This window comes from Nostoc sp. NMS9, assembly GCF_017114995.1.
Taxonomy (GTDB): domain Bacteria; phylum Cyanobacteriota; class Cyanobacteriia; order Cyanobacteriales; family Nostocaceae; genus Nostoc.
Genome location: NZ_JABXKL010000028.1, coordinates 1 through 57,393, shown reverse-complemented (window position 1 = coordinate 57,393; position 57,393 = coordinate 1). Strand labels below are relative to the sequence as shown.

58 protein-coding genes (1 of these 58 only partly in view) are annotated in these 57,393 nt (G+C 41.1%); 24 read left to right on the top strand and 34 right to left on the bottom strand.

Features of this window, described 5'->3' with window-relative positions; all coding sequences use genetic code 11:
• From HWQ40_RS09950 to HWQ40_RS09930, 5 genes are all read left to right on the top strand, one after another.
• Positions 1-2,457, top strand: the 3' portion of a protein-coding gene (locus HWQ40_RS09950) for a tetratricopeptide repeat protein (RefSeq protein WP_292777164.1). The gene continues 1,407 nt to the left of window position 1, outside the view; only the last 2,457 of its 3,864 coding nucleotides appear in the window; its start codon lies off the left edge, out of view; it ends in the stop codon at positions 2,455-2,457.
• Between the two features lie 81 nt (positions 2,458-2,538).
• Positions 2,539-2,721, top strand: a complete 183-nt coding sequence (locus tag HWQ40_RS09945) for a hypothetical protein (protein WP_179065491.1) — start codon at positions 2,539-2,541, stop codon at positions 2,719-2,721.
• 31 nt (positions 2,722-2,752) lie between these two features.
• Positions 2,753-4,438 carry a M14 family metallopeptidase gene (locus HWQ40_RS09940; RefSeq protein ID WP_292777161.1) on the top strand — a complete coding sequence of 562 codons (1,686 nt, stop codon included), beginning with the start codon at positions 2,753-2,755 and terminating at the stop codon, positions 4,436-4,438.
• 2 nt (positions 4,439-4,440) lie between these two features.
• Positions 4,441-4,962, top strand: coding sequence for a GNAT family N-acetyltransferase (locus HWQ40_RS09935; RefSeq protein ID WP_292777159.1), 522 nt, complete (start codon positions 4,441-4,443; stop codon positions 4,960-4,962).
• 741 nt (positions 4,963-5,703) lie between these two features.
• Positions 5,704-7,383, top strand: a complete 1,680-nt coding sequence (locus tag HWQ40_RS09930; protein ID WP_292777157.1) for a fasciclin domain-containing protein — start codon at positions 5,704-5,706, stop codon at positions 7,381-7,383.
• 58 nt (positions 7,384-7,441) lie between these two features.
• On the opposite strand, the gene HWQ40_RS09925 is transcribed toward HWQ40_RS09930, so the two are convergent.
• A complete protein-coding gene (locus HWQ40_RS09925; protein WP_292777155.1) occupies positions 7,442-8,107 on the bottom strand; it encodes a class I SAM-dependent methyltransferase in 666 nt (221 codons plus the stop codon).
• Positions 8,108-8,174: 67 nt separating this feature from the next.
• Between HWQ40_RS09925 and HWQ40_RS09920 the strand changes: the two genes are divergently transcribed.
• Complete coding sequence (locus HWQ40_RS09920) at positions 8,175-8,582, top strand: hypothetical protein (RefSeq protein ID WP_292777153.1); 408 nt, start codon at positions 8,175-8,177, stop codon at positions 8,580-8,582.
• 21 nt (positions 8,583-8,603) lie between these two features.
• Here HWQ40_RS09920 and HWQ40_RS09915 read toward each other — a convergent pair whose 3' ends face one another.
• Positions 8,604-10,082 carry a ketol-acid reductoisomerase gene (locus HWQ40_RS09915; RefSeq protein ID WP_292777151.1) on the bottom strand — a complete coding sequence of 493 codons (1,479 nt, stop codon included), beginning with the start codon at positions 10,080-10,082 and terminating at the stop codon, positions 8,604-8,606.
• A 221-nt stretch (positions 10,083-10,303) separates the two neighbouring features.
• On the opposite strand from HWQ40_RS09915, the gene HWQ40_RS09910 reads away from it, so the two are divergent.
• The 4 genes from HWQ40_RS09910 to HWQ40_RS09895 all read left to right on the top strand — a co-directional run bounded on the left by HWQ40_RS09910 (position 10,304) and on the right by HWQ40_RS09895 (position 13,118).
• Positions 10,304-11,191, top strand: a complete 888-nt coding sequence (locus tag HWQ40_RS09910; protein ID WP_292777149.1) for a LysR family transcriptional regulator — start codon at positions 10,304-10,306, stop codon at positions 11,189-11,191.
• A 227-nt stretch (positions 11,192-11,418) separates the two neighbouring features.
• The gene (locus HWQ40_RS09905; protein WP_292777147.1) at positions 11,419-12,192 is read left to right on the top strand and encodes a hypothetical protein; all 774 of its coding nucleotides are present in this window, start codon (positions 11,419-11,421) and stop codon (positions 12,190-12,192) included.
• A gap of 187 nt (positions 12,193-12,379) precedes the next feature.
• On the top strand, positions 12,380-12,736 hold the full coding sequence (locus tag HWQ40_RS09900) for a hypothetical protein (protein ID WP_292777146.1): 357 nt from the start codon (positions 12,380-12,382) through the stop codon (positions 12,734-12,736).
• A 145-nt stretch (positions 12,737-12,881) separates the two neighbouring features.
• On the top strand, positions 12,882-13,118 hold the full coding sequence (locus tag HWQ40_RS09895; protein ID WP_334985128.1) for a hypothetical protein: 237 nt from the start codon (positions 12,882-12,884) through the stop codon (positions 13,116-13,118).
• A gap of 130 nt (positions 13,119-13,248) precedes the next feature.
• Here HWQ40_RS09895 and HWQ40_RS09890 read toward each other — a convergent pair whose 3' ends face one another.
• From HWQ40_RS09890 to HWQ40_RS09880, 3 genes are all read right to left on the bottom strand, one after another.
• Complete coding sequence (locus HWQ40_RS09890) at positions 13,249-14,133, bottom strand: hypothetical protein (protein WP_292777141.1); 885 nt, start codon at positions 14,131-14,133, stop codon at positions 13,249-13,251.
• Positions 14,134-14,202: 69 nt separating this feature from the next.
• A complete protein-coding gene (locus tag HWQ40_RS09885) occupies positions 14,203-14,796 on the bottom strand; it encodes a DUF1517 domain-containing protein (protein WP_292777203.1) in 594 nt (197 codons plus the stop codon).
• 70 nt (positions 14,797-14,866) lie between these two features.
• Positions 14,867-16,429, bottom strand: a complete 1,563-nt coding sequence (locus HWQ40_RS09880) for a pentapeptide repeat-containing protein (protein ID WP_292777201.1) — start codon at positions 16,427-16,429, stop codon at positions 14,867-14,869.
• 70 nt (positions 16,430-16,499) lie between these two features.
• Between HWQ40_RS09880 and HWQ40_RS09875 the strand changes: the two genes are divergently transcribed.
• From HWQ40_RS09875 to HWQ40_RS09855, 5 genes are all read left to right on the top strand, one after another.
• Entirely contained in the window at positions 16,500-17,336 is an 837-nt protein-coding gene (locus HWQ40_RS09875; protein ID WP_292777199.1) for a prephenate/arogenate dehydrogenase, read from the top strand.
• 207 nt (positions 17,337-17,543) lie between these two features.
• Entirely contained in the window at positions 17,544-17,840 is a 297-nt protein-coding gene (locus HWQ40_RS09870; protein WP_292777138.1) for a hypothetical protein, read from the top strand.
• A gap of 469 nt (positions 17,841-18,309) precedes the next feature.
• Complete coding sequence (locus tag HWQ40_RS09865) at positions 18,310-19,056, top strand: SDR family oxidoreductase (RefSeq protein WP_292777136.1); 747 nt, start codon at positions 18,310-18,312, stop codon at positions 19,054-19,056.
• 6 nt (positions 19,057-19,062) lie between these two features.
• Complete coding sequence (locus HWQ40_RS09860) at positions 19,063-19,980, top strand: gluconolactonase (protein ID WP_292777134.1); 918 nt, start codon at positions 19,063-19,065, stop codon at positions 19,978-19,980.
• Between the two features lie 148 nt (positions 19,981-20,128).
• Positions 20,129-20,695: an antibiotic biosynthesis monooxygenase gene (locus tag HWQ40_RS09855; protein ID WP_292777131.1), complete on the top strand. Its 567-nt coding sequence runs from the start codon at positions 20,129-20,131 to the stop codon at positions 20,693-20,695.
• 148 nt (positions 20,696-20,843) lie between these two features.
• On the opposite strand, the gene hetF is transcribed toward HWQ40_RS09855, so the two are convergent.
• The 4 genes from hetF to HWQ40_RS09835 form a co-directional block, all read right to left on the bottom strand.
• The gene (hetF, locus tag HWQ40_RS09850; RefSeq protein ID WP_292777129.1) at positions 20,844-23,390 is read right to left on the bottom strand and encodes a cell division protein HetF; all 2,547 of its coding nucleotides are present in this window, start codon (positions 23,388-23,390) and stop codon (positions 20,844-20,846) included.
• A 984-nt stretch (positions 23,391-24,374) separates the two neighbouring features.
• Entirely contained in the window at positions 24,375-24,602 is a 228-nt protein-coding gene (locus HWQ40_RS09845) for a hypothetical protein (RefSeq protein ID WP_292777128.1), read from the bottom strand.
• A gap of 604 nt (positions 24,603-25,206) precedes the next feature.
• A complete protein-coding gene (locus HWQ40_RS09840) occupies positions 25,207-25,959 on the bottom strand; it encodes an FHA domain-containing protein (RefSeq protein WP_292777126.1) in 753 nt (250 codons plus the stop codon).
• Between the two features lie 693 nt (positions 25,960-26,652).
• Entirely contained in the window at positions 26,653-28,248 is a 1,596-nt protein-coding gene (locus tag HWQ40_RS09835) for a serine/threonine-protein kinase (protein WP_292777124.1), read from the bottom strand.
• 301 nt (positions 28,249-28,549) lie between these two features.
• Here HWQ40_RS09835 and HWQ40_RS09830 point away from each other — a divergent pair, with 301 nt between their 5' ends.
• Positions 28,550-28,744 (top strand): hypothetical protein, encoded by a 195-nt coding sequence (locus HWQ40_RS09830; RefSeq protein WP_292777122.1) that lies wholly within the window; start codon positions 28,550-28,552, stop codon positions 28,742-28,744.
• A 174-nt stretch (positions 28,745-28,918) separates the two neighbouring features.
• On the opposite strand, the gene HWQ40_RS09825 is transcribed toward HWQ40_RS09830, so the two are convergent.
• From HWQ40_RS09825 to HWQ40_RS09815, 3 genes are all read right to left on the bottom strand, one after another.
• Positions 28,919-29,749, bottom strand: coding sequence for a phytoene/squalene synthase family protein (locus HWQ40_RS09825; RefSeq protein WP_292777120.1), 831 nt, complete (start codon positions 29,747-29,749; stop codon positions 28,919-28,921).
• Between the two features lie 1,290 nt (positions 29,750-31,039).
• Positions 31,040-31,483, bottom strand: coding sequence for a thioesterase family protein (locus HWQ40_RS09820; RefSeq protein ID WP_292777117.1), 444 nt, complete (start codon positions 31,481-31,483; stop codon positions 31,040-31,042).
• 41 nt (positions 31,484-31,524) lie between these two features.
• The gene (locus HWQ40_RS09815; RefSeq protein WP_292777115.1) at positions 31,525-32,112 is read right to left on the bottom strand and encodes a TetR/AcrR family transcriptional regulator; all 588 of its coding nucleotides are present in this window, start codon (positions 32,110-32,112) and stop codon (positions 31,525-31,527) included.
• A gap of 759 nt (positions 32,113-32,871) precedes the next feature.
• Here HWQ40_RS09815 and HWQ40_RS09810 point away from each other — a divergent pair.
• Positions 32,872-33,669 carry a sulfite exporter TauE/SafE family protein gene (locus HWQ40_RS09810; RefSeq protein ID WP_292777113.1) on the top strand — a complete coding sequence of 266 codons (798 nt, stop codon included), beginning with the start codon at positions 32,872-32,874 and terminating at the stop codon, positions 33,667-33,669.
• 25 nt (positions 33,670-33,694) lie between these two features.
• Here the strand turns inward: HWQ40_RS09810 and HWQ40_RS09805 are convergent, their stop codons facing one another.
• Positions 33,695-34,843: a Clp protease N-terminal domain-containing protein gene (locus HWQ40_RS09805; protein WP_292777111.1), complete on the bottom strand. Its 1,149-nt coding sequence runs from the start codon at positions 34,841-34,843 to the stop codon at positions 33,695-33,697.
• A 225-nt stretch (positions 34,844-35,068) separates the two neighbouring features.
• Positions 35,069-35,731, bottom strand: coding sequence for a cadmium resistance transporter (locus HWQ40_RS09800; RefSeq protein ID WP_292777108.1), 663 nt, complete (start codon positions 35,729-35,731; stop codon positions 35,069-35,071).
• Positions 35,732-35,950: 219 nt separating this feature from the next.
• Here HWQ40_RS09800 and HWQ40_RS09795 point away from each other — a divergent pair, with 219 nt between their 5' ends.
• Positions 35,951-36,661 (top strand): cadmium resistance transporter, encoded by a 711-nt coding sequence (locus HWQ40_RS09795; RefSeq protein WP_292777106.1) that lies wholly within the window; start codon positions 35,951-35,953, stop codon positions 36,659-36,661.
• 274 nt (positions 36,662-36,935) lie between these two features.
• On the opposite strand, the gene cysK is transcribed toward HWQ40_RS09795, so the two are convergent.
• Both cysK and HWQ40_RS09785 read right to left on the bottom strand, forming a co-directional pair.
• Positions 36,936-37,898 (bottom strand): cysteine synthase A, encoded by a 963-nt coding sequence (cysK, locus tag HWQ40_RS09790; protein WP_292777104.1) that lies wholly within the window; start codon positions 37,896-37,898, stop codon positions 36,936-36,938.
• Between the two features lie 18 nt (positions 37,899-37,916).
• The gene (locus HWQ40_RS09785; protein WP_292777196.1) at positions 37,917-38,399 is read right to left on the bottom strand and encodes an Rrf2 family transcriptional regulator; all 483 of its coding nucleotides are present in this window, start codon (positions 38,397-38,399) and stop codon (positions 37,917-37,919) included.
• Positions 38,400-38,562: 163 nt separating this feature from the next.
• Here HWQ40_RS09785 and cysE point away from each other — a divergent pair, with 163 nt between their 5' ends.
• A complete protein-coding gene (gene cysE, locus HWQ40_RS09780) occupies positions 38,563-39,342 on the top strand; it encodes a serine O-acetyltransferase (RefSeq protein WP_292777192.1) in 780 nt (259 codons plus the stop codon).
• 229 nt (positions 39,343-39,571) lie between these two features.
• On the top strand, positions 39,572-40,162 hold the full coding sequence (locus tag HWQ40_RS09775; RefSeq protein WP_292777102.1) for a Crp/Fnr family transcriptional regulator: 591 nt from the start codon (positions 39,572-39,574) through the stop codon (positions 40,160-40,162).
• A gap of 6 nt (positions 40,163-40,168) precedes the next feature.
• On the opposite strand, the gene HWQ40_RS09770 is transcribed toward HWQ40_RS09775, so the two are convergent.
• Positions 40,169-40,501: an NIL domain-containing protein gene (locus HWQ40_RS09770; protein WP_292777100.1), complete on the bottom strand. Its 333-nt coding sequence runs from the start codon at positions 40,499-40,501 to the stop codon at positions 40,169-40,171.
• 22 nt (positions 40,502-40,523) lie between these two features.
• Positions 40,524-41,189, bottom strand: a complete 666-nt coding sequence (locus HWQ40_RS09765) for an NIL domain-containing protein (protein ID WP_292777098.1) — start codon at positions 41,187-41,189, stop codon at positions 40,524-40,526.
• A gap of 20 nt (positions 41,190-41,209) precedes the next feature.
• On the opposite strand from HWQ40_RS09765, the gene HWQ40_RS09760 reads away from it, so the two are divergent.
• Together HWQ40_RS09760 and HWQ40_RS09755 are read left to right on the top strand one after the other, a co-directional pair.
• The gene (locus HWQ40_RS09760; protein ID WP_292777096.1) at positions 41,210-41,419 is read left to right on the top strand and encodes a hypothetical protein; all 210 of its coding nucleotides are present in this window, start codon (positions 41,210-41,212) and stop codon (positions 41,417-41,419) included.
• Positions 41,420-42,130: 711 nt separating this feature from the next.
• Positions 42,131-43,642 carry a hypothetical protein gene (locus HWQ40_RS09755; RefSeq protein ID WP_292777094.1) on the top strand — a complete coding sequence of 504 codons (1,512 nt, stop codon included), beginning with the start codon at positions 42,131-42,133 and terminating at the stop codon, positions 43,640-43,642.
• 130 nt (positions 43,643-43,772) lie between these two features.
• Here HWQ40_RS09755 and HWQ40_RS09750 read toward each other — a convergent pair whose 3' ends face one another.
• From HWQ40_RS09750 to purE, 7 genes are all read right to left on the bottom strand, one after another.
• A complete protein-coding gene (locus HWQ40_RS09750; protein ID WP_289797696.1) occupies positions 43,773-44,039 on the bottom strand; it encodes an NIL domain-containing protein in 267 nt (88 codons plus the stop codon).
• A 150-nt stretch (positions 44,040-44,189) separates the two neighbouring features.
• Positions 44,190-45,065 carry a sulfate ABC transporter permease subunit CysW gene (cysW, locus tag HWQ40_RS09745; RefSeq protein WP_292777092.1) on the bottom strand — a complete coding sequence of 292 codons (876 nt, stop codon included), beginning with the start codon at positions 45,063-45,065 and terminating at the stop codon, positions 44,190-44,192.
• Positions 45,052-45,912 carry a sulfate ABC transporter permease subunit CysT gene (cysT, locus tag HWQ40_RS09740; RefSeq protein WP_292777089.1) on the bottom strand — a complete coding sequence of 287 codons (861 nt, stop codon included), beginning with the start codon at positions 45,910-45,912 and terminating at the stop codon, positions 45,052-45,054. Before cysT ends, cysW begins: the two co-directional genes overlap by 14 nt.
• 238 nt (positions 45,913-46,150) lie before the next feature.
• A complete protein-coding gene (locus tag HWQ40_RS09735) occupies positions 46,151-47,347 on the bottom strand; it encodes a sulfate ABC transporter substrate-binding protein (RefSeq protein WP_292777086.1) in 1,197 nt (398 codons plus the stop codon).
• A gap of 391 nt (positions 47,348-47,738) precedes the next feature.
• Entirely contained in the window at positions 47,739-48,518 is a 780-nt protein-coding gene (locus HWQ40_RS09730; protein ID WP_292777084.1) for a class II glutamine amidotransferase, read from the bottom strand.
• A gap of 161 nt (positions 48,519-48,679) precedes the next feature.
• Positions 48,680-48,979 (bottom strand): putative quinol monooxygenase, encoded by a 300-nt coding sequence (locus HWQ40_RS09725; protein ID WP_292777081.1) that lies wholly within the window; start codon positions 48,977-48,979, stop codon positions 48,680-48,682.
• A gap of 115 nt (positions 48,980-49,094) precedes the next feature.
• Positions 49,095-49,613, bottom strand: a complete 519-nt coding sequence (gene purE, locus HWQ40_RS09720) for a 5-(carboxyamino)imidazole ribonucleotide mutase (RefSeq protein ID WP_292777079.1) — start codon at positions 49,611-49,613, stop codon at positions 49,095-49,097.
• A gap of 159 nt (positions 49,614-49,772) precedes the next feature.
• On the opposite strand from purE, the gene nagA reads away from it, so the two are divergent.
• The gene (gene nagA, locus HWQ40_RS09715) at positions 49,773-50,990 is read left to right on the top strand and encodes an N-acetylglucosamine-6-phosphate deacetylase (RefSeq protein ID WP_292777077.1); all 1,218 of its coding nucleotides are present in this window, start codon (positions 49,773-49,775) and stop codon (positions 50,988-50,990) included.
• Between the two features lie 141 nt (positions 50,991-51,131).
• On the opposite strand, the gene HWQ40_RS09710 is transcribed toward nagA, so the two are convergent.
• Complete coding sequence (locus tag HWQ40_RS09710) at positions 51,132-51,404, bottom strand: hypothetical protein (RefSeq protein ID WP_292777075.1); 273 nt, start codon at positions 51,402-51,404, stop codon at positions 51,132-51,134.
• Between the two features lie 497 nt (positions 51,405-51,901).
• On the opposite strand from HWQ40_RS09710, the gene HWQ40_RS09705 reads away from it, so the two are divergent.
• Positions 51,902-52,363, top strand: a complete 462-nt coding sequence (locus HWQ40_RS09705; RefSeq protein WP_292777073.1) for a hypothetical protein — start codon at positions 51,902-51,904, stop codon at positions 52,361-52,363.
• A 169-nt stretch (positions 52,364-52,532) separates the two neighbouring features.
• On the opposite strand, the gene HWQ40_RS09700 is transcribed toward HWQ40_RS09705, so the two are convergent.
• From HWQ40_RS09700 to HWQ40_RS09665, 8 genes are all read right to left on the bottom strand, one after another.
• On the bottom strand, positions 52,533-53,342 hold the full coding sequence (locus HWQ40_RS09700; protein WP_292777071.1) for a prohibitin family protein: 810 nt from the start codon (positions 53,340-53,342) through the stop codon (positions 52,533-52,535).
• A 93-nt stretch (positions 53,343-53,435) separates the two neighbouring features.
• Positions 53,436-54,299 (bottom strand): hypothetical protein, encoded by an 864-nt coding sequence (locus HWQ40_RS09695; protein WP_292777069.1) that lies wholly within the window; start codon positions 54,297-54,299, stop codon positions 53,436-53,438.
• A gap of 11 nt (positions 54,300-54,310) precedes the next feature.
• Positions 54,311-54,472, bottom strand: a complete 162-nt coding sequence (locus HWQ40_RS09690) for a hypothetical protein (protein WP_292777067.1) — start codon at positions 54,470-54,472, stop codon at positions 54,311-54,313.
• A 118-nt stretch (positions 54,473-54,590) separates the two neighbouring features.
• Positions 54,591-55,184 (bottom strand): filamentous hemagglutinin N-terminal domain-containing protein, encoded by a 594-nt coding sequence (locus HWQ40_RS09685; protein WP_292777064.1) that lies wholly within the window; start codon positions 55,182-55,184, stop codon positions 54,591-54,593.
• Between the two features lie 157 nt (positions 55,185-55,341).
• Positions 55,342-55,512, bottom strand: coding sequence for a hypothetical protein (locus tag HWQ40_RS09680; RefSeq protein WP_292777062.1), 171 nt, complete (start codon positions 55,510-55,512; stop codon positions 55,342-55,344).
• Between the two features lie 152 nt (positions 55,513-55,664).
• Positions 55,665-55,847 carry a hypothetical protein gene (locus HWQ40_RS09675; protein WP_292777060.1) on the bottom strand — a complete coding sequence of 61 codons (183 nt, stop codon included), beginning with the start codon at positions 55,845-55,847 and terminating at the stop codon, positions 55,665-55,667.
• A 240-nt stretch (positions 55,848-56,087) separates the two neighbouring features.
• The gene (locus HWQ40_RS09670) at positions 56,088-56,420 is read right to left on the bottom strand and encodes a hypothetical protein (RefSeq protein WP_292777058.1); all 333 of its coding nucleotides are present in this window, start codon (positions 56,418-56,420) and stop codon (positions 56,088-56,090) included.
• An 8-nt stretch (positions 56,421-56,428) separates the two neighbouring features.
• Complete coding sequence (locus HWQ40_RS09665; protein WP_292777056.1) at positions 56,429-57,055, bottom strand: filamentous hemagglutinin N-terminal domain-containing protein; 627 nt, start codon at positions 57,053-57,055, stop codon at positions 56,429-56,431.
• Between the last annotated feature and the right edge of the window lie 338 nt (positions 57,056-57,393).

The following is a 57,393-nucleotide window of genomic DNA, read 5'->3' as shown; positions in this document are numbered from 1 at the left end:
TCTTTTGACAAAGCTATAGAAATCAAGCCAGACTATCAAGAAGCGTGGTCTAGCAAGGGTTTGGCACTGCTGAAATTAGGTTGGCTACCGGAAGCTATTGCTAGTTATGACCAAGCGCTGCAACTCGAACCAGAAGACCAGGAAAACTGGTATCACCGAGGCATAGCCTTAGCTGTCAGCGAACAATTTGCCGAGGCGATTATATCTTACGACAGAGCTATAGAAATTAACCCAGAGTACCACGAAGTTTGGATAGACCGGGGTGTAGTGCTGTTTAATTTAGGCAGGTGGTCAGAAGCGATCGCCTCCTGGGACAAAGCACTTTCAGTTCAAGCCGACTTCTACTTAGCTTGGTACAACCGAGGTATAGCATTAGACAACTTAGGACGTAGACAAGAAGCGATCGCCTCCTATCGGCAAGCGATCGCCATTAAACCTGACTTCCACTTAGCTTGGTATAATCAGGCAGTAGCACTGTTTTATTTAGAACAATTTGCCGAAGCGATCGCTTGTTATGACAACGCTTTGCAAATCAAACAAGACTATTGGGAAGCTTGGATTGGTAGGGGAACTGCGATCGGTCATTTAGTAGATTTTGACGCATTGCGGAACTTGTCGAGTAGTATCATAGCGACAAATCCCGCCTTACAACAGGGCGGCTACGAAGGAAAATTAGCCAGCTACGAAGAAGGTTTAAAGCATCTGCGGACAGATACCCATCCAGAAGGTTGGGGTAGATTGCATTTTGCGATCGCTAATACTTACTACGAAGAAGGTAAAAAACATACCAATACCCGCGATTATTGGCGCAAAGCTGCATCTGAGTACCATCAGGCGCTCTTAACTCTGACATTAGAGTATTTTCCTCAGTTGCATTTAGAGGTTTTACAATCTCTAAGCAAAGTCTTGATGGGTTTGGGACAAACCACACAAGTTCAAGAATTACTGCAACGTGGGACAGATTTATTGCGACAATTACTGAGTGAAGAAACTCGCTCAGATGAAAGTAAAAAACAGCTAGCTCTAAAATTTGTCGGCTTCGATCAATTGGCAGTTGACTTAGCTGTAGAGTCGGGTGATTTAGTAGAAGCTTGGGAAATTGCCGAACAAGGTAAAAATGCTTGTTTAAACTGGCTGCTTTCTGGCTGGAATGATAATATATACTCGCCTTATTATGGCGCAATTCAACAACTATTCAATCCCACAACAGCAATTATTTACTGGCATATTAGTCCAGTTGCCCTACATACTTTCATTCTCAAAGACCAAGCGCCATCACCAATTCTCCTGTTTACACCCATGCAAGATACAGGGGTAATACCTTTAGGAGAAGACGCTATCCGCCTAAATGAATTGCCTCTACCTGAAGCAGTGCAACGCCTAATTGAATTTGAAATTTGGCTAGAAGATTGGCATCAACAATACCAAGAATATCGCAGCACAGCCCAAGACAAAGAAAGTAAAAGTCAGCATTATTGGCGAGTTGAGATGGAAGAGAAACTGTTGCAACTGTATGAAATCCTGAATATTTCCACAATTGCACAGGAACTCGAAGGCATCACCCAACTTGTCTTAATTCCTCACCGTGACTTGTACAGATTGCCCATTCATACACTTTTCCATCTTTCTTCGCCATCACTGGAAGAGTTACCGAATGTGGAATCAAATTTCAGTGTTACCTATCTACCTAGTGCCCAAATAGGTTTATCAATCAGAACTGAGAATATTTGGCAGTGGCAAAATAAGTTATTGCTCAGTGTTGAACATCCTGAAAGTACAAGTTATCCCACACTTAAATTTGCCAAACTGGAATCTGAAATTGTTAGTCAGATGTTCAATAATATCCAACGAATTCAGGGGGCAGAAGCTACGAAAAGTATTGTTGAAAATGCCCTATCTGATAATTATAATATCTTGCATTTTACGGGTCACGTCACTAATAATTTAGCTGAACCTAAAAAATCAGAATTAGCATTAGCGTGTGAAGATAGACTTACTCTAGATGAAATTCGCCAACAAAATCTAGATAGTTACAACCTTATTACCCTCTCTGCCTGTGAAAATTTAAGTACTAACAACTACACTATCAGCAGCGAATATGTGAGTTTAGTCAGTGGTTTTGTAACTCAGGGCATACCTCATGTAGTGAGTACTCTCTGGAGTGTAGAATCTTCGGCTAGTGCCTTAGTGATGATCGAATTTTACCGACGATTACAGCCCAATAAATCAGCAGTTATTGCTTTAGCTGAAGCAACACGATGGCTGAAAGAACTAACTGCTGGAGAACTGACAAAATGGTATGAAGATATCTTGAATAATCTGCATCCAGAAGAAGTAAGAATTCAAACTTATTTAGCAACGCAGCTATATAGAAATAGTAAAATGGCATCAGATAAAAATCTTTATAATCATCCTTATTACTGGGCAGCATTCACGATTACGGGTAAGCCGAATTAATCTTTTCAAACTTAGTCAAACAATTTTGGCTTTTAGATTTGCGATCGCGCAGCGTTAGCAAGGAAGAGAATTGAAATAAAAATGAAAACAATTGAAGAATTAAAGACTCGAATCAAAGAACTCAGTAGTCAAGCTGTAAAATTTAGTAAAAAAGCAACTGAAGTGTGTTTGACGGATCGGGAACAAGCTAAACAGTTCAGACAACAAGCTAGAGAAGCTAGTAAACGTTGTCAGCTATTGATACAAGAATTGAAACGGCAATAGGTTTAAAATAATTCGTACTGAGGGGTTTATTATGCCAGATGTTCGGTTTGATAAATACTATCGTTATGAAGACTTAACACGCATTCTGCACAGTTATGCGAAGGAATTTCCCCAACTAGTACGCATAGAAAGCATTGGCAAAAGTTACGAAGGACGTGACATCTGGGTATTAACAGTTAGCAACTTTGCCACTGGCGCACATCAAGAAAAACCTGCCCTCTGGGTTGATGGCAACATTCACGCCACTGAACTAGCACCATCAAGTGTTTGCCTATACCTATTGCAAACGTTAGTTACAGATTACGGTACTCACCCAGAAATTACTCGTTGTTTAGATACTCGCACCTTCTACATTTGCCCTCGTGTTAATCCTGATGGTGCTGAGTTGGCATTGGCTGACAAACCGAAATTCATTCGCTCCGGTACTCGTCCTTATCCCCATGATGAGGAAGGCAACGATGGGTTAGTGATGGAAGATATCGATGGCGATGGTCGGATTTTACTGATGCGAATCCCCGATGCTAATGGGGCTTGGAAAGTCTGTCCTACCGAACCTCGCCTGCTGGTGCGGCGCGAACCAACAGAAATCGGTGGTCAGTATTATCGCGTACTACCAGAAGGAAATATAGAAAATTATGACGGAGTTCAGATTCAAATTCAGCGTTCTAAGGAAGGACTAGATTTAAACCGGAATTTTCCATTTTTGTGGCGGCAAGAATCTGAGCAATCTGGGGCTGGCCCCTATCCTACATCTGAAACAGAAGTGCGATCGCTCGTCGAGTTTATCACTACACATCCTAATATTACAGGAGCGATCGCCTTTCATACCTTTAGCGGTGTTCTCATCCGTCCCTACACCCACCTCAGCGATGACGAATTCCCAGTCAATGACCTCCGCACGTATCAACGCATTGGCGCAAAAGGCACTGAACTTACTCAATACCCAGCCATCTCCGCCTTTCATGATTTCCGCTATGACCCCAAAGACGTAATTACAGGTACATTCGACGACTGGGCTTATGAATATCAGGGTCTATTTGCCTGGACAGTGGAAGTCTGGAGTCCGCAGCGCCAAGCTGGAATTAATGATTATAAATACATCGATTGGCAGCGAGAACACTCTGTAGAAGATGACCTGAAGTTGCTGCGCTGGAACGATGAAAAACTTGTAGGTAAGGGCTACGTAAATTGGTATCCCTTCGAGCATCCACAACTCGGTCAGATTGAACTAGGCGGCTGGGATACCATGTACGCTTGGACAAATCCACCCCCTGAATTTCTGGAGAAAGAAATAGCCCTCTTCCCAGAATGGCTGGTTTGGCATCTGTTAATATCTCCTCGTTTAGAGATTTACGAAGCCAGTGTTCACAACTTGGGTGATGATACTTATTGGGTGCAATTGGTTGTGCATAATACAGGCTGGTTGCCCACCAATGTCACCCAAAAAGCCTTAGAAAAAAAGCTGGTGCGGGGCTGTATCTGTGAAATTGAACTACCTCCTGGGGGAACTTTGGTAACGGGTAAGCCCCGTGAAGAGTTAGGTCAATTAGAGGGACGAGCCTACAAGCCTTCAACTCCTATTAGGCGGCACAGCGATCCTACCAAGGATCGGGCAAAAGTGGAATGGGTGGTGCGTGTGCCTCAAGGTAGCACAGTTAAACTGCTAGCCCGTCATCAACGTGCTGGAGTAGTTCGCACTGAATTGACATTCCCATAATTTTGACATTTGAAATTCTCAAACATACTTCCTGGAATAATTACCCTAATACAGCTTTGTCTAAACCGATAATTACCGTTCGCCTAATTACACGCGACGAACTTCCCCAACTTTTGGCTTTATATCACCACCTAAATCCCGTCGATGCGCCTTTACCGGCTGATGATGTTTTACAATCTATCTGGGATAGGATTTTACATGATCCCCGTTTGTATTATATTGTGGCTGATGTTGATAACCAGTTAGTAGCAACATGTAATTTAACTATTGTTCCCAACTTGACGCGTGGCGCACGTCCATACGGCATTATTGAAAATGTTGTCACCCATTTCGATTATCGACAACAAGGATTTGGTACACAAGTGCTGCATTATGCCTTAGCTTTAGCATGGCAGCAACAGTGCTATAAAGTGATGCTTCTGAGTGGCTCAAAACGTGAGGAGACGTTGCACTTCTATGAAAATGCAGGGTTCAAACGTGGAGTAAAAACTGGATTTGTTGCCCTACCTCCAGAGGAGTTGTGAGCAAAATTGAGACAGATTAGCCATCTTTCAAAAATCCTAGTTTATCTTTGGGTTGATTTTCATAAAATAGTCTTTTGTAAAAAAAATAATTTTTAGCCAAAAATCTTGGTGCAATCAAGCTCAAAATTTTTGATTGCGATCGCTAATTTCCAGTCTAGTATTTGAAAATTTACGATCAAGGACAACTATCTAAAGAGTGAAAGTTTTTCCCCAAAATCCAGCCCTGAGTTAGTTGTATAATTTAGATTAAAGATTAACAATACATCATGTCGCCAAGACCCATTTTATTTCTTAAATCTTGCTAAAGATCATGATACATTAAGTTTGACGGCATGAAACCTCCTCGGCAATTATAAAGAGATGGCTATTAAAGGCCAATTATTTTACTGCTTGACTGCAATTTTAGAACTGATAAAATCGCCTACCTGCATTAATTATCTTTATTGTTGCAACAGAAGAGATTACCACAGTATGCGTGCTTCTCTTTAGTGCGATCTGCGGTTCTTTAAAAAACAAATACGAATCCCATGCTATATGTGGTAAACATTTGGATAAATGTTATGAGATATCAGAGCAGCTACTCATAGTGTCCCACATTTGAACTTTCCAGAGTTAACGGGTTTCATTTCTGGTTTCCATATCAAGGCTAACCAAATAATCATCTGGATATCTATATTCACTTAACCTTGCATCCAGTATTTTCCAATAGTCAACCCAAGAAATTGAAAAGAGGATATTTCCATGTCTAGTTTGTCTCGTTGGTCATCAACAAAGGTTGCTTTGCTAGTTCTGGGAATGACAGCTGCTACAATAACTCCCATCGTAATTTCTGCCCCAGCTTCATCTCAAACTCCTGTTCCATCTGCGACACCATCACCTGCAACACCATCGCCTACTTCAACAGTTAACTTGTCTGATGTTTCCTCAGATTATTGGGCGCGTCCCTTCATTCAAGCCCTAGCTGAGAATAACGTGATTAGTGGCTTTCCTGATGGCACCTATAGACCAAATCAGCCTGTGACTCGTGCTGAATTTGCTGCCTTGATTCAAAAAGCTTTCAGTAACCAAAACCGAGTCCGGCAATTAAGTGCAGGTGGATTTAGTGATGTTCCTGCTAACTACTGGGCAGCTGCTGCAATTCAAAACGCTTACGAAACTGGATTTTTGGCAGGCTATCCTGGGAACGTGTTTAGACCAAATCAAGAGATTCCTAGAGTGCAGGGGATCGTTGCCTTAAGTAGTGGCTTAGGTTTAACTGGTGGCGATACAAGTACTCTTACTACTTACTACAACGATGCCTCAGCTATTCCAGAGTATGCTGTTGGTAGTGTGGCAGCAGCGACAGTAAGTAATCTTGTTGTCAACTACCCGGATGTAAAACAACTCAATCCGCAACAGTCTTTGACTCGTGCTGAAGCAGCAGCACTTTTATATCAAGCTTTAGTTAAACAGGGACGGGTGCAACCCATTGCTAGCAATCTTCCAGCTAGTCAGTACGTTGTAGCTGGCACTCCTGCCAGTACTGATATTGTTTCTCTGGCAGCATCCAGTAGTTCTTTTACAACTCTGACTTCTTTATTAAAGACAGCTGGTCTAGCAGATATTCTTCAACAGCCAGGCCCTTATACAGTCTTTGCTCCCACCAATGACGCATTTGCTGCTTTACCTGCCGCTACCTTAGAACAGTTACAGCAACCAGAAAACAAAGAAGCGTTAGTTAAGATTTTGAGATATCATGTGGTTCCCGGTGCGGTAACTGCTAGTCAACTCTCAGCAGGGGAATTGACAACCGATGAAGGAAGACCTGTAAATATTCAAATCGATTCCGCTAAAAGTCAAGTCTCGGTGAATAATGCCAGAGTTCTCCAGGCGGACGTGAAAGCTAGCAATGGTATTATCCATGCAATTAACCAAGTCCTGATTCCGCCTGATGTTAACATCAGTCAGTTAAATCAGCCACCAACAGGAAGTAATGGTACAACGCCTGATGTTAACGTAGGTAGGAGTACTCGTGGTGGCAGAAGCTATATCGGAGTTGGTGGTAACATTGGTTTGAGCGGCGACGATACAGCTCTGAGCGACACTAACTTTACAGTGATTAGCAAACTTGGTCTGACAAACAATATATCAGTGCGACCATCGGTGATCTTTGGGGACGATACAATATTTCTAGTTCCCGTGACTTTAGATTTTTCTCCCCGCAGAGCAGGTTCAGTGGGTGAAAGAACCTTTGCTATATCCCCTTACATAGGTGCTGGTGTAGCAATTGAAGCCAATGCGGATACTGATATTGGATTACTGTTAACAGGTGGTGTAGACGTTCCTCTCGGTTCTAAACTTACGCTAACAGGTGGTGTAAATGCTGCTTTTGTAGATGATACTGATGTAGGACTACAGTTAGGAATTGGCTATAACTTCTAAGTAAATAGAAGTAGAACATGTAATAAGGGCGCACAGTTAGTTGTGCGCTCTTGCTGTATTATGGTCGCTTGATTGCTAAAGTAAGTCCATCGGCGATGGGGACAAGAGAAAGGGTAACTCGCTCGTCATAATGTAACTTTTCGTTCAGCGCCCGGATTGCTTGGGTGTTTTCATCTTGATTTTGCTCCTGGGCTACTTGTCCAGACCATAAAACATTATCGATCGCAATCAATCCACCTGGACGCACTAATTGCAGCGATCGCTCATAATATGCACCATAATTTTCTTTATCAGCATCAATAAAGGCAAAATCAAAAGTCTCGGCTTGCCCAGTTGCCAATAACCGATCTAAAGTTTCCAAAGCTGGTGCCAATCGGAGATCGATTTTATCAGCAACCCCAGCTTCTTGCCAATACCGCCGAGCGATCGCAGTAAATTCTTCACTTACATCACAAGCGATAATCTTGCCATCAGCTGGTAGTGCCAAAGCTACAGAAAGTGAGCTATAACCCGTAAATACTCCAACTTCTAGGGTTTTCTTCGCTCCAATTAACTGCACCAGGAGGCTCATAAACTGCCCTTGTTCTGGTGAAATCTGCATTCCACTCCGGGGATGGTTGGCAGTTTCTTGGCGCAACTTCCCAAGAATCTCTGGTTCCCGCAGCGAAACGGATAAAAGATAATTGTAGAGTTGGTTATCAAGACCTATAGACTGTTTTGGCATGATAGATGAGAGAATTGAGAGAAACTACAGTTATACTATCGCTGATCAGTGGAATCTCAGGAATAACATGGTGCGGTTAGTTTTGACAGCAATATTGCTGGTGCTAATGACAGCTTGTGGCAGTATTGGACTGCTACCGACTAGCGATTTAGTGCAAAAAGCGATCGCACTAGGGCTAGAACAAACTCAACAAAAACTTAGCCAACAGTTAGATTTAGATTTTCAAGGATTTGAAATCAAGCGGTTATCAATTACCCAAGAACAACCCCTGACAATTGACAATTTACCAGCTTTCCACGTCCGGGGAACCTACGACTTGATTGTTAAACTGCCAAAACGGCGCTTGACGCAACCAAAAAAACCCTTTGATGTTTATCTCCAAATTCAGCAAGAAGGTAAAACTTGGCGATTGCTGCTTCCAGAAAAAGGTAGTAAAAACACTCAATCAATTTGGCGTAGCTATCTCATCCAATAATTGGTATAACAAGTTCGCTATTCACCCAACAATTGAAATATCAACAGACGGACGTAATTTTGCACAAACTGACAAAACTTGATGAATTTCATGCGTTAAAAACTGATCAAATAATTCCTTATCTATCCTGAGATCGGAGTCCAGCGTAGGAAAAGCTTGTTGATATAAAATGTAATCGAATCTTGATGCCCATTTTCTTGCTCCTAATCGCGCTGTTATCGAGCAATTATCAACCATAAACGCGATGCCTTTGTGGTGCATATAGGGATTAAGAGAATCCACGCTTTCAATAATGGATTCATTAGCGATTTCTGAGTAGGAGTGCCCTTTTTCTTGAAGTAAGTCTACCTGAGCCATCATTGTGGCAATATAAATGCCTGCGGTGATGGGATTAACGGCAATATTTTCTGGATGTCTTTTAGCACGGACACTAGCGCCAACTTGCCACATTTGGGTTCCATCAATATTTTTCATAGGATAGCGTTGATGCCGATGTTCTGCTTCAATAACACTCTTGATTTCGTTTCCAGAAGCAACATCGTCATATATCTCCATCAAAATTTCAAAAGCAGGATGATAAGCAGCAGAGTAGGCTTTCTTAAAAGCTTCCTGATCTGTTTCATTTAAAAACTCGTAAACAGACAAAATTCCCTTTTGGGAAATCAGCTTAGTAATTGGGCCAGTGATAGATTCCACACTCATAGCAAACGCACTTTCTTTAGAGAATCCTTGACCAATAAACCAGCGGTAAAGACTTTCTACAATCCCGTGAACTGCTCCCAGTAACACGCCTCTTTCTCCAAAGATATCAGACTTATATTCTTCTTCAAGTGTAGTTTTAAATGTAACAGGTGAACCTATGGCAATTGACCATCCAAGTGCGTAATCTGTTGCTTTGCCGTTAATATCTTGATGAATGGCAAAGCTCGAATTAATGCCAGCCCCATTCACTTCTTTACCTTGCTCATAAAGTCTCCTAACTGAAAGGCCCATCCCTTTGGGACATACGGCAATCACGTTAATATTTTCCGGAAAATCTTTACCAATACTTTTGAGGTATCCCAACAAAAATCCATGAGATAAGCCGAGTGTAGAACCTGGGCAAAGAGACTCAAAAATTCGCTCTATATTGTTAGCTTGTGCAGCATCAGAAATGAGAAGTATGGACAATTGTGAAGACGAAAGCACTTCATACATCTCTCCCAATGTGCCATCCTCTGTGGTAAAGCCAGCTTTTTGAGCTAATGGAATAGAAGTCGAATTTTCTCGCAGACCTATTTTGACTTTAAGATCAGTTCCCCTAAGAGAATCTCTTAAATTCTGTGCTTGGGCAGAACCTTGAGATGACCAACCTATGACTCCGATTTGCCCAATACCTGCAAATGCTTTGGGTAAAAGTGGAAAAAGATGATGCCCTCCCCGGATGATATATTCTTGTGTATTTGCTAAAAGAATTTTTTCTTTTTGAAATATCTTGGTGTTGAAGTGCAAACTACTCATAGACTTATTACTACAGTGCTATATTTCGCAACGACTAGTACAGCATGGCGTAAATAAACCACCCATTCCAAATCAATGAAACGCTTACGGTGCATTAATTTTGAATTTTGAATTTTGAATTTTGAATTCCGCCTTGCGGTACTAGCTATTACATTAGATGCTAGCTGTCGCCCTGTCCAACACATTTTTTATAGGTAATTAACACTTAAAAAGTTCAAAAAATGGAGCTAAGGCATTTACGCTACTTTGTCGCAGTTGCAGAAGAATTACATTTTGGTCGAGCAGCCCAAAGACTCCATATGGCGCAGCAACCTCTAAGTCAACAAATACGCCAATTAGAGGCAGAATTGGGTGTCTCACTATTCCACCGCACCAAGCGTCAGGTTCAGCTTACAGAAGCAGGAAAAGCTTTTTTGCAGGAGGCGCGTCAAGTTTTGGATAAAGCATCTCACGCAATAAAAGTGGCAAGACTTGTTGCACAGGGAGAAATTGGGCGACTTGCTGTGGGTTTCTCTGGTTTTGCAACTTATAGCATTTTGCCGAAAGTTCTTCGGATATTTCGAGAGCGTTTCCCTAGGGTAGAATTGGATTTAGAGGAAATGACAACCAGCGCCCAAGTACAGGCTTTACAAAACCGTCAAATTCATCTTGGGCTGATGATTCCCCCTGTAAATGATGCGTCTCTAAGCTTGTCTATGATTCTGCAAGAACCATTTGTGGTGGTTTTGCCAGAGTCTCATCCTCTAGCTAAAAAGCCGGAATTAACTTTGTCCGCCTTAGGCAATGAATCTTTTATTTTGGTGTCGCGTCATTTAGAACCCGGCTACTATGATTTATGTATCAGTTTATTCCAACAAGCTGGTTTCAGTCCTAAAGTTGTTCAAAAAGCAAGCCATAAGCAAACAATACTCGGTCTTGTCTCTGCTGGTATGGGTGTTTCCCTTGCTCCTGCATCAATTCGTAATATCCACAGGACAGGGGTTGTTTATACCAATCTCAACACGTCAATAGCAAACGTGGAGCTTGCAGCCGTCTGGCGACAAGATGAGTTATCACCTATCTTGCAAACATTTATTGAGATCATTAAAGAAATTGTTCCTCAGAATTGATTTATGGTTGACCTATTGAACATCAGAATTTTTGAATTGTGAATTACGTACAATAAGATATGTGCTATTAAAAAAACTATCACAAGCATTCTGAACCCAAGAAATTTTGAGGTTTGATTTCCGCACAATGGGATATGTGCTACTCAAAAAACCATCACAAGCATTTACGTATAACTGCTAGGGTAGAGTCACGATCAAGGTGATAGTTTTATCGGAGACAGGGTAAGATGTATATCAACTTTTTCATCGGTTCCATTATTGGAATTGTGGTTCCGGTGCTGGTGGCTTTTGGCTTACTGCAATGGTTGCACATACCTACAGGTAATTTTCTTGACTGGGTGATTGGTGGTGCTAGTTTTTGGTGGCTATTGGTAATTGTTACCGTACCGTGGAATGTGCATTTTCAAGCCAAAGAAGTTTTAGCAGAAGCAGCACAATCAACTGAGAAAGGCATTCCAGTTGATGAGAAACAAGTGAAGTATGTCACAGTGTTGGCAAAGCGATCGCTCTGGGTTGCCATTGCTTTACACTTATTCTCGGCTGTTGGTCTTTATACTCTTGCTGCCACTGGTATTAGTACGGTTGGGTATATAAGTTCTGGTGCAGCTTTATTATTAACAATTCTGCGTCCAGCGATTCGGGCTTATGAGTATTTATATGCGCGGTTAGCGATGATTCGCCAAGAATGGAAGTATCCGCGCGAAGATATTTTTGAATTGCGCGATCGCTTCTCAATATTGGAACAAAAAATCCAGTCATTGGAAGATCAACTCAATCCTGAACAACCCTATTCTTTATCTGCAACTCAACAGCGTTTTGCCGAAGAAACTCGTAGAGATTTAGCTCGAATTGCCGCTAATTTAGAAGAATTACGGGCGACAAATCAAACAGAACATGAGCGTTTGGGGAGAGAAGCCAGAAATGCGATCGCGCAACTTTCTACCGACGGGCAATTTCTCGATCATGTCCGCGAAATTATTCGATTTTTTAAGACTGCTTAATTATTATTCTCATAGCTAGCTGAATTTTAAATTTTGGATCGTGGTAGTGAATATTCATCATCCAAAATTTAAAAAGTTTCTTCCAAGAAGGTTAATGAGACTCTACAAACAGAAAAATAAGTTTTATAAACATTGTATATTTGGGCATACAATGTTTATTTTTTTTAGAAAAAGGAAAAAATTATAAATGTTTGATTCTCTTATCTTAGTTTTTATATTAGGCATGATTATCCCTTTTTTTATTGCTCAGATTATGCCAAACAGCAAGTGGCTAATAGGTTATGCTATTTGTTTTGGAATTTTTGTTCTTTTTATACATTACGAGCACTTGACAACGCCAAGCGAGCGAAGAGGAAATGGTTTTGTCTACGCCTGGGCAGTACTTATGACTCGTTTAATGTATACATCAGGAAGTGTGGGAATAATCAATAGGGCTATTGTATTAGCCTATAAGTCAAGAGGATATAAAATCAATATATGGTTCATAGTTAATATAATTTTTCTTGATTGGATGCTTATTTATATCGCATTAAAGATGTGGTAATTCATTTCTACCTGGTTGAAAATGCACTATTGAGGCTCATCGTGTACCTAACTAGAACAGGAAAGGCTATAGTAAAGCTTACATAACTTCAGGAGTACTCACGGTGAATCAGATACAACTGACTTTAACTATTGGTTACTTATTAATGACATGCTATTTTTTAACTAATTGGTTAATATTTTCCCTACGTCATCTTGCTTCCAATCCAGAAGATAAATTTTTATCGGTTGTGATGTTTGTGGTAGCAACTATCTTCTGGCCTCTGATGATTCCGATGTCTTGTTTAGAAATGGTTCAACAAAAGCGAATAGACTTTAGTAAAATGATTCCTGTTCTTTTAGCAATATTTGTATTTAGTATTTCATATTATTTAACCGAATAATTAATAATTTCTCCTCACAAATTGCATAGATATTAAAGAGAAGCCGGAGATTTGACTTGTTACCCTCCGGCTTCTTTATGCACAACTACCTTTACTTGTTAGGCAGTCTATTTATTAAACTTGGAATTTTCTAACGGCGTCTGCTGCCAAAACCAGTTGAGCGGCGGGGTGCTGAACTACGCCCACTACCAAAACCACTACCAGAATTGCGTCTGGGTGAAGTGGCTCTACCAGAGGGTCGCAAGGTGCTACCACCAAAACCAGAACCAGAAGGACGGTTATTACCTGTAGTGCTACGCGGCGTATTGCGTATATTTGAATTTCCAGGATATGACCTTCTAATTGTCCCTGTATTGCGGAACGCAGTGCGATTTCTCACGGCTGCGGGTTGCGTATTGTATCGAGTTTGGTAGCTTTGAACTGCTTGGCCATAGCTTCCGCCATATCCACCAAAACCACTTAATCCTTGTCCTGATTGATAGACAGGGGGTACATAATACTGGGGTCTAAACAACAGACTACCAAGTGCCTGACCGGCCACAGCACCAGCCACAGACCCAGCAAAGGGTGCCCAGAAGTTATTTTCTCGACGGACTACAACCGTCTCTTGTTGTCCTGTTTGGGGATTGGTTTTATTCTCGGTAACGTTGTGGACGTACTCAATTTTAAAGTCTTCCGTTAGATATAAAATCGGTTGTCCTTTTTCTACCTTCAGATAGGTTTTTTTACCCTGCTTGATTTCATCATCAGTTAACCGTGCCATTTGCAAATTTTCGGTTGCAAAGGTTGGGGGATTATTGTTAAGTAAAAACAGGCTGTACTCCCCAGTTGCATCGTCATAAGTAGCTTGTTGTATTTGATACTCGCCATCACTCAACTTTGTGTTAGTAGAGGTTTGGCTAACGTTCTTAACTGGAGGAGTACTTTGGTTTTCGCCTCCACAACTAACAGTTGTGATACACAAACTCAGAGCTAAAAAAACGGCTGTAAATTTACGTACTATGGTCATGATCATTGGATTATTGTCCTATCTCTGAGCTTAACAATTTATCATCTGAGTAGTAAGTACGGACTACCCAACAGATTACAAAGGAATTAATTCTGGGTAATATTGCAACAGTTGATCGCTAGTAAGTTCATCGCCTAACTGTGCTGGCGAGAAATGCACTTGGATTGCCTTTAATCTATGTTTATAATGCAAATTTATCAATGCTTTCAATCCTTCCTTGAGTGCCTGAACGTTAGAAAGATCGGTTTCCAAATCTGGTACTTCTCCTTCATAAGCTACTGTAATCATCACAATGATGTTGCGGGTTACAGGTATAGATAAAGGTTCATTCAATCCAGAGTTAGAACTGTAATCTGGTTCACTGAGATATCTTTCGGCAGAGTCAGTAAATAATTCATTCACGTAATCCCCCGCTTCGCCTTCATCAAAAAATACGTCACCTTCATTAGCAGCAGAAAGCCAATATTCATCGTATTGCAGCAGGGTTTGGCTAATTTCTTCCAATCCTTCTCCTAAAACTTCTAAATCGCCATCGGCATCGATCGCATCCCGTCCAGCACTATTTAATACTCCCAAAATTGGCGCTACTTCACCTCCCCCTAAGTGCAGAAATAGGCGAAACACTACATAGCGAGTTCGACCAATCATTTTATTAAAGGTATCGCGCATTTTTTCCTCCAAAATTTTTGTCATTTGTCATTAGTTCAATGCCCCATGCCCAATTCCCAATCCCCCATAACTAATGATTAATATAATGAAATCCTTTGACAAAATCTATAATGATATCTAATGAAGGTAATATATTTTTTTTTGAATCACTGGATATATCATAAGCTGAAGCATTAAGAGCAGAGCGATTAATAAATCTTTTCCCAAAGTTGGGATGGTCATAAACAATCAAAGTGTGGGCGCTGGAATTCGTTAAAACTATTTGGGTTGGAGCTTTACAAAAATTTAACTTTGCGGCTACTTCGATATTTTTTTTCATCTGTTTAATTCTTGTAGCCTGATTTATAGCTTGTTCTAAAAGAGTATTTAATTGTTTCACTATATGAGGCGATTTTAAGTTTTGGTTTGCAACAACTTCACTGTTAATCATTTCCACTATACTGGAAATATTTTTTTGAGTTGATGCCGCATCTAGAAAGGGAAGAATGACAATGTAAGCAGTGGGAAATAATGCTTCGTCGCTATCTACATGAAAGGTGAAAATAGTCCGGCGACGACCACTTTCGATGCTTGGAGGTTGTTTCAGCCCTCGATATTCTTGAGCAATTTGGTAGTAAGCGCCAGCGATCGCAAAATTGGCTTCGTGTTCTAAGGCTGCATCAACAATAATCCGAATTGTTGGCGGTGTTTCGTTAAAAAAATCTCGTGACTCTTCAGAATGGAAATTTTGGATAATGGAGCGATCGCCAGCTGGGCTAAGATCGACCCATTCACAAACCATGCCTTCGGTTTTTAAACCAAACCTGGAGGTTGCATAAAGCTTGGCTCCAGTTAAAGTTGCTCCTGTTAAGTCAGCACCGATCCATTCTGCCCTAATTAATTTTGCCTGAGTTAAATTGGCGTGGACTAAACTTGTATTTGTTAAATTGGCATTGCTTAAATCTGCGCTAATTAAATCAGCCCCGCTCAATTTTGCGCCGCTCAAATCAGCCCACCGGAGATTTGCGCCGCTCAAATCAGCCCACCGGAGATTTGCACCACTCAAATCAGCCCCGCTCAAATTAGCATGGCTGAGATTGGCTTGTCTGAGTTCGGTATCTCGCAAATTTGCACCGCTCAAGTCAGAACGCCTGAGGTCACTGGCGTTTAAGTTAGCCATCTCCAAGTTGGCTCCAGTTAAAGAAGCACCTCTCAAGACAGTCTCACTTAAGTTAGCGTGACGGAGATTCGCTTGGCGGAGTGTCGCCTCTCGCAAATCAGCACTGGTGAGATCAGCCTCCAACAAGTCAGCGCGACTCAGGTCAGCGCGAACTAACTCGGCGCGGATTAATGAGGCCCCTCTGAGTTGAGCGCGGCTTAGATCCGCTCGAATCAAATTAGCGACGTTGAGACTGGCGTTATTGAGGATGGCGCTGCATAGATTTGCACCACTCAGTCTGGCTACATTCAGCTTGGCATTGCTCAAGTTAGCTTCACTCAGATTCGCGCCACTCAGGTTGACTATACTCAAATTAGCATCGCTCAGATTTACGCCACTGAGTTTGACCCCACTCAGGTTGGCTTCTGGGAGGTCAACACCACTAAAGTTTAAGACTCCTGCTGCGTATTGTTCCAGTAATTCCTCTACAGTCATTGATGCTACCCCTTGGATGCCAACTTTAATAGTTGGTAAAGTCATAAAAAACGGAATGTCAAAATCAAAAATGAATATTGGAATTTTAGGATTGGGACTGATTGGCGGATCTTTGGGTTTTGATTTGCGATCGCAAGGACATCATATCTTAGGAGTTAGTCGCCGTGAAGCAACCTGTCAAAAGGCAGTTACCCTCGGCAGTGTTGATGAAGCATCAGTCGATCTGAGCCTGTTAGCAGCCGCAGAAGTTGTATTTATTTGTACACCTCTAGCCCTTATTGTGCCCCAATTTGAACAGTTAGTCGCTCATTTGCCTACCGCTACAGTCGTGACTGATGTGGGTTCGGCGAAAGCACAGATAGTCAAGGATATTACTCCCCTTTGGGATAATTTTATTGGTGGTCATCCAATGGCGGGCAGAACAGACAGTGGCATAGAAGCTGCACAGCGAGATTTATTTGTTGATAAACCTTATGTATTAACACCGATAACGACAACCCCAACTAGTGCAATTACAGTTGTGGAAGAAATTGTGCGATCGCTCGGAGCTAATATCTATTATTGTCAACCAGAACAACACGATCGCGCTGTTAGTTGGATTTCCCATTTACCTGTAATGGTGAGTTCCTCGTTGATTGCTGCTTGTTTGAGCGAAACTGACCCTGATGTTTTGCAATTAGCCCAAAAGTTAGCTAGTTCAGGTTTTCGGGATACCAGTCGTGTGGGTGGCGGAAATCCAGAGTTGGGCGTGATGATGGCGCGGTATAATCGTCATGCATTGCTGCGATCGCTGCAACAATATCGTCAAAACCTCGATGAGTTGACTAACTTAATTGAGCAAGAAAATTGGGTAGTTTTAGAGGAAAAGTTCAAATTAAGGCAACAGGCACGACCTGATTTTGTTTAATAGTTGTCGGGTGCGTTTAGCTATGAATAACGCACCCATATTTTAATTTAGTGAGTTAATTAATAAAGTTTGTTGGCTGCTTTTTTGTCAAAACAACTCTATAGAGCTACTCAGAAATTCCAACAATAAAATATTTAAAAATGCTACTCGACAGTCTGATAGTCACCAAACCGATGTACCATACAGATAAATTTACAAAAATCAACAATGGTAGAACGTCCAATTAAGAAATCGGAACGTCAGTCTCAAGGAAGCACTGACAGCAATTCCGAAAATTCGGATTCTGTAACCCCTATTGAATCCAACCCCAAAAGCTCAAAACCGAGCCGCGATCGCTCCTCTGACAAAGGGAAAAAAGGATCATCATATAGGGATGAAAGCAGACAACCGGTGAATCCTGCACTAGCGCGTGGTCCAAAACCCGTTAAACCTCCAGCCCCCAAAGTTAAAACAGAAGAACTTGAAACAGAATCAGAATCTATCTCTGAGGAGTCTCAAGAGTAACATTACAAGTGTTGTTGTGTGATGTGGGAGGCTATAAGCATATAAAGACTGGATTTCTGGCTCCGAAGGCAGCGATCACGCCCCCCATCACCATTAGATTATTTTTAGCGATCGCATATCTTACAGAGTTCCTGTATGTCAAATGCGCGAGTGGGTAGGTGTACAAATTCTACAGCCCCAAAAAAGATATCAACGATTTTATTGCAATTCATCAAAATCCTATTAGGGATTGAAACGGTGGTATAGGCGATTGCTCCTGATACCAAAGGAATGATTTTAAAAGAGTTTGGGCTTAATGTTGACACCCATCAGCATTAGTGTACCCCTATCAAATATATAGTTTTTAAACTTATTCATATTTAGTATTTATTGTCAATACATAAACCCTAAAATATATTGCAAAAATCAATTTGCTTAATTTACAACATCTCAGTACAGTAAACTTAAAAGCAGTTTGAAGGTCATAAAAATGACGACTCAAAAAAGGATTGCTGTAGTCACAGGAAGTAACCGAGGGCTAGGATATGCAATTTCCCGTCAATTATCCCAAATTGACAACCGCGTAATTCTGACGAGTCGTAATGAAACAGATGGTCTTGCTGCCAAGCAGCAGTTGTCCAGTGAAGGGCTTGATGTTGACTATCACAAGCTGGATGTTACCAATGATGGAAGCGTGCAGCAGTTTACCGAGTGGTTACGTGAAACTTACGGCAAAGTAGATATTCTGGTCAATAATGCAGGTGTAAATCCCACAACAAAGCCTGAAGAGTCCAGCTTACTGACTGTCCAACTGGAAACGATGCGATCGACCTTTGAAACTAATGTTTTAGCGGTACTCAGAATTTCTCAAGCATTAATTCCCTTAATGAAGGTGCAAAACTACGGTCGCATTGTCAATATCTCAACGGAAATGGCATCTCTAGCATCTGTTTCAGGTGACTACTACGCTTTAGCACCTTCCTATCGACTCTCAAAGGTGGGAGTGAATGGACTAACAGCGATTCTAGGGAAAGAACTTCAAGGTACTAATATTCTGGTAAATGCCTATTCTCCAGGTTGGATGAAGACCGATATGGGAGGAGATGATGCTCCATTCACGGCAGAAGAAGGAGCGCAAACAGCTGTTTATTTAGCAACACTTCCGGATGGAGGAGCGCAAGGACTATTTTTTGCAGAGATGCGAAAGTTTGGTGGCCCCATTCAATTACAGTGGTAGGTTAATATGGGAAATTCCGCAGGTTTACCGCCTATTTATTTAGATACGACCATTGAATTAGCACCTGCTAAAGTGATTGCCTCTTTCCCGGTCAATACTTTTTTGGAAAATATAGCGATTGCACCAGATGGCACAATATTTGTAACTAATCACGAAGTTGGCAAGATTGTTCGCATTAGTCCAGATGGTAATCAGCAAATTCATGCGACTGTTGAGGGTAAAGTCAGTGGTCTTGCTTTCGCTGCCAACGGGGGTTTAGTGGCAACAGGCTGGAATGCTGATTCTATACCAGTGGTTTCTTTAGTTGCCAGTAATGGGACAGTGGAAACCTTACTAACACTGCCAGATGCCATATTTCTCAATGGCATAACTCCCCTTTCTGGCACTCAGTATTTAACAGCAGATTCTTATCGGGGTGCAATTTGGCTGATTGATATCGCTCAACCTTGTGGATCAATTTGGCTAGAACATCCAATGCTTGCTCGTAGCAATTCGGAAAATATCATTCCGGCTGCAAATGGTTTGAAGCGTTTTGGTGATTTCCTCTACGTTTCAAATACGGAAAAAATGTTGTTGTTGCGGATTCCCGTTGATACCGCAGCTCGACCAGGTGAGCCGGAAATCTTTGTTGAGCAAACTAATATTGATGACTTCGCCTTTGACGTGGAAGGCAATCTTTATGGAGCAACGCACATATACAACAGTGTGGTGCGAATTGCAAGCGATCGCAGTAGTACTATTATTGCTCAAGCCGAGGAAGGTGTAATTGGTAGCACAGCCGTGGCTTTTGGTCAAACACAGAGCGATAGCACCGCAATTTATGTTGTGACTAATGGTGGAATGTTTTTACCTCCACCCACTGGTGTCGTTCCTGCGAATGTTGTTCGGCTTGAAGTTGGAAAAACTGGATATCCCTTGGCTTGAGCGTGACCGAATTTTATATTTTAAATTTGGGATTTGCAATTGTAAATCCCAGATTTAAAAATGTTTCATAGCAAGCAAATTGATACTCATTCTCCGAAAATCAAGCTACGTGAAAAAATCTAAAATCCAAAATTGATTGGCATAACTAATGGAGATAGAACAAAACGATCAATTTGTAACCGTGGTCATTACACAACTTGTCAAACCAGGATGCGAAACTGCTTACGAAGCTTGGTTGAAAGAGATTACCAGGGTTTCCAGAAATTACGTGGGTCACATGGGAACAAATGTGATTTGTCCCCAACTTGGGGTGCGAAATGAATATGTGATTATCTTCCGATTTGACAGTTATGAAAATTTAGAGGTGTGGATGACATCGCGCGATCGCGAACATTTGCTCAATCAAGGTAAGCATTTAGTTGAATCCGATCCTTATGTTCAAAAAATTAGTGGATTAGAAGCTTGGTTTTCTCTTCCCGGTCAACCATTAAAAACTCCACCGCGCTATAAAACAGCCTTGCTAACTTGGGGAGCTGTATATGTGTTGATTAATTTGTTGAATACGTTTTTAGTACCCCTAATTCGTGGTTTACCACCCTTGATTATTTCGTCGATCATAACGATTACTATGGTTTTGCTGTTAACCTATGTTGTCATGCCTAGAGTTAGCCGTTTGTTTAGCTTTTGGCTATATCCTAAATCACGAAAAATTTAGCAATTAAAATTACTTTAACTAATCTACTTTTGCTATTTTACGAGCGCCTCCTCTTCTGGGTCAAAAACAATTAGCCGAACTTGGTAGCGTTGGATTAATAAGCGTGGCAGTTCTAAGCTATTAAAAGCGATCGCACCACCACAACATATTACTGCTCTTCACCTTTTTCCTGAAGGAGCGATCGCCAATCTTCAATCGCCTTCTCCGTCCACAGCCAATTTTTAGCTAATTTATCTACCTGGAAATTTTCTCGATCGGACTTGAGAACCGTTTGCCGCAACTTGATCGCTTCATTCAAATATTGCGTCTGCTTACCACTAGATTGACTAAGTGCAGATTTATACAATCCAAGAGCTAAACCAGCATAAGAAGTTAAAGCATCTTGAGGAACTGCTGTGTTTTTGGATGTTGAATTTGTGTTCTGTTCTTTGAGAGCTAAATTCAAAGCCTTGAACCAAGAATCATTGGCTCGATTCAGATTGCCTTCTGTGTAGTAGGCAAATCCCAAAGCGTTATTATACAAAAGTGATTCGGGTTTAGCTTTGGCAGCAGTTTCCCAGTAACGGCGGGCATCATCGACACTATAGTTATTGTCTCCAGTTTGGATAGACTGCCACGCCAATCGTCCCTTGTAAAAATTCACAGATGGATCGTCAGCTTGTTTATTGGGAATTAGTTTTAAGGAAGTTTCAGCCGCAGCCAGTGCGCCCCGATTGAGTAGTTCTTCTACAGCCAATAACCCACCTTGCAAGTCACCCTGGCTCAATTTTTCCGTAGCAGTAGCGGTGACAATCCCAGTCGCTTCTATTCCTAAATCGATATTCGGCTGCTTTTGAATCGGTCGAGAATCAGGTAGAGAGTGGGTGGGAATTTCTGGTATTTTAGGCAGTGCTTGGGGGCGATTTTGCCACCACCAATTTAAACCGATCGCAGCTGCTAACGCACTGATCCCCACAACACCCACAATCGACCACATCTGGCGGCGACGGGTACGATTTCTTGGTGGGGGTGGTTGCGATGCCTGCGGCGGGCTATGCCTACGCGAAAAATTAGAATTTTGCCAATTTTCTTCAAGATTCCCAGGAGTTGCAGGTGGCTCAGGTGGAACTTCTCCCCACAAATCTGCTGACTCTTCTGAGGAAGTTATTTCCTCTGAAATCTGGCTTTGGTGAAGACTATTTTCGTGAATTTGTTGATCCGGTTGAGTTGCAGGTTTTTGGTTATCTAGCTGACGAAACAAATCCGAAACTATCGCAGAATCTTCTTCATAGCTGGGATCGTCATACTCAATTTCATCAACCAGATCGCCCCAAGTATCTTCACCTAGCCAGTCCAACCCAGAAGAGTCCCGCGTCAAACCAGTAGGAATCATGTCTTCCATTCCTAAAGGCATCTCGCTATCATCAGGCATACCAGGGTACATCGTGGAAGTTACCCCTAAAGGCGAACTATACTGATTCAGCGACTCCGTACTTGCAGATACCTCAGTTTCCTGACTTAAAAAACCGTCAAATTCTGGCTGGAGATATAAAATCGGTAATGCCCAGTACATCTGGTGAGAACCATAAGCAGAAATTAATCCTTGGCGCACCCGACTTACACACAAATCTACTGGATATCCCTGACTTAAGTTGCGGTAAAACAATTGTGTGAGCGTCAATGCCACTTCATCAGGAATCCGTTCTGACATCGCCAAAACGCTTCTAATTCCGCGCTTCACCAGACTTTCCGCTAAGTTTCGTTCGCCAGTATCTCCAGAGGGATTGGACGCTGCTGTGTACGCGCCCAAGCAGGAATTAAACACTGCCATTTGGATATTATTGTTGACGAGCAAACCTGCCAAATCGTCCCCAGTCAAGATTTCCGTTAAGCCAGTTCTGCGATTAACAAGATAAATTTCTCCGCCATTTGCGCCTAAATTACTATGACCAGAGTAGTGGAGAACATGGTATCTACCTTGTTCTAGGGCTTGCGTCAGTTCTTCCCGTCCTGGTTGGTCTAATACAGTGAGTTCAATTTCGGGGAAACGATTGCGACCTTCACCAGGTCGTGACGTTTGACGGTGAAGTTCCGCTTGCAGTTTAATTGCTTCCTGTTTCTGTAAGTCAAGACGGACTTGATCTGAGGGGGAAGCAATTACCATCAATACTTTGACACCACCTTGTTCTTGTGGTGTGGGCATATTTTGCGTAGGCGTAGCCCCCCGCAGGGATCGCAAAGGAGAAGCCCCCGAAATGCCACTTTGGAAGCGAGAAAAAGCCACATAAGGCCCAGTAGCCAGAGGGCGATCGCCTGCGTGCATCACTTCCCAAGGCAAACGAGCTAATCTAGTGTCTTTTAGCCCCAAGCGTAACCGTAGTACTTGTTGATGGTTCTGAGCAATACCTTGGGCAGTAATCCAACTATCTCTGAGAGTGCCTTGAAATAAGGTGTTATAAAATTGTTGACCCAACGCCACCAAATTCACAGAGTTTCTAGCGATATCACTTTCATGCCCGCCAGAGGTAAATGGATCTCCTTGCAACACCGAATTCAACGGGTCATTCATCAAATGCCCAGCAGCCATCAACCAATCAGCTATAGGCCAAGTCACCAATTCTTCTGCCAATGGTACCCCAGGCGCGACTTGTTCCGTCCGCACCAAGTAGTCATTTTGCCCTACTGGGGTTACGGAAATATGGAATTCCTGGGTCACAACTTCTCCTGTCCGCCTCCTAAATCTGGTTTGAAACGCGAAAGTTTCAAGTCGATTTTTCGCTTCCTCTGATAATTTAGATGCATCCCGCCCCTGAATGTTTCTGATTCGGTGTCGTTTTGGTTTTTCTGCCTTTACAACTTTATCCGGATCGGATTACTTGGGTCTAGAACACTTAATTGGTAGATGCACCTTGATCTTCAACTCCCCTAGTTGGCTAACACCCACTGGGGGTTTTTTTATTTTTGGCAAACAACAGCAACTTCTGACGCAGATATTCTCTACCAGAAAATAGTGCTTAATCCTAGAATACTTGATTAATAGATGGATGTCCCTCGATTTTTAACTCCCCTAATTGAGTTAATATCCACTTTTGTTTTTTTGACACACGACAACAATCAATTTTTTAATAAATTTATCCGGAGCATGGTGGTTAAACCTAGAACATTTAAGTGGTAGATGCACCCTGATAACTAGCTCCCCTGGTTGGCTAACGCCCACTGGGGGTTTTTTTATGAAAATTGAGTATTGATTAACCCTGACACACCCATTTTGTAAAGCAGCGCACCGATCGTTTAATTGGTAGGTCTGTCCTGATAACTAACCCCTCTGAGATTTTTCTTCGATCGACAAACAGTAACAACTTCAACCTCTGCTAATTGATCCGGTAGCGACCCATTTATTTTAGAAAAGATTATTGGTAGATGCACCCTGATAACTCACTCCCCTGGTTGGTTAACACCCACTGGTGGTTTTTTCTAGTTGCTTCACCGATAACGATCGCGAATGCGTCTCGTAGAGAAATGTTAGTGAGTCTTTATCCTCTCAGAAACGCTATGCGTAGCTTGCTTCTCCATAGGGGTACGAGCTTCACAGCCCATCGTAGACATCGCCTCTAATTTAGTTCATTTTTCCCGGAAGAACTAGTTGCCCCTAGAAAAGATTATTGGTAGATGCACCCTGATAACTCACTCTCCTAGTAGGTTAACACCCACTGGGGGTTTTTTTATTTAAAAAAATAACTGACCCTGATAACTCACTCCCCTGATAGGTTAACACCCACTGGGAGTTTTTTCTAGTAGTTGCGTTACCAATAGCGATCGCAAATGCGTCTCCTAGAGAAATGTTAGCGAGTCTTTTCCTCTCAGAGATGCTACGCGTAGCTTGCTTCTCCATCATAGAGTTACGAGCGTCACAGCCCGTTGTAGACATCGCCATCAACTCTAATTTAGTTCATTTTTCCCGGAAGAACTAGTTGCCCCTAGAAAAGATTATTGGTAGATGCACCCTGATAACTCACTCCCCTAGTAGGTTAACGCCGACTGGGGGTTTTTTTATTTAAAAAATAACTGACCTTTGTACAAATTTATCCGGAGTATGGTCTTCAACCTGAGAACATTTAATTGGTAGATGCACCCTGATAACTAACTCCCCTAGTAGGTTAACACCGACTGGGGTTTTTTTTGCTGTAGACGCGTAGCGGTGAGCCAAATACCTGGAGTACATCACTATCACTACTCTTGTTGCTACTGCTGGTAGACCTTGAGTATCCTCCTGTTGCCAGGATAGAGCATAACTTACTCACTCAATCCCTGGATCGCTTTCTTTTTATTGTGAGCTAGAGATGCCACTCCAAAATGATTGCTATGATATTTAATCACATTCTTAATTTTTTTTATATATTTATTTTCACGAGTTCCTTTTTAACTTTCACTATTTGTCTGCCTCAGCAAACCTTACCTTTTTACTCAGGACAGACTAGCAGACTAAATGTCACGCTATCCATGTACAGCACTCTTGAAGCAAGTGAAAACTGCTAGAAGTTCCAATTTTTTAGCTGGCTGGGATTAGACGGTGTTTGTGTGGTAAATAGACGGTCTAAAATTTCTGATTTTTGTTCTGAACTGAAGTTGTCATAAAAATTTTCAAGCTTCTCAACTATTCCGAAATTTCTGAAAGCCTCTAAATTAGAATCTGGTTTTTCAATTAGAGATTTTTGTCTATTCTGGGAATAAGTAAGTATGTCTACTGTATGATTATTCCTGCGATGCACAAGCTGCATCAATAAATCCATTGCAACAGTTGGCAGAACGGAGTAGGTAGAAGTCACAAAAAAATCAAAAGTCATATTTCCTAGACGGATACGATCGCCATCTTTGAGCTTGATCGGCCTAACAGTGCGATTACCATTCACAAACGAGCCATTGGTACTGTTGAAATCAATTAAGTAAAAGCCTTGCTCGTCAATATACTGAATAGCAGCGTGGCGACGAGACAGATGATTGTCAGCAATGTAAATACCACTGTTGCGATTACGACCTATCGTCCAGATTTGTTGTGGCTGTCGTAAACTTTGAGTCTGATTGTCACCCAAGTTAGTCATCAAATAAACAGCATTATCCACTACACCATGTACGTAACCCGCCTTGACTCTCCTCAACGACGGTTGAGATAGGTTTTCTAGCTGAAGAATTTCATCTAGAAGGCTGCCGTGGTGTTCATACAACTTGAGGAATACTTGATATAAAGTTAATCGCCGTTCTATTTCCGTTTGTGCAAAGTCAGTCATTATACGTAAACCTTATACTACCTGATTTCGGTTGTGATGTACTTCTCCAGCCTACAATCAGGGATAATTGATTTTTTGCTTTTTGCTGCGATCTGAAAAATTTAGTGGTTTAGGATCATTCTATTTTAAAAATTTTAGGTACGAGATTCAGCGTTGTTTATAGCCATAAAAAGCATGTAAGTATCTTTAGAAAATTATTGTGATGCTTTATTGTTTATTGTAAATAATCATTTGTTATTTGTAACAGATAAAAATCATAAAGATTTCATGAAGAATTGACAACCATCTACGTATTTTTGCTAGATAGTTGGAGATTTATTAATATTCGTGATAGTGATGCCTATCGATCAACCTAAACATTATATATATTTGGTCAATTCTGAATGAATCTAAGTTTTTATCAAGAAGAATCAGGGCTAATTTTCCCAGATGTGAGAAAAGTTCAGCCTTGTAATTCTGATAAAATAAGTATTTTAAAATTGTTAATAAAAATAGAGAGCTTAAAAGCAGGGAGTTGAGGCTATTCTGCTAATCTAAAATAATTGATTTCAATAAAAAGGGTTCATCCGTCAGGATAATCTAGAATCTAATATAGGAGAATATTCGCATAGAACTACGGCAACAAAAGAGGCTATTCCCGATGACTTGGGAAACCCCATCCGTCTATAGGTTGGGGTAGTTTACACTTTAAAATCACAACAAGCCTCGTTTCCCATTGGGGCGCACGGTCATCCAATTTGTTTTTGCTAGTGCTAGCTGCTCATCAGAAATTTTGGCACTGGTGAGATTAGCACCACACAGATTAGCTCCTCGGAGGTTAGCATTGCTGAGATAAGCATTGCTAAGGTCTGCGCCTCGCAGGTCTGCTCCTTCTAAATCAGCATGATTAAAATATGCTTTGCTCAAATTAGCATCCTTAAGATTTGCTCGAGTAAGACTGGCTCTACCAAAGTCACTATTGTGAAGATTAGCTCCCTGAAGATTGGTTTTTTGCAATTGAGCAGAATGGAAATTTGTTTGAGATAAATCAGCACCTTGCAGATTTAGCAAATTTAAATTGTGTAAGGCAAAATCCCGTCTTCCCTTCAGATAAGCTGTTAATAAACCTTGGGTATCTAACTTCCGCCCAACTTTAGAATTTTGAACTTGTGAATCATTGCTGTTGCTAGTGAAAGTCGTCGATTTGGCCATCCCAGAACCCTGGTGTAATCCCGCGGCTTCTGCGGCCTTGGCTCGTCTAGCACGAATCGCTGCCGCTACCTGTGCCACTCCAGTGCTGGTAGCAGAAGGGTTGTTACATAAAACAGCAGAATTTTCCAGGTGGTTATGTGTTCGCTCTTTAGATCCATTATCAGATTTAATCAGCAAACCCTTTGCTAAACTATCTAAGTATGGTTCTATTTCCAATGCTCTAAGAACTTCTGCCGCTGACTGATAGCGATTACGTACAGACACCTCTAACATTTTTCGCAACACATTGCCCAAGTGATCGCTCACTTGCACAAGTTGCTCCCACATCATCTCACCAGTATTGGGATTGTAATCTAAATCTTTAGGAGTTTTGCTAGTCAGTAAATAAATGCATGTTACCCCCAATGCATAAATATCACTGGCGTAGACTGGACGCATAGCCATTTGCTCTGGAGGTGCAAAACCAGGAGTACCAATAGCATACGCAGTTAATGCTGTCTGTCCTGATGGGCCTGTCGCACTTTGGCTGATTTGGTTTTTGACGGCACCAAAGTCGATCAGTACCATTCTGGCATCTTGGGTGCGGCGGATTAAGTTGGCTGGCTTGATATCACGGTGAATCACCTTTTGATCGTGGATGTATTGCAACAGTGGCAAAATCTCGCTCAAAAATTGCTTGACTCCAGTTTCGCTCAAGATGCCGTTAAGTTTGACCTCCTCTTGCAAGGTATCGCCACTGATATATTCTTGAACTAAGTAGAATTGCTCGTGATCTTCAAAATAGTCTAACAATCTTGGTACTTGGGGATGATTGCCAATCTTACCTAGAGTTTTGGCTTCTCGCTCAAAGAGTTCTCTGGACATCTGCAAAACGTGTGGGGCGCTTCCTGATGGGCGTAATTGTTTGATTACGCAACTCGGTTCTCCTGGTAAGCCTTGATCGTTGGCTAGGAAGGTCGCTCCAAAGCCACCCTGACCTAATGGTTTGATCACCTGATAGCGATCGCGCAACAGTAGTTGCGAGCCACAAGACTGACACCTTTGGCTATATACCAAATTTTCTGGATTGGAACAGGTAGGATTTAAGCAGTAGCTCATGCACTCTCAACTCGCTGCACGAATAATCACGGGGAGTGTTATACTCCCTTTCAATTATTTAGACATTAATCAACTCTTGCCAGGTAATTTTTGCTGGAAATCCTTTGAAGAGTTCCTAAAGTTTAACTGAGATTACCTAAAGCGATCGCTAAACAAGATTATTTATTATACTTATCATTGGCAAATACTGTTTATGTTACTTTCTACCAATTTGTAATTCCTAATGACGCTCTCTCAAGGCTTGTGGCGTGCATCGCGCTGTTATCACATTTAGAAAATCAGCTTTAATCTGGTTTTTTGCATGAGAGAATTGCTATTAAAAGGTATTAGAGGGCAGTGCCCAACGCCAGTTACTATATTTCGGGAAACCCCAGACGCTCGCGGACTCGCTCTAAGCGTTGGCGTAGCTTCTCTAAGAGTTGCCATGCCGTTGGCGTTCGCAGAGCGTCTCGTAGAGAAGGGAGAAGACCGCACTAGTACACATCGGCGGAAATAAACTACCCATTCCAAATCGCTCAAAGCCGCGAAATTCGAGCTTTTTGACTTTTGACTTTTGACTTTTGACTTCCGCGCAGCGGTACTAGCTACCCTACAGAAAGTCGCTGTAGAATTTTGGATGCCCAAATTTGGAGGCAATTTAGAATCATCTCCATTAGTCGTTAAGAGATTATTAGCTAGCTTTCATGTTCACACTAATCAGCTGTTCGATTAGTGCAAAAACATCACTGCGGCTGAGTTTTTCTTTACCATTAGCAAGGGCGTCAAGAGTGCCGTTTGCCAACGTGAAGGGGATTTGACAAAAATCTAAGGCTGGCCCGGTCGGAAGGTCTTTGATATAAGCTTCTGCCAGGGCTAGATTGCGCCGGGCATACTCTTGCATATTTTCTGCACTCCAACCTTCTGGGAAAAATTCTACCCCACGCCCCAAATCTTCAGTATGGTTACGCAAGATATTGACTGCTTGTAAACCCCGACCAAAACCAATCGCTTGGGTACGGTTCGTTTGTGTTCCATCATACCAAGTCCACAAGTCAGAAAGTAATAATCCTACTGCACCTGCAACTCCAAAGGTATAACGATCTAAATCAGATTCTGTATAAATTTTCCAGTTTTTTTCTGCCCAATAAGCCATCCGGTCTGCCATTGCAGCAGTGGCATCCCAAATTCGAGGTGCAATGGTGTCTGGTGCTAGCAGTGACCATTCTCTAAGCCTCAAAGTGACTTCTTCTAATGAATTCTCATACCCACTAAATCCTGCAAAGAAAGCATCTACCGCGAAGCCATCAACTCCTGCCTGTAATGTCAGGCTAATGGTTCTTAACAGCTTTGCTTTAGTAGCGTTATCTAGTTCGGGATGATCTTCAATTTCATCAATGGCACGCATACACAAATATGCTGATGCTACTGCTTCTTGCAATCCTGGCGGTAAAAGACTAATTGGGATATAAAAAGTTCGGCTAGTTTCTTTGAGGATTTGCAATGCATCTCTACGTAAATTCATGTTTTCACTCCCCACTTGATTTTTGCACCACATGAAGTTTGCAGTTTTTTGATGATACTGGATATAGTTTTGACTAAACCTTAAAAACTATAGACTATAAGATACGCTAGTATTTCATCTAAAAATTGATAGTTTTGGTGTTGCAATTAACAAAACTCTCAAATTTATCAAAGTCTAGTCTAGTATAGAGGTTTTTGGGTGCAAAAGTGTTTGACGTGTCGTTTGATATAGCTTTCATAAACTTTTAGTATACATATAAAGAATTATGGTAATATTTGGTTGGATATGACGAAATTTTTCCATAAGCAAACATCCATTTTAGCGATTTAAAAGTGCTTTAAGTCTGCGTTAATCTGACTAACAAAGTATAATTATTGTATATATAAAGACAATTCAGGAAAAGCTGACAACGGATAACAGCATTTGTACATACCTTTGGATGGGTACAATGGTTTACCGAAGAGTTAGGGTCAGTTAAATTGGACGACATATAAGGCTGCAATGCCTGAGTTGGACTATACCTAATCTATTGGAGTCAGAACCACTTTGCTGTTCAAAGTGACATAAAGTGACCAAAACTCAAAACAAGAAGTTCCCGTATATTTACGAGATTGACAATAAAAAAGTTGGCTGTTTGCCAACTCAACACAATATTTGTGAATATTTGACTCTGATATCATGTCCGCTTGATTGCTTATTAAACCCGAATAACCCCAAACAGCTTAAGCTACACTTGGTCTCCCCTCCTTGCTTGTCTACGGTGTACACACAAGTCCTAAAAACCTAAGCTTGATGAGATTTTCCTCGTTCCCATACTCTGCATATTGATGAAAAAATAAAAAACACGTAGTATCAATGTTCAAGCCCCCAACTTCAGTTGCTACGGTGTATACACAAGTCCTAAAATCCTTGCTTGGTAAGATACAAGCCTTGTTAGGCAAGGCTTTGAGTTCAGTAAACTGATTATCAATAGTCGAAGCTTATTGATAGAGGTATAACGAAAAATCAAGGATTTTAAAAAGAATTTTCCGTTGTTTTTCGTCGATTTGGTTCCCAACTCGACTTGTGTATACACGGTAGAACTTCAGTTGTGGGGTAATAATTGCGAATTGCGAATTGTCAATTGCGAATTGGAGATGACCCTTCCCAATTTGCTCTTACCAAGGGGAGGTACCGCAGGCAGTGGGGTTTTTTCGCATATTTATGAAGAATCGGTATTATAGTCCAGATTATGTTTACAAACCGAACAGTCTGTAAAAACTCAAAAAAATATTGAAGTATTCCTAATGATTAAATTTTCTGAATCCCTAGTTGATACTGTAAATATTTTTTCTGTAATTCCTCTGGAATGGGAATCAGACGATTATTTTGCAGACTGACAAAACCACCCTTCTGGCTAGCCACTGCTGCTAACTCATTGTTAGATAAAATTTCAGCTTGCACAGTCCACTTTAAGCGTCCTAAACCACTCAGCCATAAACGTCCAATCACTTTATCAATAATCTTTATTGGACGTTTATATTCAATTTCAGTCCCAGCTAGAATCGGTGTATATCCTAGCTCAATTTGTTGGTTGAGTTGCCAATGTTCATCTAAAAACTTTAGACGTAAATCCTCTAGCCATCTGATATACACAATATTACTCACAATTCCCATAAAATCAATGTCGTATGTTTTTACAGGAATTGCTAATATTACTTCTAATGGTCTGTGTAAGTTGTTATTTACTAGCATTATTTCTCTTGATATTTTTTCATACTGCTCGGTCTGTTCAATTAAAGAGAAGTTTCCAAGTATTGATTCAGGTGATTAATTACCCTATGCATATGAATTGAATCTCCATAAAGCTTGCTCATCATTATGCCTCCTTCCAGCATTGCGATGATGATGGTAGCGATTTCATCAGTACTCACTTCCGGGCGAATTTCACCCTTTTCAATTCCTTTTTCAATAATTCGACAAATTAGATGCAGCCAAGAGTTCATCGCTTGTTGAGCACGTTCTCGCAACGCCGGATGAGCATCATCACTTTCCACAGCAGTATTTAGCAGTGGACACCCTCCCTTGATCGGTGGATTTTCTGCGAAGCTACTAAATACCCCAATGATTGCTTGCAGACGTTCTACTGCGTGGTGTTTGCTTCGTAATGCAAATCTAGTATGCTGCTTAATGCGAGCGATCGCAAAATCAAAAGCCTGTAGTGCAAGATCATCTTTGCTTTGGAAGTGATTGTAAATTCCTCCTTTCTGCAATCCAGTTACACGCATAATGTCTGACATCGATGAACCTGCATACCCCTGTTGATTAAACAGTTCGGCTGCTTGCTGAAGAATTCTGGTTTTTGTTTCTTCGCCTTTAGACATTACAGCGATTTTGATATTAAGGAGTAGGGAGTTTATTGAATTGAAAATTGCTGTAAATAAAATATTACCGACCGAATGGTTTGATTTAAAATAGCATGATAGTTGCTTGCAAGTCAAGTTTTTTTCAACGCTTGACCTTGAGTATTGTAATCACTTTCAGGATGTTGCCTAATTGCAACGTAAATGCGATATATCGCATCTCCACAAAGTTTGGAATTATCCCTATGGTTATTAACTTGTAGGTAAATTTTTTAGCAACTAGTCCGTAATGGGTTTGACTGACTGCGGTGTATTATCCAGATAATTGAACAATATACAACGCGAATACGCTAGACGTTTAATCGTGCTTACGAGTAAAATACGGTAAGTGCATCGCCTTATGTGCTTTTGTATGTAAAACTGTAGAAAAACCTAGTTAGAAGTTGAGTTTAGCAGAGCGACTGACCAATAAGCAGTTATCAAAGTCTGTTTGAGCTAAATGCCAGTTGTCATGCTTACAAAAGCTTCCACACAGGTTTTAAGTTGTCCAGGAATCCTTGAGAAAGACAATAACTTGCCATAACTAGCTCTCTGTCTACCACTGGGCTATAGTTTGGCTGAGTTGCTGCTCTCTAAGTGCTCGTAGTTAAGTCAGTGAACAGTTATCAAGGCTTCGTTTGGGGATTTAATCAACCCTTACCGACGCTGCTCACTTATAGAAGTGGGAAACTCAACAGGACTTTGATAACTGATAACTAATTGTTGAAACCCCCGAAGAGTATGCACTATTTATTACTACCGTTCTTAAGCTTTTTTGTTGGTATCATCGTTGGTTTAACAGGAATTGGCGGAGCCTCTTTGATCACGCCAATGTTAATTTTTGTTTTTCAGGTTCCGCCTTCTATCGCTGTGAGTTCTGATGTTGTCGCCGCCACATTGATGAAAATTGTTGGTAGTGTCAAGCATTGGGAACAGAAAACTCTTGACACAGAAGTTGTTAAATGGCTGGCATTTGGGAGTGTTCCAGGCTCACTGTTCGGAGTGGGGATTTTGCACTTCATTAAACGTACAGGTGAGTATAACCTGGATAATATCTTGCTGCGTTTGCTTGGCGGGATGATTTTGCTGGTAACAGTATTAGCACTAGTGCAATTGTTGTTATTGACTTTTTTCCCCAAATTTAATTTACCTGAACTGCCGAAGTTAGACTTAGAAACTAATTTTGATCGCTTCCTAACAATCACTTTAGGAGCAATTTTAGGCTGTTTGGTTGGTCTAACTAGCGTCTCTTCTGGTTCAATGTTTGCCCTAGTGCTGATTGGGTTTTTCCGGCTTGATGCCCGAAAGTTAGTCGGTACAGATATTTCACACGCAGCAATTTTACTGTTGTTTACAGCTCTCGGTCATCTGAGTTTGGGAACAGTTGATTGGAGTCTGGTAGTACCTATATGGCTAGGCTCTGTTCCAGGGGTGTTAGTAGGTGCTAAAATCTGCCAGGTAGCTCCGCAACGCCCACTACGGTTTATCATTTATACCATTTTGATGATGGTAAGTTGGAAATTAGTTCATCAGGTTTGACAGGACTCGATAATATTAAACTGTCTCAATCAAACATGGGAGGCCAAAGTTCGGATACTAAGAGTTCCCACTCAGGGAACAAGTCTGAGACAGTGAGCTTTTCACTATTCCCTAACACCGTCACTTTACTGCTAGGACGATAAACACTCACGGTCTGAGCATCTGGGTCAATCAATAGCGCTATTCTCACTCCCAAGTCTAAGAATCTTTGGATCGTTTGTTGCACAGATGCCAGTCGGTCAAAGGCAGATTTAATTTCTACTACTAAATCAGGCACCAATTCAGGATAAGTTCGCGGCACCCGCTTCAAGCGTTCCCGTGAAAAGAACGAGATCCGCGGCGCAACTATCTCTCCATTGGGTAACTGAAATCCACCTTTAGAGCCAATAATATGCCCTAGCTGACGAGGCTCTACCCAGGAAAATAAAAATGCACAAAATCGAGCGCTAATTTCACCAGAGGTAAAATCAGGTGGGGAATCGCTCAATTCATCTTCATGGCTAAAGTTTCTACTAGGAATAATAGTTGCTGATGGGATGTTCAGAGATGTGATTTCTCTTAGCACTTCTTGCCAAAGATTCTGAAGATTTACGTCTAGCTTTTCTAGCACTCTGACTGCTACTCCATCTGTTACCCCTAGCACACCTAGTAGAAGATGCTCTGTACCAATGAATGTGTGACCTAATCTTAGAGATTCTTCTATCGCAAAGTCCAAAACTTGCTTTCCTTTAGGAGTAAAGGGATATTCCACACCTTGAATTCCAGTACCGCGACCAATAATTTTTTCTACTTCAGTTTGAACAGTTTCAAGGTTGATATCAAAAGACTTGAGAACCTTAGCAGCAAGACCATTACCTTCTGCAATTAATCCAATCAAAATCTGTTCAGTACCTACAAATTGATGTCCTAAGCGCTCACCTTCGCCTTGTGCCAGCACGATCGCCCGGTATGCTTTCGCAGTAAATCTTTCAAACATAGACCTCTCCTCTGTTAAGAAGATAAATGGCAGTGGACAGCGGAATATTTGAGCAATTTTGAACGCTAAGGACAAACTAGGGTCGTATTTACCAACTTCAATAGCATTGATGGTTTGACGACTCACGCCCAAAATTTTTGCTAATTCCGCCTGTGACCAATTGCGTTGAGTTCTCAGAAAACGTAAACGATTTTGCATTGCTTGGCTGAAAAAACCAGTGTGTCTGCATAGTTTTTGCCTTGCCTGAATTTTATCGTAAACCTAACTTGTCTTTATGTCAAGTTTGCTTTACATTAAAAATCAAACCTCCATTCACCCCGTTCTTGCTACTGGTGGGGTTGAATCCCAATTCTGTTCTATCCCCCTTGCTCCCCTGCCTTTTCTTCAATCCCACCAAATCCAGCATTCAAAATCCAACGTTAATTAACTTCTCACCCAAGGTAGTAGAGTGAATGTACCTCGTTCATACATAATGAACAGACCCAAGCCAATTAACACAAAAGGTACAACAGCGTTACCGTAGCGACTTAAAATATCAGCAATGGTAGGTTGACGGCTTAAAAAATAAGCGATCGCACACCAAACACCTACCATGATAAAAAATATACTTAAAATTACTCCCAAGCTGGCCAGATCGTGACCTGCGAACAAAGGGATATATATACTAATATTGTCACCACCATTAGCGATCGTTACTGCTGCCACTTTATAGGTTTGGGGATGCAAAACACTCAAAATAAAAGACAATACTGGGTTCGTAGGTGTAGACTGCCTAAAATCACTACTGACTGTCTGAACTGTTATAGTTTCTTCTTTTCTAGATATTAATTGCTGAATACCAATTGCTATTGGTAGTAGTCCGAGCAATCCTATCCATTCTCGCTGTACAACCAATCCACCAAAAAATCCTGGTAAGCTAGCGATGATAATGGCTGTAAAACCCAGATATTGACCAAGTAAGATATGCCGCCGCCGAAAATTAGCATCTATTTGTGAAAAAAATATTAACAAGATAATGATGTCATCTATGTTAGTGGCGACGAAGGCAATTATCCCTTCACTGAAGGCTGTTCCTAGCTGACTCATGCTGGATTTTTAGAATCTACGATTTACCACCATACCAAATTCACTAATTCGTAATGACGCTCGTTTCTCGCTACCGCTACGCTAACGTAATTCGTAATTATTGGCGAAATACTCGCGCGTCATTATCAATCACGAATCATTTTAACCTTCTGGCACAACTTAGATTTAAAATGACACAGTAATGATTACTGACTCCTGAATTCTTCTTTATCTTAAAATATGAACGAGTTAGTTACTGCAATTACTACAGGGGCAATTGCGTTCATTGCCACTAACATTGATGATATTGTCATTTTATTATTATTTTTTTCTCAAATAAATACTAACTTTCGCCCCCGGCATATAGTTGCTGGTCAGTTTCTAGGTTTTATAATTCTGTTAATCCTTAGTCTTCCAGGTTTATTTGGGGGATTAGTTTTATCAAAAAACTGGATTGGATTACTTGGTTTACTACCAATGTCCATAGGTATCAGTAGCTTAGTGAATCGAGAAGAAGATTTATCAAAAGAAATTATAGCTGCCACAGAAGAAGCTGAAATATCAACAATTCCTAGCTTTTTTTCTCCCCAAACTTATAGTGTAGCTGCTGTTACCATTGCCAATGGTAGCGATAATATTAGTATCTATGTGCCTTTATTTGCTAGCTGCAACTTAGAGACTTTTTTGGTAATTATCGGATTATTTTTTTTATTGTTAGGAGTTTGGTGCTACGCTGCATATAAATTAATTAACAACAGAGTCATAGCTGAAGTATTTACTCACTACATTAATAATCTTGTGCCTTTTGTTCTTATCGGATTAGGCGTTTTTATTGTATTAAAAAGTGAAGCTTTAAGTCCAATAAAGCTAGCTGCTAGTAGTATCTGTTTGATGATTTTGGTGAAAAATAATGAAAGTGCCGATGAAATTGGCGAAAATTCTAGTAGATAACCCAGCCAATTTTAGATTTTGATTAAAATGCGTTTACCTTGAGTGACAAATTCTTCGATTACTGGCTTATCAACGCATGGTTGTTGAGTGTTCGTGTTCAACATCTATTCCGCAACGGTTACATACTGTCGTTGAGTCCTAGATTTTAAGCGATCGCTAAACTTTGTGAAAAAGAAAATTTTAGTCCACCCTTAGTGGACAGTAGCTCTGAGCCGCAGAATTGAAGAAAGAGACAAGGGGAGTTTCGCAGATGGGGATTCAGACCCCACCTGAATTAAACTTTACTCAACCACTCATTCTCCTCTGGGTCTTTGAACAGTGAGGTGCTGAGGTAGCGTTCGCCGAAGCTAGGCTGGATCATGACGATGAGGCGACCTGCATTTTCTGGCCGTTGTGCCACTTGAATAGCCGCGTATAAAGCAGCGCCAGTAGAAATCCCCGATAGCAATCCTTCTTCTTTTGCTAGGCGACGGCTGTAAGCGATCGCTTGCTCATCGGCTACCTGAATTACTTCATCCACCACTTCTTTTCGGTAAATTGCTGGGATAAATCCCGCGCCAATACCCTGGATTTTATGAGGCCCTGATTTACCACCTGTTAATACCGGACTGTTGCTTGGTTCAACTGCGATCGCTTTAAAACTCGGCTTTCGTTTTTTAATAACTTCTGCAACTCCCGTAATCGTCCCACCAGTACCCACTCCCGCCACGAGAATATCTACCTCTCCATCGGTATCATTCCAAATTTCTTCGGCTGTGGTTTCGGCGTGAACTTTTGGGTTAGCAGGGTTGCGGAACTGCTGCAACATATAAGCATTGGGCGTTTTAGCTACAAGCTGCTCTGCATGAGCGATCGCTCCTCGCATTCCTTCTACTCCTGGCGTTAACTCTAGTTGAGCGCCATAAGCTTTGAGCATGGATCGTCTTTCGTGGCTCATTGTGTCAGGCATCGTTAGAATGAGATGGTAGCCCTTGGCAGCTGCCACCATCGCTAGCGCAATTCCTGTATTTCCAGAAGTTGGCTCTACTAAAACAGTTTTTCCGGGGTGAATCAAGCCTGCTTCTTCTGCCGCTTCCACCATACTCGCGCCAATCCGGTCTTTGACAGAAGATGCTGGATTCATGCTTTCTAGCTTCACCACAATCCGAGCAACCGCTCCTGAAGCTTGGGGAATCTTGTTTAATTGAACTAAAGGAGTTCGGCCGATTAACTCTGTGATATCTTTCGCTATCCGCATGGGGGTACTCCGTCGTGTCTAAATATAATACATTGGACTCTGCTGGGCGCGAGTTTCTCTTTCGTCGCACAAGTCTTGGAGTGTATAACGACCCAAAACTTCAATTGAGGCAGCGTTAGCTTGCTCCCAAACTTCATAAACCAGAGTCTTTTCTAGAGTCGGAGAGTCAGAGGTATCTTTCTCTTTCCGCTCGCCTTCGACCAAAGTGACAATTTCAAGTATTGTAATCTGCCAAGGTTCACGAACTAAAACGAAACCTCCTTTAGAGCCGCGTTGACTCTGCACCACACCAGCACGCCGGAGGTTAGTCAAAATTTGTTCCAGATAGCGCTCAGGTATGGGTTGCTTGGCAACGATCTCGCTCATTGTTAGAGGAAGTTTTTTTCCGTGGTGGCTTGCCAGTTCTAAGAGTGCCAGCAGCGCGTATTCCACTTTGGAAGACAGATCCAAGAGAGCGTAGTTTTGGCTATTCAAGACTGTACTCAATATACTACGGTGAATTGAGGGACTTATCGCAGTTTATGCGAAATTAATTTTTTTCAACTGTGGAATGTGATAGCATCCCACTTATTACCCACAAAAACACTATACTCTATCGACTTACCGTAGATTGTAAACTTACAGAATTCCCATAAATGACTCGAATCTTTTAGTGGGAATTATCCTGAGTTTCTGTTTTCAGAGCCTCACCTACCAACAAAAATCTCAACAGAGTATGCTACTAACTGATTTGCGAACCATTTTTGAGCGTGACCCAGCAGCCCGTAACTGGCTAGAAGTATTGTTCTGTTACCCTGGACTCCAAGCCCTAATATTTCATCGATTGGCACACTGGCTGTATAAAATTGGCATTCCCTTTATACCAAGATTCATCTCTCATCTTAGTAGGTTTTTTACCGGAATTGAAATCCATCCTGGCGCATTAATTGGCCAGGGAGTGTTTATTGACCACGGCATGGGAGTTGTGATTGGTGAGACTGCGATCGTGGGGGATTATGCTCTGATTTATCAAGGTGTCACCCTTGGCGGGACTGGGAAAGAAAGCGGCAAACGCCATCCAACTTTAGGCTCTCATGTAGTTGTGGGAGCAGGTGCGAAGGTATTGGGAAATATTCAAATTGGCGATCGCGTCCGTATAGGAGCCGGTTCTGTGGTGCTACGAGATGTCCCCAGTAACACTACAGTAGTTGGGATTCCAGGGCGCGTGACTCGTCAAAACAACTTAAATAGCAATGTTCTGGATCATGATAAAGTACGCGACGTAGAAGCTGAAGTGATCCGCGCTTTATTTGAACGCGTCAAGTCTTTAGAGAAACAGTTTGAGCAGTTGGAAGATCAATCAAGTTTGTCCCCAACTGAGCTTGGCGACGAATTAACCAACAACCCTAAGAGCAAAAATTCTGATGGGATGATTGAAGATTTTCTTGATGGTGCGGGAATTTAGTTTAGGGCATTGGGCATTGGGCACAAGAGGCAGAGGTGCGGAGGGGCAGAGGGGAAAAACTTACTGCAACTTCTCCTCTGCTCCCCTGCTCCCCTGCTCCCCTTCTCCCCTGCTCCCCTGCTCCCCTGCTCCCCTGCCCCTCTCCCCTCTTTAAAATACCCATAGGTTCTTATAACCTGATATAAATGTAATACTACGGTTAACTTATCGGAGAATAGTTTTATATAATATGGTGTCTTTGTACACAAGCTTCTCTAGTTCAAACAGTAACAATACTAAGCAACTTTTTGCCCGTAGGTCATTTCTGCCAGAGCATCATAACGACCTTTGGAAGATTGAAACGGGTTTTGTCAGAACTTTTAGCTATCTGGAAGATGGTACAACTGTCGCTCTAGGATTGTGGGGGCCTGGAGATGTCGTTGGTAAGAGGTTGTCAAAATTAGAACCTTATCAGATGGAATGCCTAACTAAAGTGGAGGCAACAGTTTTACCTCTAGAGGAGTGGACTGAACTAACAGAAACTCTACTTGCCCATATCCAACAGGCTCAAGAATTGATGATTATTCGTAGCCATAAAAAAGTGGATACTATGCTCATCAAGCTATTGGCATGGTTATCCAAAAAGTTTGGTTCGGAAGTTGAGAAGGGACGTTTAATAGATATGCGTCTGACTCATGAAGACCTGGCGGAAATGCTCGGTTCAACTCGTGTGACTATCACTCGTGTTCTTGGACAGTTTGAGCAAGAGGGCTTGATCGATCGTCTCTCCCTACATCGAATTGTGTTGCGAGAAGAAGAAATTTGGTACTATGAAATTTAAATTATTTCAGTAAAACCAGCTATCGCCTTCAGCATTAGGCTTGCCCACAATTCTAAGATTCAAGGATTCTAGGTAAGCTAAACCGCTAGAAATTTGTGGCACTGTTCCCCGCAGTTCAATGTCAAAGCATCCATCTGCATTTGGTCGTAACATAGCTTTAGTAATATTAACTACTAAGCCATAAGTAGAAATTAACTGCGAAATCACGGGTGCTTGCAGATAGCATTTGGGAATATGTATCCGCAGACGAATCTGAGTGACTTGGCTTTTTTTATAAACTGAAGAAACCAGTGATAATCTGTTTTGGGAATTGGTTTTTTGGTTATTTAGTGCTGCCATTGGATAGTGATGATTTTATTAATTAGCGTAGGCGTAGCCCGTCGTAGACATCGCTATAAACGCTAGACAAATCCAACCAAATCGGTAGTCCCAGTTTTTCTAAATAACTCAGGCTAGAGTAGAGTTGCTTTGTTCTCCCCCACAAATCCAAGTCAAACCAGCCGTCATCTTGCGTATCGGGTTGAAGTAGCGCACTGGTGATATTGACTGTTAGTCCATAACGAGAAACTAACTCGGAAATCACTGGTTCTTGGTAATAAGATTTTAAGATGCACAGTTGCAAGCGTAATCGATTGGTTTGACCCTGAGAAATCCATTGCTGGAATTGTTCTTGCCATTTATTTGTCAGCCATGCAGAGTCTTTGGGACTCAGTTTGATAGCTGAATTTGGGAAAGGTAAAGTGTGCTGGTTGGGTTGAATTTGGTTAGCGATCGCTAGTTGCAACAAATTCACTCCCAATCCTTGCAAGTAAGATAGACTATTTGTCAGTTTTTGGGGATTTCCTGAAAGTTCCAAATCAAACCAGCCATCGCTGTCATTGTCGGATGTCAAGGATGCAGCTTTAATATTGACGGTTAAACCATACCGAGAAACCAGTCGAGAAATTACAGGTTGCCTATTATACCGTTGAGGCACGAGAATTCGACTGTGGACTGAAGCGGGTTCTACAGATTTACTCTGAGACATCAGATTAATTTCCAATAGCCATGCCTACGGTGGTCACTGATGCTGCCGTACCACTTCGTGGAAGGAAGCTACGCGCAGCGTCTCGTACAGAAGTGCGGGCTGCGCCTACGCAATTTTTTGGTTCGGCAGAGAATTTTGCTGATGTCGTGTCCTCACAACTCAACTGTGCCTGCTTGAATGTCAGCCTCATAGAAATTTTCATATTTCTGGCTTTTATTAAACTACTGTAAGTCTATCGATTTAATGCATTAAATGTTATGTAAAGGAGAGTCTCACAAAGACCGCAAAAAAACAATTGGCAAATTTACGTAAAATATACTTATTTTATTTAGACAGTCATGAGGTTAATACGGTTGACATTTTTGCAAGAATATAAAGTCAGGTATCTTTTCAAGAAATAGTCCGGTTTGAGCGATCCACGCGCAACTTGAGACTTAGGCTGTGGACGACGTTAGATGTTCCACTTGGAAGGAAAGTTTTTATTAGACCTCTTGGAAAAGTCCCCTAACACCCCACCCCCAACCCCTCCCCGCAGGCGGGGAGGGGAGAATTTGACGTAAGTCAAAGGCGGGGTGGGGTTCTTTTTTTGATTTATGCAAGAAGTCTACTCATACTTATTTCCTCCAGTGTAAGAAGTAGAACGGTGTTAATAATTAAAGGTTTAGATTAAGCGCCTCTAGCCCTACTTTGAGGGCTAGAGCGTTCAAAGTAGAGAAAACATTCTGTTTTTTACATTAGTTAATATACTTTAATTTATTCCTGCCTACTTACTGAAATATTTTTGGTACTTCAGCTAATTTTTAATAAAATGAAAAGTCAGTGTTGACGCGATCGCAGAAACTTTAAACTTTAAGTTCATATCCTAAAATTGCCTTGCTCTTTACCCTGTTAGGATATTAATCAGTGTAGGATAGTTGCTTAAATTTTAATTATTAAGGTTGATGATTAATATTACTAAATTAAATAAAATTGACTTTCTAGTTTTGATTGCAATTGTGATTATTGGTCTTATACATTTGCCTTTTCCATTTGATGGAGATCAAGCATTTTTTAGGCTAGGTGCTTTGGAGATGCAACAAGGAAAGTTACTATATCGTGATTTTTGGGATGTGAAGCAACCAGGGATTTTTTACTTTTACTTTTTAGCGGGAACTTTATTTGGTTTTAACGAGATTGGCATCCATCTCTTTGAACTTATTTATATGGTGTTTCTGTCTATAGTATTGTTGCTGAGTCTAAAAAGCTATTTTCGGCATCCGATAATCGCCAGTCTAGTACCTTTGTTAACGGTTGGCGTTTACTATACTGTTTCACAGCCTTGGCATCTTACTCAAGTGGAAGCACTGGTTAGTTTTCCTTTATTCATTTGTCTTTGGCTGACTTCTCAATCTTTTAAATATGAAGGAAGACAAAGATTTTTTCCACTTTTACTGTCAGGTTTTGTTGGTGGAATTGTCCTCATTTTTAAATTAATACTTCTGCTAATATTAATTTCATTTTGGCTAACTATTTTGATATATTCTGTGATAATAAAACGGGAGCAAATTCAAAAAAGTTTTGTAGAAATAGTTATTCCACTTTTTATGGGGATTACATTTCCTATTTTATTTATTGTTAGCTATTTTGCCTGGTTTAATAGTTTACCAATTTTGTATCAAACATTCTTTTTATATCCACCTCGGATTGTTGCTAATTCCCAATTTGACCCAAGTGGGCTTTTTGCAGGAATAAAATGGTTCTTAAATAATTTTTACCCTCTACTTTTAGCCGCTACTGTTGCAGTAGATGTATCATTGCGTAAGTCTAAGAATATATTGACTTTGCTACTTGTGATTTGGTGTATTTTTGCTTGGGGTGTGATTGTTCTACAACGTGGGGCATTTTGGGAATACCATTATTTACTATTATTTGTACCTTTAGGTATTTTAGCAACTAAAGGATTAGATGTTTTATGGGAGTCTTTAAAAAAATTGAGTTCCCCATTTACTACAATCTTGCTAATATTTTTGTTTTTATTACCTTTATCGAACACTCTTATAAAAAAGAGTGTTGTTCTGGTTAATAATAACTTTGCTTTAACTGAAGATACACGATTCAAATATCAGACTGTTTTTAGAGAAAAATATCCATCTCTTCGTTCAGAGGCTGAATTTATCTCCCAACCAGGAAGTCTTCCTGGTAAGATTTATGTAGCTGGCGATCCATCTATTTATTACTTCTCCAATCGGACTCAGGCAACATCACTACGTGGTTGGGCACTTGAATATTTTCTGCCTGAGCAATGGACAAAACTTCTAGAAGAGTTAGATTCATCTAAGCCTCCTTATATCTTTATTGATTATATTCAGCAGCCTACTATCAACAAAAATTTTCCAAGAATGCTAGAATTTCTTGAGGGAAGATACCGTATTTTACGTCAAAATAATAACGGTATTTGGTATACCCTTTTGTAGACAAACCACTACAGCAATTCTGAATCATTCATGAGAAACAAGATCCCCGACAACTTTTACGAAGTTGGGGATCTGCGGGTTGCAATTCTCTTAAAGCCAGATAAATAAACTGTTTGTGTTGCTATAATCCTTACCAATCGCTTGCTTTAGTATCATCCCAGACTTCCAATTCCAAGTCGCGGAGATAAGTTAACCCGCTTTGAATTTGTGCATCTGTTCCTTGTAGTTCAAGGTCAAACCAACCATCTCCGACAGCATTGGCTCCCAAAATCGCTGCCGTGATATTCACAATCAGTCCATAGTCAGACACCAGGCGAGAAATAACAGGTTCCTGGTGATAATCTTTAGGAATTCTGAGTCGAATCCGTTTATTGGTAAGTGTATTGTCAGTAGCCATATCTGAGTTATTTCAATCCCTAATCGGGATTGGTACAGAACTACTCTTAACCCTAACGGTAATTTCCTGATAGGTACTAGGTAGATCGTACCATGTCCCATGATTTGCTTGTATCCTATTTCAAAAGATAACTATAATCGCTTGATTTTTCTATTCAACATTTTTAATGCGGGTTTTCCGTTCTAGAATCTCCTTCAGCACCAAGGTTACTACTGCTAGCAACGCTAACAGTACAGCCGCAGAGAAGGCAGCTTCAGTTTCGTATTGTTTGTAAGCGTCTTCTACAAACAGTGGTAGGCTCTGGGTTTGGTCAGCAATGTTACCAGATACTACTGAAACTGCTCCGAATTCACCCATTGCTCTGGCATTGGTCAAAATTAAACCGTAGAGTAAGCCCCAACGAATACTGGGTAGGGTGACGCGCAAAAATATCTGCCAATCTTTTGCACCTAGTGTTCTAGCAGCTTCTTCTTGATCCTTACCAAACTCTTCTAAAACCGGAATCACTTCCCGCGCCACAAAGGGCATACTCACGAAGGCTGTAGCCAATACCATACCTGGAAAGGCAAAGATAATCTTGATATCATGGGCTTGGAGCCAAGGGCCAAACCACCCATTCCGGCCGTAAAGTAGCACAATCATTAATCCTGCAACTACGGGCGAAATCGAAAAGGGCAGGTCAATAATGCTCAAAACTACGGCGCGTCCAGGAAATTTATGACGAGCGATCGCCCAAGCTGCACATAAACCAAATACCGTATTTAAAGGTAGAGAAATCACAGCTAACAACAGTGTCAGCCAAGCTGCATGGATAAAAGCTGGTCGCGTCAGATTGGACAGAAACGGCGCAACTCCCTTGCTGAAGGCTTGGATAAAAACGTTAATTGCCGGGATATATTGAACTAGGGCCAAATAGGCGATCGCTATACCAATTAAAACTATTGGCACCCAACTTTTCTGCTCTTTCGGCTTGGCTGTATCTGATGCAGATGCAGATGAGTGAAAACTTGGCTTATCTACTGTCATATCGCCTTGCCCATGCTTGTAAGAAATTAATTGCTAATAACAGTACCAACGAAATTGATAGTAAAACTATGCCAATTACTGTTGCACCAGAATAGTCGTACTGCTCTAGCCGTTGGAAAATCAGTACAGGTGCGATCAAATCTTGGAAGGGCGTATTAGAAGAGATAATCACAGTCGAACCATACTCTCCAACTGCACGAGAGAAACCCAAGGCAACACCAGTCAAAATCGTGGGAAATAAAGGTGGCAAAATCACTTTCCAGAAGGTCTGCCATTGAGAAGCACCCAGACACCAGGCGGCTTCTTCAATTTCATGTTCCATTTCCTGAAGCACGGGTTGCACAGTTCTCACAATAAAAGGTAGTGAGATAAATATCATTGCTACCGCTACTCCCGTGCGGGTAAAAGACACCTTAATTCCCAGTGGTGCTAGTAGCGAACCTAGCCACCCGTTATCGCTGTAAACTGTTGCCAGGGTTAACCCTGCTACCGAAGTTGGTAGTGCAAAGGGTAAATCCACTGTGGCATCAATCAAGCGCTTTAAGGGAAAGTTGTAGCGAACCAGAACCCAAGCAATCAGAGTTCCAAATACGCCATTGAGTAAGGCAGCAAATATTGCCGTCACAAAAGTTACGTTGTATGTTGCTAGTGCGATATCACTGGTTGCGATCGCCCAAAACCTTGATGGAGGTTCTGTAGCTGCTTTCAGGAACATGGCAACTATAGGGATAAACAACATCACCGTCAGGTATGCAATGGTGATTCGCCAAGTCCAAGGAACTCGCCCCAATCTCTTCCAGAATGGCGTTTTGCGTTCAACTTCCACAGAAGGAGATACAGTTGTCATAGTGAAAAATTCAAAATTTAAAATTCACAAGGAGCTTTTTGCCAGTATTCGTAATTGCTAATTCGTAATTCAAGCACAGACCAACTACTTTTAATTCTAAAGAGAAGAAAGTTGTGGGGTCATACAGCAGAATTCAGAATTCAGGAGTAAAACACGCTTTATACATGAGTAACAGACAAATCGTTGTCTACCTCACTTTCCTTGAAATCTGCTGTAATTACGAATTACGAATTACGAATTATTTTTTGGCTTGAATCTTGTCAAACACGCCCCCATCTGCGAAGAACTTCTTATCAATTGCTTCCCAACCGCCCAAGTCTGCAACTGTACCCAGAGTTTTCAGCTTGGGAAATTTGTCTGTGACTTCCTTGGTTTGAGCTAAAGTCTCATCCACAGGACGGAATCCCAATTTGACAAACTCTTGCTGTGCTTCTGGGCTATAGAGGTATTTCACAAAACCTTCAGCAACTTCGCGGGTTCCGTGCTTATCGACGTTTTTATCTACCACAGCGATCGGATTGTCGATGGATATATTCACATCGGGAACGACATACTCAACCTTCTCGCCCTTTTGCTGTGCCAAAATAACTTCGTTTTCGTAGTTGATTAAGACATCTCCCTGCCCTTGCTTGGCAAATGTATCAGTAGCTTCCCGTGCATCTTTAGGCAAGATTGGCACATTTTTGTAAACTTTAGTCACAAATTCAGTAGCTTTAGCCTCATCGCCACCTGTTTTAATTACAGAATCCCATAGTGCTAAGAAATTCCACTTAGCACCGCCGGAAGTTTTGGGGTTAGCAGTAATCAATTTCACACCGTCTTTGGCTAAATCTTGCCAGTTCTTGATGCCTTTAGGATTGCCGGAACGAGTGACTAATGCTGCAACAGATTTGGAGACAATACCATTGTTGGGAACTTCTTTCTCCCATCCTGGCTGAATTAATCCAGCCTTCTCAATCTTTGTGGTATCTCCAGCCAGCGCCAAGTGGACAACATCTGCTTCCAAACCATCGATAACAGCACGAGTTTGGGAACCAGAACCACCATAGCTTTGCTTGAAAACGACGGTTTGATTATGATCTTTTTTCCACTGTTCTACAAACTTAGGAATAATTGCTTCGTGAGCGGCTTTGGTGACAGCAAAGGAAACTAGAGTTAGTTCAACATTATCTTTACTTGCAGCCACAGGAGTAGCATTAGCAGCAGGGGTTTCAGAGGAAGAAGTACTCCCAGTTCCTCCACCAGAGCAGGCGGCAAGGGCTACACTCAATACAGTACCTACCAAAAAGAGTGATACAAAGCCTTTGAGCGAACTTAGTTTGAACCGATACGTTCTATGTTCAGCGTAGATGCGTTCGCGTAGCATCTCGGAGAGAAGCAGCTTGTCGTAAGACATCGCTTGTAATCTTTTCAGTGGGCGTTGCCACAAACTCATTCTATTTCCTCCACTAAATCTACAGATAATTGATGGGAATACGGTTATATACTGTTTATAATACTGGATGATTCCATGTATCTAGTTGCAAACACTAAAAAACCTCACATTCTTTATCAAGAACATGGTGATTTTACCAGTTCTGTGAAAAATTAAAAATGCTTTTACTTTCAACTATCAAATTGCGTAGGCGCAGCCCGCCGTAGGCATCGCAATTAGCTATCTGATGCATCAAGCAACTTGCTAGGGAATAGCTAATTTTTAAGGACAGTCTGTTCTAGCGATCGGCTTCGCTCAACGTAGGGCAACAAAATCAAATAAGTCCTGAGCATCAAAAACAAAACCCATCTAGAAATTATCTAAATGGGAAAAATCGAACAACTATTTATTATTAACTGAATGTATATTTCAGGGGTAGCCCGTCCTGAAAAACTAGTAATTCCCCTGGTTGGATTTGTGTCCAAACTTCGTTGTCAGTCAAGGGTGTGGTAGCAATGACAGCAACGCGATCGCGTTCAGTAGTCACTTCCCGAAAATCTACGGTCATGTCTTGGTCAATTAAATGGGCAGCAGCAAAGGGCGCTTGGCGAATAATGTAGCTGAGTTTAGTTGAGCAATAAGCAAAAAAGTGTTCTCCATCTGATAATAAGTAATTAAATATACCTACTTTCGCAATTACAGCAGTAATTTCTTGCAGCACAGCGTACAGTTCTTTGATATCGGGCTTACCTTTAGGAAAGCGCGATCGCAATGTTTCTAGCATCATACAGAATGCTTTTTCACTATCGGTATCACCTACGGCTTGATAAAAACCCAAATTTTCTGGATCAAAATTTGGCAAATTACCGTTGTGGGCAAACACCCAATACTGACCCCACAATTCTCTGCGGAAAGGATGGCAGTTGTGCAGGGCAATTTCACCCTGAGTAGCTTTGCGGATATGGGCTATAACATGGGTTGAGTGGATGGGATAACTCCGTACAAACTCCGCTACCGGAGAAGCAACAGAAGGTTGGGCATCTAAAAACATTCGACATCCCTTTCCTTCAAAGAAAGCAATGCCCCAACCATCGCTATGGTCATCCGTTTTTCCTCCCCGTGCAGAAAACCCTTCAAAAGAAAAGCAAATATCCGTTGGAACATTGCAATTCATTCCGAGCAGTTGGCACATGGATGTTGCAGCTCTCAATTTTTGACTAAGGCCTCAGGATCAAGATACTTCAGAATGCTGCATGATTCTGGAGCGATCGCTTCAATCTTAGAATTTAAGACTGAGAATATTCCAAATGATCCCCAAAAATAAAGAGTCTGCTTCTAGTTAGCAAGATGACACTATGCCAAAAGATGGTAGCGGCGGATATCTGGTGCAGCAGTCACTAAACCTTCGAGTTTAGCTGCTGCCGCTCGGAAATGAGGTGAGTCTAAATGAGTATTCAGGGCTTCATCAGAAGTCCATTCTTCTACAAAAGTAAAGTCTGTTGGATCGTCTTGGTTTTGTAAAAGTTTATACTCGATTGCACCTGCTTCCTGACGGGCTGGCTCAATGAGTTCTAACAGTAGAGCTTTTAGTTCTTCTACTTTGTTAGGCAAAGCAATAAGACGGGCAACAATATAAATAGTTTGGTTTGTCATTTGTCATTTGTCATTTGTCATTGGTCATTGGTCATTGGTCATTTGTCATTAAGTCAAGAGTTAGGAATTCTTTCGCTGCTCCTTTACTCTCCTGCTGCTCTGGTATTAATATTTATTAAAACATCTGCTGTAAATATTGCTCATAGCCTAGTTGTTCTAGTTTTGCTTGCTTTGCAATTACAGATTCACATAAGGTTTGGCGATATTGTTGCACTTTTTCTAGCAATTCTGGTTGATGAGTTGCGAGGATTTGTACTGCTAAAAGTCCGGCATTTTTGGCATTACCGATCGCTACTGTTGCCACAGGAATACCACCAGGCATCTGTAAAATAGAATACAAAGAATCTACACCTTGTAAGTTCCGAGTGGGTACAGGAACACCGATCACAGGAAGGGGAGTTAAAGACGCTACCATTCCAGGTAGATGGGCAGCACCACCGGCACCTGCAATAATTACCTTAATACCGCGTTGGTGTGCAAGTTGAGCATATTGTACCATACGTTCTGGGGTACGGTGAGCAGAAACGATCGCCACTTCACTCTCAATACCAAATTCTTCACAAACTGCGATCGCATCTTTCATAGTGGGCAAATCGGAATCGCTGCCCATGATAATACCAACTAGGGGAGTCATAATAATTCAAAATTCAAAATTTAAAATTCAAAATTATTTGAGCTAGCTTATAGAAGCTAGGTGATGCAGATCATCATCTCATCTATTGACGTTGTTTAAATTGATTCATTGATGTTGGTTGCATCTAAAATCAGATTTAGCTATCTTCTCGTGAGTGTGATGACCCAAGCAAGACAAAATCCTGTAGATATTATCAATGCTAGAGTACCTGGTTACAAAGATTTGCAGATGCTCTTGGTTAATCAAAAGGGCATAATTGAGCAAATCTTGCCAATGGGTACAGTAGAAAAGGACATCTGTACATCCGTGATAGATGTTGCAGGTGACTGGATTTCATTGGGTGGCGTTGATTTGCAAATTAACGGTGCGTTGGGTTTGGCATTTCCTGATTTAACGGCTGAAAATGCTCATGTACTCCAGAAAATAACGCAATTTTTGTGGGATGTCGGGGTAGATGGATTTTTACCGACACTTGTGACAACTTCAGTAGAAAAGATCCAGCGATCGCTTGCAGTCATTGCTAATTTTACTCTCCTCTCTCTCAACAAAGAGGGGTTGGGGGTAAGGTCATCTGCTAAGATTCTCGGAGTACATCTAGAAGGCCCATTTTTGAATTACCAAAAGCGCGGCGCACACCCAGCAGAGTACTTGTTACCCTTAACAATTGACGATGTAAAGCGGGTTTTGGGTGATTATGCCCATGTTGTAAAAGTCATCACCCTAGCGCCGGAGTTAGATCCCACAGGCGAAATAATTCCATATTTGCGTTCTTTAGGGATTACCGTTAGCTTAGGACATTCTCAGGCAACATCAGCCCAAGCGCAACTTGCTTTTGAACTCGGTACAACGATGGTAACTCATGCTTTCAATGCCATGCCACCATTGCATCACCGCGAACCAGGATTATTAGGGGCAGCAATTACTCATCCTGATGTGATGTGTGGTTTTATTGCTGATGGTGAACACGTTTCGCCCACGATGCTGCAAATATTACTTCGCGCTAGCTATCAAGAAAAAGGGCTGTTCCTCGTCAGCGATGCCCTTTCACCTCTGGGGCTACCCGATGGCGTCTATCCTTGGGACAGTCGGCAAATTGAAGTTCAAAACGGTACAGCACGACTAGCCGATGGTACTTTATCGGGGACGACTTTACCCTTATTAGTGGGAGTGCAGAATTTGGTAAAATGGGGGATTTGTGATGTGGAGACTGCTATTTTACTAGCTACAGATGCACCTAGACAAGCCATTGGTTTGCCTGGAATTGCCAAGAGTCAACCCGCTAATTTATTGCGCTGGCATTGGGATGAAACGACAAAAGAACTAGCTTGGCAGCGATTATTGGGCAAATTTCGCATCCAGGTAAAAGAATCAAGGTGATAGGGGAAGAAGCGTTAATATACTCAGTAAAAATGTACATTTACATTACCGAAGATGATGCCTTCGGTTGGTTCAACCACTGCGATCTATTTACCTGAAAATTGCTGTAAGATGCAGACAGAAAAGTTTATTTATGATCTATTACGAACCTTGCAAAAGGTCATTAATTGAACTTATACTCTGTTTTATTTGTTCTGTCAGAGAAGTTCTTAATAAATCCAGGTTTACTGTTGAAAAATTGAGTAGTCCTAAAGCATATAATAGGGTTGAAATACCAATGAGTAAAGCCAAAATTCTCCCAAAACAACCAGGATTTATTTCAATAAAAGCTAATTTAGATTGCCCGATGACAGCAATCGTTATAAAAACAATTCCTACTATTAAAAAGGTGCTGTTTGGAGTTAAATCTGTCATTTTTCGATTAAGATACCTCAGCACTTTTATTGTAGCTATTATTATTTCAAATTTCTGCCCCTGCTATATGCAAAAACATAAAAATTTTGCAACTCAACATTCACCCCAACCTAATAAGGCTCTGGCTATTGCAGTATCGGTGTTAGAACTCATCGTGTGCTATGATTTAGGAAGATATATATTTATTTTGAAACTTATTTAGCAATAAATAGTGTTGATTTTCTCAATTGTGTATAAATTGTTCTATATCACTCAGATATTCAAGGAAAAATCTAGATTCTGCAAGAAGCGAACTAACTGATGTGTCTCTAGCAGAAATTCAGATATCGTGAAGTTGCAGTTGATTTAACCTCAATTTTGCTTTTTACAATTTTGCTGAGACTATCCATTAGTAAAACTTTCAGCATTAAAAAGCCAAAATGTCATCACTCGTGTACTAGACGTTAATTTAGTTTATATATTAAACTACACTAAGACGATAGGAATAGTGGTTTTTTATGGAAAGCGTCCAAAACGTTAGTCAAAAGTTGAATGTAACAAGAGACACAGCACTAGACCAATTACAACAGTCTACTCCAGTGGAGTTCAAAAAAGACATTTTCAAAAAACTCAGAGGTGGATTTTTTCTAGTACTAGGATATTTATTATCACCATTATGTTGGTGGAATGACTTACTATTCAATTTGCCAATAGCTTATGGTTTTGGGTATGCATGTAGTTTACTTTCCCCAAAATTGCTTCTACCTTGTTCAATTATCGGATACTGGCTCTCTAATATTGTGGGAATTCTCTTGATGCAATTCGGTTCTAAGGACATTTTTCAAAAAGAGCCTCAAGAGCATAACTTCAAAAAAGAATTGTTCACAGGTTTAATTTCTTCGACAGTTTATACCCTGTTGATTATGCTGTTGATCCAGTTGAAGATTCTTGATTCTCCTATTTTATTCTCCAACAGTTAATTCAGTTTATCACCTTTCTACAAGGAATCGAGAGTATGGGTACATAGATATGCACCCATACTATGTATATATAGCAATAGGTGGAGGAGTTACGAACAAAAAAACTGACTTATTCAAGAAATCGGGGTTCTAAGTCTCTGGATGGAGAGCAAATCAGCTAGCAAGAAGATCAATTTTCGTCAAATTTTAAAAATTCACTTAAATTCAACAATTTGGGAGGCTCCTTACTTACAATTAATGGCAACTTACCATTCCATTTTTCTATTGCTTGCCTTTGCAGAATTTCTGGAGTTAAACCATCACGTAATAATCTGTGTGCCTCAGCCTCTCCTTTGGCTAAATTAACTTTTGTCTCAGCCTCTTTTGTTGCTTTCAGTGCGATAAACTCTGCTCGTTTTGCTTCTTGTTCAGCAATCTGCTTTGCCTCCACCGCCTCACCAAATCGTTCTGAAAAATGCACATGGACTAGAGAAATATCATCAACAGCAACGTGATAGCTACCCAGTCGTGTGGACAATGTATCATCTACTCCACTTTTGACTTCTCCTCGTTTAGTAATAATTTCTTCAGCAGTATACTTTGCCATTACTGCTTTGAGTACTTCTTCAACTGCTGGGTTAATAATCCGAATAACTACATTTTGTTCATCTCCGATTTCTTGAAAAATGGCATTTGCTTCCTGTGGAATAATATGCCAATTGAGAGCTACGTCGGCAAAAACATTTTGTAAATCTTTGGAAGAAGCCTCAGCAGAAATTTCCTGTTTTTGGACTCGGATACTCAACTTTTTCACATTATTGACTACAGGAATAATTAGGTGAAGTCCTTCTCCTAAAATCTGGTTTTGTACTTCGCCAAATTTCATTAATACACCACGTTCTCCTGCATTTACAATCACACAAGGTGTGAGAAAGAGAGTTATCAGGAACAAAAGAGCGGTCAGTTTACCGGCACTGTTGAAATTTGTAAATTTTATCATCTGTGTGAACGATGTATGCATCTTGTATAGAGATACATATTTAGGAGTTATAGGCTTCTTTCCGTCATGATTTTAGCTCGACTTGATCCAAAATTAAGAACATTCTCGACTCAATAGTAACTGCCCATTATTCAGCCGATATACACCAGTAGGTTCGATAATCGGATCGCCTTTCTTCCAAAGACGGGATATAGTTTCGATACCTCTCACCTCACCAGTTGTGTAGTTAAAAACCAAAACACCAGGACGATTAGTAGTCAAAGCACCAGAACCTGTAATGGTAAAAGAGTTTTCTTGTCGCTTTGTGCCGCGTGAAATGCAACTATTAGCGATGAGTGCATTAGTATCGATGACCGGGGATAATTCGGTGAAGCTGTTTTGAATGGAACTGGTATCGGGTGCGTTAATGTTGATCGCACCTGATACGCCTAGTTCAGAACTTACTGTAATATCACTTTTTTCAGTTGGTTTTGTCCGCGACTCGATACCGAAGATACCTTGCGAGTTAATTTCTACGTTTCCACCGCTTCCTTGAAAGGCGTTGGGGCTAATGTCGCTGTTTTCTTTAGGAATGGCAATGATGAATTTTGAGTTGATATTGATGTTACCACCATTACCTGCACCTTCTACCAAACCCGCAGTTGCAGAAATAGAGCTATTACGACGTAACAACAGTAGACCATCAATTATCAAGTTAATATTGCCTCCATTAGTTGTTCCAGTTTCAGCCGAGATTTGAGATTGATTTCTCAGTTGCAGAGTATCGGCTTTAACTAAAATATCTCCTCCTTCTCCCTTGCCAGAACTGCCAACGGAAACAACTGATTGATTTTTGAGGTCAAGCGATCGCCCCGTTAAAAAAATACCGCCTCCTCTCCCTTCTGCATTATCGCCTACCGAACTAAGAATTTCGCTACTGTCGAGGGAAATGCGATCGCCTGCATTCAAGGTGCTCAATCTAGGCTGACCTATACCATTGACCGAGATGCGATCGCGGGCGTTGATGGTAATATTTCCAGCATCACCTCTACCTTTGGTTGAAGCGTTGATAAATGCACTATCAGAAATAGAAACTGAACCAGCATTAATTCTATGTTGCCACCTTTGCCCTCACCGCCTAATTCCACCATATTGAAAATTGCACTGGCTACTTCTCCACTTGCTCCTTCTAGTGCAAAGCGATCGCTAGCGTTAATAATTAAGTTACCTGCATTTCCTTGCCCAAAGGTACTAGTATCTAATCGTGCGCTACCAGTGAGAGCAAGGTTGCTTGTCGTAATATTTCTGATTAAACAACAACGCAGAAGGATTCACTGTTAACAATGGCGCTGCTTGGGGATTTGTCGCACTAAAAACCCCTTGATTGTCAAACTGTACCCCGTTCGCAGTTGTCCCTATAAACGAACCTTGCACATCTAAACTGGCATCTTTACCAAACACAATCCCATTGGGATTTATCAAAAATAAATTCCGGCTAGAACTGCTAAGTGTGCCCAGTCTCCCCAATATTTCTGAAGAGTTATTACCTGTCACCCATGCCAGAATATTTTGAATATCAGCATTAGGAGTAAAAAAATAAGCCCCTCTACCAGTGCTGATATTAAATTCTCGAAAGCTGTGAAATAGATTGATTTGACGAGTTGCACCACCAGTAATTATTTCAATTGGTAGTCCCTGAAAATTGTCTATAACTTGAGAGGACTCAGCCCCAAGTGTGTTATCAGGCACGATATTACTTTGCTGTGCCTGGCTTTCGCTAATGAGGAGACTTACACTTAAGCAGCCCAGCAACCCTGCCAATCCGAACTGCAAATACCTGTTTAATCCGTATTTGATCGTCATTGGGTGCGTTTTCATATAGATTCTTTGAGTATCTAATAAAACTGCACCTTTGGACAATAAACAAGTGAATATTCGTTAATTATGCAGTTTTCTGCAATTCGTTCATTCTCCATGTATACACTGCACGCAAACAAGCAAAAAAGGTGGATGTGTAACATTAATTAGAACATTCTCGACTCAATAGCAACTGCCCATTATTCAGCTGATATACACCAGTAGGTTCAATAATCGGATCGCCTTTCTTCCAAAGACGGGATATAGTTTCGATACCTCTCACCTCACCAGTTGTGTAGTTAAAAACCAAAACACCAGGACGATTAGTAGTCAAAGCACCAGAACCTGTAATGGTAAAAGAGTTTTCTTGTCGCTTTGTGCCGCGTGAAATGCAACTATTAGCGATGAGTGCATTAGTATCGATGACCGGGGATAATTCGGTGAAGCTGTTTTGAATGGAACTGGTATCGGGTGCGTTAATGTTGATTACACCTGAAACGCCTTGTTCGGAACTGGCTGTAATATCTTTTCGGTCGGCTTTGTCCGCGACTCGATACCAAAGATACCTTGCGAGTTAATTTCGACTTTTCCACCTGTTCCTGTTAACCTCCAGTAAAGCGTCATTCTTGGCGGATAGAGTTCCTGTACTAATGCGAATGTTGCCACCATTGCTATCTACTGCGAAACTATTTATCTGTGCATTGGTATTTAAAGAAATTAAGTCACAATCATTAAAAATAATATCTCCTGCGTTCCCCTTTCCAGCAGTAAAACTATTTACCGCAGCATTATCAGTCATAAATAACGAACCTGTATTGAAGCTAATATTGCCTCCAATACCATCACCAGTATCTTGAATACCGTTATTAACCAGTAGATTTTGACCTAAAGAAATGCGATCGTCTGCATTTATATATCTCCAGCTTGAGTCTCAGCTTTTGTTGGTAATCCTGCTAGGATACCTCCTCGAATCAGGCTGTCTCCCCTAACATCTAAATTACGAGCATAAATCGCAATATCACCACCACCGAAATCACCATCAGCGATCGCAAATATTTGTGCATTGTTTTGTAACACCACATCAGATCGTAGTATAGTGTCTGAAAAACCTAACTGTAATCCATTTCGATTAGAAATTAATTCTACGCTTCCACAACCCGATACACTTCCTATTTCAATGCTACCTTCTGTAACACCCATCTGTGTGCCATCAAGTATTACATTGCCTCCAACTAACAACAAGCTTTTACCTAAGGAAGCAAAAAGCCCCCCCCATTTCCTAGTCTAGATTGACTAGCGATCGCCGCATTCAGATTAATCTGATTAAACAACAACGCCGAAGGATTCACCGTCAACAATGGCGCTACTTGAGGATTTGTCGCACTAAAAACACCTTGATTACCAAACTGTATCCCGTTTGCAGTTGTCCCCACAAACGAACCCTGTACATCTAAACTGGCATCTTTTCCAAGCACAATCCCATTAGGATTTATAAAAAATACATTAGGATTAGAATTATCAAATGTGCCGAGTCTCCCCAAAATTTCTGAAGGGTTATTACCTGTTACCCGTGCCATAATATTTTGGATATCTGCGCTAGGACTCAAGAAATACGCCTCCCGTCCCTCGCTAATATTAAATTCTCCAATGCTGTGAAACAGATTGATTTGGCGAATCGCACCACCTGTAATTACTTCAATCGGTTGTCCTTGAAAGTTGCCTATAACTTGAGAGGACTCAGCACCAAGTGTGTTGTCAGGTACGATATTACTTTGCTGTGCTTGGGTTTTAGCATTGAAGATACTGACAATTAGCCAGCCCAGCAACCCTGCCAATCCGAACTGCAAACACCTGTTGAATAGGTCTTTTCTCGTCATTGGGTGCTATTAATATAGATTCTTTGAGTATCTAATAAAATTGCACCTTTGGACGATAAACAAGCAAATATTCGTTAATTATGCAGTTTTCTGCAACGAGGCGATGTCTGACGAAGACAAAAATGCTACTGTCACAAATAGCTAGAGGAAAAGGTATGGAGATTGCAACTACTACAATAATCAATCTGAATATAGTTATTAAATTGCTATAGTTTTTTGTCACACAACCATAACAAAAGCCCCAAGCTGTGATGTGAGCTAGGGGCTTTTATTTTGAATTATAAAACCTGGCATCGAGCTATTTTTGCGTAGGGCAACCCCTAAACTATCGTGGCCGC

What these genes read in the sequence shown, in the direction of transcription:
- HWQ40_RS09945 (WP_179065491.1), top strand. Translation starts at nt 2,539, where the DNA reads ATGAAAACAATTGAAGAATTAAAGACTCGAATCAAAGAACTCAGTAGT.
- HWQ40_RS09940 (WP_292777161.1), top strand. Translation starts at nt 2,753, where the DNA reads ATGCCAGATGTTCGGTTTGATAAATACTATCGTTATGAAGACTTAACA.
- HWQ40_RS09930 (WP_292777157.1), top strand. Translation starts at nt 5,704, where the DNA reads ATGTCTAGTTTGTCTCGTTGGTCATCAACAAAGGTTGCTTTGCTAGTT.
- HWQ40_RS09925 (WP_292777155.1), bottom strand. Translation starts at nt 8,107, where the DNA reads ATGCCAAAACAGTCTATAGGTCTTGATAACCAACTCTACAATTATCTT.
- HWQ40_RS09920 (WP_292777153.1), top strand. Translation starts at nt 8,175, where the DNA reads ATGGTGCGGTTAGTTTTGACAGCAATATTGCTGGTGCTAATGACAGCT.
- HWQ40_RS09915 (WP_292777151.1), bottom strand. Translation starts at nt 10,082, where the DNA reads ATGAGTAGTTTGCACTTCAACACCAAGATATTTCAAAAAGAAAAAATT.
- HWQ40_RS09910 (WP_292777149.1), top strand. Translation starts at nt 10,304, where the DNA reads ATGGAGCTAAGGCATTTACGCTACTTTGTCGCAGTTGCAGAAGAATTA.
- HWQ40_RS09905 (WP_292777147.1), top strand. Translation starts at nt 11,419, where the DNA reads ATGTATATCAACTTTTTCATCGGTTCCATTATTGGAATTGTGGTTCCG.
- HWQ40_RS09900 (WP_292777146.1), top strand. Translation starts at nt 12,380, where the DNA reads ATGTTTGATTCTCTTATCTTAGTTTTTATATTAGGCATGATTATCCCT.
- HWQ40_RS09895 (WP_334985128.1), top strand. Translation starts at nt 12,882, where the DNA reads ATGACATGCTATTTTTTAACTAATTGGTTAATATTTTCCCTACGTCAT.
- HWQ40_RS09890 (WP_292777141.1), bottom strand. Translation starts at nt 14,133, where the DNA reads ATGATCATGACCATAGTACGTAAATTTACAGCCGTTTTTTTAGCTCTG.
- HWQ40_RS09885 (WP_292777203.1), bottom strand. Translation starts at nt 14,796, where the DNA reads ATGCGCGATACCTTTAATAAAATGATTGGTCGAACTCGCTATGTAGTG.
- HWQ40_RS09880 (WP_292777201.1), bottom strand. Translation starts at nt 16,429, where the DNA reads ATGACTGTAGAGGAATTACTGGAACAATACGCAGCAGGAGTCTTAAAC.
- HWQ40_RS09875 (WP_292777199.1), top strand. Translation starts at nt 16,500, where the DNA reads ATGAATATTGGAATTTTAGGATTGGGACTGATTGGCGGATCTTTGGGT.
- HWQ40_RS09870 (WP_292777138.1), top strand. Translation starts at nt 17,544, where the DNA reads ATGGTAGAACGTCCAATTAAGAAATCGGAACGTCAGTCTCAAGGAAGC.
- HWQ40_RS09865 (WP_292777136.1), top strand. Translation starts at nt 18,310, where the DNA reads ATGACGACTCAAAAAAGGATTGCTGTAGTCACAGGAAGTAACCGAGGG.
- HWQ40_RS09860 (WP_292777134.1), top strand. Translation starts at nt 19,063, where the DNA reads ATGGGAAATTCCGCAGGTTTACCGCCTATTTATTTAGATACGACCATT.
- HWQ40_RS09855 (WP_292777131.1), top strand. Translation starts at nt 20,129, where the DNA reads ATGGAGATAGAACAAAACGATCAATTTGTAACCGTGGTCATTACACAA.
- HWQ40_RS09845 (WP_292777128.1), bottom strand. Translation starts at nt 24,602, where the DNA reads ATGTCTACAACGGGCTGTGACGCTCGTAACTCTATGATGGAGAAGCAA.
- HWQ40_RS09840 (WP_292777126.1), bottom strand. Translation starts at nt 25,959, where the DNA reads ATGACTGACTTTGCACAAACGGAAATAGAACGGCGATTAACTTTATAT.
- HWQ40_RS09835 (WP_292777124.1), bottom strand. Translation starts at nt 28,248, where the DNA reads ATGAGCTACTGCTTAAATCCTACCTGTTCCAATCCAGAAAATTTGGTA.
- HWQ40_RS09830 (WP_292777122.1), top strand. Translation starts at nt 28,550, where the DNA reads ATGAGAGAATTGCTATTAAAAGGTATTAGAGGGCAGTGCCCAACGCCA.
- HWQ40_RS09825 (WP_292777120.1), bottom strand. Translation starts at nt 29,749, where the DNA reads ATGAATTTACGTAGAGATGCATTGCAAATCCTCAAAGAAACTAGCCGA.
- HWQ40_RS09820 (WP_292777117.1), bottom strand. Translation starts at nt 31,483, where the DNA reads ATGCTAGTAAATAACAACTTACACAGACCATTAGAAGTAATATTAGCA.
- HWQ40_RS09815 (WP_292777115.1), bottom strand. Translation starts at nt 32,112, where the DNA reads ATGTCTAAAGGCGAAGAAACAAAAACCAGAATTCTTCAGCAAGCAGCC.
- HWQ40_RS09810 (WP_292777113.1), top strand. Translation starts at nt 32,872, where the DNA reads ATGCACTATTTATTACTACCGTTCTTAAGCTTTTTTGTTGGTATCATC.
- HWQ40_RS09805 (WP_292777111.1), bottom strand. Translation starts at nt 34,843, where the DNA reads ATGCAAAATCGTTTACGTTTTCTGAGAACTCAACGCAATTGGTCACAG.
- HWQ40_RS09800 (WP_292777108.1), bottom strand. Translation starts at nt 35,731, where the DNA reads ATGAGTCAGCTAGGAACAGCCTTCAGTGAAGGGATAATTGCCTTCGTC.
- HWQ40_RS09795 (WP_292777106.1), top strand. Translation starts at nt 35,951, where the DNA reads ATGAACGAGTTAGTTACTGCAATTACTACAGGGGCAATTGCGTTCATT.
- cysK (WP_292777104.1), bottom strand. Translation starts at nt 37,898, where the DNA reads ATGCGGATAGCGAAAGATATCACAGAGTTAATCGGCCGAACTCCTTTA.
- HWQ40_RS09775 (WP_292777102.1), top strand. Translation starts at nt 39,572, where the DNA reads ATGGTGTCTTTGTACACAAGCTTCTCTAGTTCAAACAGTAACAATACT.
- HWQ40_RS09770 (WP_292777100.1), bottom strand. Translation starts at nt 40,501, where the DNA reads ATGGCAGCACTAAATAACCAAAAAACCAATTCCCAAAACAGATTATCA.
- HWQ40_RS09765 (WP_292777098.1), bottom strand. Translation starts at nt 41,189, where the DNA reads ATGTCTCAGAGTAAATCTGTAGAACCCGCTTCAGTCCACAGTCGAATT.
- HWQ40_RS09760 (WP_292777096.1), top strand. Translation starts at nt 41,210, where the DNA reads ATGCCTACGGTGGTCACTGATGCTGCCGTACCACTTCGTGGAAGGAAG.
- HWQ40_RS09755 (WP_292777094.1), top strand. Translation starts at nt 42,131, where the DNA reads ATGATTAATATTACTAAATTAAATAAAATTGACTTTCTAGTTTTGATT.
- HWQ40_RS09750 (WP_289797696.1), bottom strand. Translation starts at nt 44,039, where the DNA reads ATGGCTACTGACAATACACTTACCAATAAACGGATTCGACTCAGAATT.
- cysW (WP_292777092.1), bottom strand. Translation starts at nt 45,065, where the DNA reads ATGACAGTAGATAAGCCAAGTTTTCACTCATCTGCATCTGCATCAGAT.
- cysT (WP_292777089.1), bottom strand. Translation starts at nt 45,912, where the DNA reads ATGACAACTGTATCTCCTTCTGTGGAAGTTGAACGCAAAACGCCATTC.
- HWQ40_RS09735 (WP_292777086.1), bottom strand. Translation starts at nt 47,347, where the DNA reads ATGAGTTTGTGGCAACGCCCACTGAAAAGATTACAAGCGATGTCTTAC.
- HWQ40_RS09730 (WP_292777084.1), bottom strand. Translation starts at nt 48,518, where the DNA reads ATGTGCCAACTGCTCGGAATGAATTGCAATGTTCCAACGGATATTTGC.
- HWQ40_RS09725 (WP_292777081.1), bottom strand. Translation starts at nt 48,979, where the DNA reads ATGACAAACCAAACTATTTATATTGTTGCCCGTCTTATTGCTTTGCCT.
- purE (WP_292777079.1), bottom strand. Translation starts at nt 49,613, where the DNA reads ATGACTCCCCTAGTTGGTATTATCATGGGCAGCGATTCCGATTTGCCC.
- nagA (WP_292777077.1), top strand. Translation starts at nt 49,773, where the DNA reads ATGACCCAAGCAAGACAAAATCCTGTAGATATTATCAATGCTAGAGTA.
- HWQ40_RS09710 (WP_292777075.1), bottom strand. Translation starts at nt 51,404, where the DNA reads ATGACAGATTTAACTCCAAACAGCACCTTTTTAATAGTAGGAATTGTT.
- HWQ40_RS09705 (WP_292777073.1), top strand. Translation starts at nt 51,902, where the DNA reads ATGGAAAGCGTCCAAAACGTTAGTCAAAAGTTGAATGTAACAAGAGAC.
- HWQ40_RS09700 (WP_292777071.1), bottom strand. Translation starts at nt 53,342, where the DNA reads ATGATAAAATTTACAAATTTCAACAGTGCCGGTAAACTGACCGCTCTT.
- HWQ40_RS09690 (WP_292777067.1), bottom strand. Translation starts at nt 54,472, where the DNA reads ATGGTGGAATTAGGCGGTGAGGGCAAAGGTGGCAACATAGAATTAATG.
- HWQ40_RS09685 (WP_292777064.1), bottom strand. Translation starts at nt 55,184, where the DNA reads ATGACGATCAAATACGGATTAAACAGGTATTTGCAGTTCGGATTGGCA.
- HWQ40_RS09675 (WP_292777060.1), bottom strand. Translation starts at nt 55,847, where the DNA reads ATGGTGGCAACATTCGCATTAGTACAGGAACTCTATCCGCCAAGAATG.
- HWQ40_RS09665 (WP_292777056.1), bottom strand. Translation starts at nt 57,055, where the DNA reads ATGACGAGAAAAGACCTATTCAACAGGTGTTTGCAGTTCGGATTGGCA.